General features: G+C 72.4%; 50 protein-coding genes (2 of these 50 cut by a window edge). 17 read left to right on the top strand and 33 right to left on the bottom strand.

What is annotated here, in order from left to right; all coding sequences use genetic code 11:
- The 5 genes from FHG10_RS10790 to FHG10_RS10810 all read left to right on the top strand — a co-directional run.
- On the top strand, positions 1-120 hold the 3' portion of the coding sequence (locus tag FHG10_RS10790) for a 5-formyltetrahydrofolate cyclo-ligase (RefSeq protein WP_227488185.1). The gene continues 495 nt to the left of window position 1, outside the view; 120 of the gene's 615 nt are visible here — the last part of the coding sequence; the start codon falls outside the window, past its left edge; its stop codon occupies positions 118-120.
- A 162-nt stretch (positions 121-282) separates the two neighbouring features.
- A complete protein-coding gene (locus FHG10_RS10795) occupies positions 283-618 on the top strand; it encodes an FmdB family zinc ribbon protein (protein WP_152353349.1) in 336 nt (111 codons plus the stop codon).
- A gap of 91 nt (positions 619-709) precedes the next feature.
- Positions 710-1,345: an SAF domain-containing protein gene (locus tag FHG10_RS10800; protein WP_152353350.1), complete on the top strand. Its 636-nt coding sequence runs from the start codon at positions 710-712 to the stop codon at positions 1,343-1,345.
- Positions 1,346-1,421: 76 nt separating this feature from the next.
- On the top strand, positions 1,422-1,850 hold the full coding sequence (gene mscL / locus FHG10_RS10805) for a large conductance mechanosensitive channel protein MscL (protein WP_152353351.1): 429 nt from the start codon (positions 1,422-1,424) through the stop codon (positions 1,848-1,850).
- A gap of 155 nt (positions 1,851-2,005) precedes the next feature.
- Entirely contained in the window at positions 2,006-2,917 is a 912-nt protein-coding gene (locus FHG10_RS10810) for an HhH-GPD family protein (RefSeq protein WP_406565162.1), read from the top strand.
- 15 nt (positions 2,918-2,932) lie between these two features.
- Here the strand turns inward: FHG10_RS10810 and FHG10_RS10815 are convergent, their stop codons facing one another.
- The 4 genes from FHG10_RS10815 to FHG10_RS10830 all read right to left on the bottom strand — a co-directional run bounded on the left by FHG10_RS10815 (position 2,933) and on the right by FHG10_RS10830 (position 8,610).
- Entirely contained in the window at positions 2,933-3,448 is a 516-nt protein-coding gene (locus FHG10_RS10815) for an amino-acid N-acetyltransferase (RefSeq protein WP_152353352.1), read from the bottom strand.
- A complete protein-coding gene (locus FHG10_RS10820; protein ID WP_227488186.1) occupies positions 3,445-4,380 on the bottom strand; it encodes a DedA family protein in 936 nt (311 codons plus the stop codon). The genes FHG10_RS10815 and FHG10_RS10820 overlap by 4 nt, the downstream gene beginning before the upstream one ends.
- 99 nt (positions 4,381-4,479) lie before the next feature.
- Entirely contained in the window at positions 4,480-7,101 is a 2,622-nt protein-coding gene (locus tag FHG10_RS10825) for an ATP-dependent Clp protease ATP-binding subunit (RefSeq protein ID WP_152353353.1), read from the bottom strand.
- 111 nt (positions 7,102-7,212) lie between these two features.
- Positions 7,213-8,610 carry an alpha-L-fucosidase gene (locus tag FHG10_RS10830; protein ID WP_152353354.1) on the bottom strand — a complete coding sequence of 466 codons (1,398 nt, stop codon included), beginning with the start codon at positions 8,608-8,610 and terminating at the stop codon, positions 7,213-7,215.
- A gap of 211 nt (positions 8,611-8,821) precedes the next feature.
- Between FHG10_RS10830 and FHG10_RS10835 the strand changes: the two genes are divergently transcribed.
- Together FHG10_RS10835 and FHG10_RS10840 are read left to right on the top strand one after the other, a co-directional pair.
- Positions 8,822-10,309 (top strand): malate:quinone oxidoreductase, encoded by a 1,488-nt coding sequence (locus FHG10_RS10835; RefSeq protein WP_152353355.1) that lies wholly within the window; start codon positions 8,822-8,824, stop codon positions 10,307-10,309.
- A gap of 5 nt (positions 10,310-10,314) precedes the next feature.
- Positions 10,315-11,268 carry an aldose 1-epimerase family protein gene (locus tag FHG10_RS10840; protein WP_152353356.1) on the top strand — a complete coding sequence of 318 codons (954 nt, stop codon included), beginning with the start codon at positions 10,315-10,317 and terminating at the stop codon, positions 11,266-11,268.
- A gap of 164 nt (positions 11,269-11,432) precedes the next feature.
- On the opposite strand, the gene FHG10_RS10845 is transcribed toward FHG10_RS10840, so the two are convergent.
- From FHG10_RS10845 to FHG10_RS10915, 14 genes are all read right to left on the bottom strand, one after another.
- A complete protein-coding gene (locus tag FHG10_RS10845) occupies positions 11,433-11,762 on the bottom strand; it encodes a histone-like nucleoid-structuring protein Lsr2 (RefSeq protein ID WP_152353357.1) in 330 nt (109 codons plus the stop codon).
- Between the two features lie 350 nt (positions 11,763-12,112).
- Positions 12,113-13,636: a lysine--tRNA ligase gene (gene lysS / locus FHG10_RS10855; protein ID WP_152353359.1), complete on the bottom strand. Its 1,524-nt coding sequence runs from the start codon at positions 13,634-13,636 to the stop codon at positions 12,113-12,115.
- A gap of 50 nt (positions 13,637-13,686) precedes the next feature.
- Entirely contained in the window at positions 13,687-14,541 is an 855-nt protein-coding gene (panC, locus tag FHG10_RS10860) for a pantoate--beta-alanine ligase (protein WP_152353360.1), read from the bottom strand.
- A gap of 46 nt (positions 14,542-14,587) precedes the next feature.
- Positions 14,588-15,484 carry a Rossmann-like and DUF2520 domain-containing protein gene (locus FHG10_RS10865; protein ID WP_152353361.1) on the bottom strand — a complete coding sequence of 299 codons (897 nt, stop codon included), beginning with the start codon at positions 15,482-15,484 and terminating at the stop codon, positions 14,588-14,590.
- A complete protein-coding gene (locus FHG10_RS10870) occupies positions 15,481-17,163 on the bottom strand; it encodes a PH domain-containing protein (protein ID WP_152353362.1) in 1,683 nt (560 codons plus the stop codon). Before FHG10_RS10870 ends, FHG10_RS10865 begins: the two co-directional genes overlap by 4 nt.
- Positions 17,160-17,663, bottom strand: coding sequence for a PH domain-containing protein (locus tag FHG10_RS10875; RefSeq protein WP_152353363.1), 504 nt, complete (start codon positions 17,661-17,663; stop codon positions 17,160-17,162). Before FHG10_RS10875 ends, FHG10_RS10870 begins: the two co-directional genes overlap by 4 nt.
- Positions 17,664-17,752: 89 nt before the next feature.
- A complete protein-coding gene (locus FHG10_RS10880) occupies positions 17,753-18,262 on the bottom strand; it encodes a DUF3180 domain-containing protein (protein WP_152353364.1) in 510 nt (169 codons plus the stop codon).
- Positions 18,262-19,179, bottom strand: coding sequence for a 2-amino-4-hydroxy-6-hydroxymethyldihydropteridine diphosphokinase (folK, locus tag FHG10_RS10885; protein ID WP_152353365.1), 918 nt, complete (start codon positions 19,177-19,179; stop codon positions 18,262-18,264). The genes FHG10_RS10880 and folK overlap by 1 nt, the downstream gene beginning before the upstream one ends.
- A complete protein-coding gene (folP, locus tag FHG10_RS10890; RefSeq protein WP_152353366.1) occupies positions 19,176-20,093 on the bottom strand; it encodes a dihydropteroate synthase in 918 nt (305 codons plus the stop codon). The genes folK and folP overlap by 4 nt, the downstream gene beginning before the upstream one ends.
- A 4-nt stretch (positions 20,094-20,097) precedes the next feature.
- Complete coding sequence (gene folE / locus FHG10_RS10895) at positions 20,098-20,745, bottom strand: GTP cyclohydrolase I FolE (RefSeq protein WP_152353367.1); 648 nt, start codon at positions 20,743-20,745, stop codon at positions 20,098-20,100.
- Position 20,746: 1 nt separating this feature from the next.
- Complete coding sequence (gene ftsH / locus FHG10_RS10900) at positions 20,747-22,843, bottom strand: ATP-dependent zinc metalloprotease FtsH (protein WP_152353368.1); 2,097 nt, start codon at positions 22,841-22,843, stop codon at positions 20,747-20,749.
- A 1-nt stretch (position 22,844) separates the two neighbouring features.
- Entirely contained in the window at positions 22,845-23,396 is a 552-nt protein-coding gene (gene hpt, locus FHG10_RS10905; RefSeq protein ID WP_152353369.1) for a hypoxanthine phosphoribosyltransferase, read from the bottom strand.
- A 62-nt stretch (positions 23,397-23,458) separates the two neighbouring features.
- Positions 23,459-24,559, bottom strand: coding sequence for a tRNA lysidine(34) synthetase TilS (tilS, locus tag FHG10_RS10910; protein WP_152353370.1), 1,101 nt, complete (start codon positions 24,557-24,559; stop codon positions 23,459-23,461).
- 12 nt (positions 24,560-24,571) lie between these two features.
- Positions 24,572-25,993, bottom strand: coding sequence for a D-alanyl-D-alanine carboxypeptidase/D-alanyl-D-alanine-endopeptidase (locus tag FHG10_RS10915; protein WP_152353371.1), 1,422 nt, complete (start codon positions 25,991-25,993; stop codon positions 24,572-24,574).
- Between the two features lie 100 nt (positions 25,994-26,093).
- Here FHG10_RS10915 and FHG10_RS10920 point away from each other — a divergent pair, with 100 nt between their 5' ends.
- Positions 26,094-26,606, top strand: coding sequence for an inorganic diphosphatase (locus tag FHG10_RS10920; RefSeq protein ID WP_109275524.1), 513 nt, complete (start codon positions 26,094-26,096; stop codon positions 26,604-26,606).
- 198 nt (positions 26,607-26,804) lie between these two features.
- On the opposite strand, the gene FHG10_RS10925 is transcribed toward FHG10_RS10920, so the two are convergent.
- Together FHG10_RS10925 and FHG10_RS10930 are read right to left on the bottom strand one after the other, a co-directional pair.
- Entirely contained in the window at positions 26,805-27,596 is a 792-nt protein-coding gene (locus FHG10_RS10925; RefSeq protein WP_193636283.1) for a hypothetical protein, read from the bottom strand.
- A 140-nt stretch (positions 27,597-27,736) separates the two neighbouring features.
- Positions 27,737-28,417, bottom strand: a complete 681-nt coding sequence (locus FHG10_RS10930) for a peptide deformylase (protein ID WP_152353372.1) — start codon at positions 28,415-28,417, stop codon at positions 27,737-27,739.
- A gap of 242 nt (positions 28,418-28,659) precedes the next feature.
- Between FHG10_RS10930 and FHG10_RS10935 the strand changes: the two genes are divergently transcribed.
- Entirely contained in the window at positions 28,660-29,739 is a 1,080-nt protein-coding gene (locus tag FHG10_RS10935; protein WP_152353373.1) for an ABC transporter ATP-binding protein, read from the top strand.
- A 228-nt stretch (positions 29,740-29,967) separates the two neighbouring features.
- Entirely contained in the window at positions 29,968-31,209 is a 1,242-nt protein-coding gene (locus tag FHG10_RS10940; protein WP_152353374.1) for a DUF4032 domain-containing protein, read from the top strand.
- An 8-nt stretch (positions 31,210-31,217) separates the two neighbouring features.
- Here FHG10_RS10940 and rlmB read toward each other — a convergent pair whose 3' ends face one another.
- From rlmB to FHG10_RS10960, 4 genes are all read right to left on the bottom strand, one after another.
- Positions 31,218-32,225: a 23S rRNA (guanosine(2251)-2'-O)-methyltransferase RlmB gene (gene rlmB, locus FHG10_RS10945; RefSeq protein WP_152353375.1), complete on the bottom strand. Its 1,008-nt coding sequence runs from the start codon at positions 32,223-32,225 to the stop codon at positions 31,218-31,220.
- Positions 32,225-33,667 carry a cysteine--tRNA ligase gene (gene cysS, locus FHG10_RS10950; protein ID WP_152353376.1) on the bottom strand — a complete coding sequence of 481 codons (1,443 nt, stop codon included), beginning with the start codon at positions 33,665-33,667 and terminating at the stop codon, positions 32,225-32,227. Before cysS ends, rlmB begins: the two co-directional genes overlap by 1 nt.
- Before the next feature lie 42 nt (positions 33,668-33,709).
- Positions 33,710-34,195: a phage holin family protein gene (locus tag FHG10_RS10955; RefSeq protein WP_152353377.1), complete on the bottom strand. Its 486-nt coding sequence runs from the start codon at positions 34,193-34,195 to the stop codon at positions 33,710-33,712.
- A 139-nt stretch (positions 34,196-34,334) separates the two neighbouring features.
- Positions 34,335-35,537, bottom strand: a complete 1,203-nt coding sequence (locus tag FHG10_RS10960; protein WP_152353378.1) for a LacI family DNA-binding transcriptional regulator — start codon at positions 35,535-35,537, stop codon at positions 34,335-34,337.
- Between the two features lie 181 nt (positions 35,538-35,718).
- Between FHG10_RS10960 and FHG10_RS10965 the strand changes: the two genes are divergently transcribed.
- From FHG10_RS10965 to FHG10_RS10975, 3 genes are read left to right on the top strand one after another with little or no spacing between them, the layout of a single operon-like run.
- Positions 35,719-37,272, top strand: coding sequence for a sensor histidine kinase (locus FHG10_RS10965; RefSeq protein ID WP_227488187.1), 1,554 nt, complete (start codon positions 35,719-35,721; stop codon positions 37,270-37,272).
- A 35-nt stretch (positions 37,273-37,307) separates the two neighbouring features.
- Complete coding sequence (locus FHG10_RS10970; protein ID WP_152353638.1) at positions 37,308-37,961, top strand: response regulator transcription factor; 654 nt, start codon at positions 37,308-37,310, stop codon at positions 37,959-37,961.
- Positions 37,961-38,785: a DUF4097 family beta strand repeat-containing protein gene (locus tag FHG10_RS10975; protein ID WP_152353379.1), complete on the top strand. Its 825-nt coding sequence runs from the start codon at positions 37,961-37,963 to the stop codon at positions 38,783-38,785. The genes FHG10_RS10970 and FHG10_RS10975 overlap by 1 nt, the downstream gene beginning before the upstream one ends.
- A 124-nt stretch (positions 38,786-38,909) precedes the next feature.
- Here FHG10_RS10975 and acs read toward each other — a convergent pair whose 3' ends face one another.
- The 7 genes from acs to FHG10_RS11010 all read right to left on the bottom strand — a co-directional run bounded on the left by acs (position 38,910) and on the right by FHG10_RS11010 (position 47,510).
- Positions 38,910-40,886, bottom strand: a complete 1,977-nt coding sequence (gene acs, locus FHG10_RS10980) for an acetate--CoA ligase (protein ID WP_152353380.1) — start codon at positions 40,884-40,886, stop codon at positions 38,910-38,912.
- Between the two features lie 149 nt (positions 40,887-41,035).
- Positions 41,036-41,935: a VOC family protein gene (locus FHG10_RS10985; RefSeq protein WP_152353381.1), complete on the bottom strand. Its 900-nt coding sequence runs from the start codon at positions 41,933-41,935 to the stop codon at positions 41,036-41,038.
- A complete protein-coding gene (locus FHG10_RS10990) occupies positions 41,913-42,116 on the bottom strand; it encodes a ribbon-helix-helix domain-containing protein (RefSeq protein ID WP_152353382.1) in 204 nt (67 codons plus the stop codon). Before FHG10_RS10990 ends, FHG10_RS10985 begins: the two co-directional genes overlap by 23 nt.
- Positions 42,117-42,181: 65 nt before the next feature.
- A complete protein-coding gene (locus FHG10_RS10995; RefSeq protein ID WP_152353383.1) occupies positions 42,182-43,120 on the bottom strand; it encodes a serine/threonine-protein kinase in 939 nt (312 codons plus the stop codon).
- Complete coding sequence (locus FHG10_RS11000) at positions 43,117-44,040, bottom strand: hypothetical protein (RefSeq protein WP_152353384.1); 924 nt, start codon at positions 44,038-44,040, stop codon at positions 43,117-43,119. Before FHG10_RS11000 ends, FHG10_RS10995 begins: the two co-directional genes overlap by 4 nt.
- A 318-nt stretch (positions 44,041-44,358) precedes the next feature.
- Positions 44,359-45,753 carry an L-serine ammonia-lyase gene (locus tag FHG10_RS11005; protein WP_152353385.1) on the bottom strand — a complete coding sequence of 465 codons (1,395 nt, stop codon included), beginning with the start codon at positions 45,751-45,753 and terminating at the stop codon, positions 44,359-44,361.
- The gene (locus tag FHG10_RS11010; RefSeq protein ID WP_152353386.1) at positions 45,750-47,510 is read right to left on the bottom strand and encodes a DEAD/DEAH box helicase; all 1,761 of its coding nucleotides are present in this window, start codon (positions 47,508-47,510) and stop codon (positions 45,750-45,752) included. The genes FHG10_RS11005 and FHG10_RS11010 overlap by 4 nt, the downstream gene beginning before the upstream one ends.
- A gap of 278 nt (positions 47,511-47,788) precedes the next feature.
- On the opposite strand from FHG10_RS11010, the gene panD reads away from it, so the two are divergent.
- The 3 genes from panD to leuS all read left to right on the top strand — a co-directional run bounded on the left by panD (position 47,789) and on the right by leuS (position 52,276).
- Positions 47,789-48,196, top strand: a complete 408-nt coding sequence (panD, locus tag FHG10_RS11015; protein ID WP_152353387.1) for an aspartate 1-decarboxylase — start codon at positions 47,789-47,791, stop codon at positions 48,194-48,196.
- A 23-nt stretch (positions 48,197-48,219) separates the two neighbouring features.
- Positions 48,220-49,146 (top strand): AEC family transporter, encoded by a 927-nt coding sequence (locus FHG10_RS11020; protein WP_152353388.1) that lies wholly within the window; start codon positions 48,220-48,222, stop codon positions 49,144-49,146.
- Positions 49,147-49,357: 211 nt separating this feature from the next.
- Positions 49,358-52,276, top strand: coding sequence for a leucine--tRNA ligase (gene leuS / locus FHG10_RS11025; protein WP_152353389.1), 2,919 nt, complete (start codon positions 49,358-49,360; stop codon positions 52,274-52,276).
- A 103-nt stretch (positions 52,277-52,379) separates the two neighbouring features.
- Here the strand turns inward: leuS and FHG10_RS11030 are convergent, their stop codons facing one another.
- A complete protein-coding gene (locus FHG10_RS11030; RefSeq protein ID WP_152353390.1) occupies positions 52,380-53,768 on the bottom strand; it encodes an MFS transporter in 1,389 nt (462 codons plus the stop codon).
- Between the two features lie 164 nt (positions 53,769-53,932).
- On the opposite strand from FHG10_RS11030, the gene FHG10_RS11035 reads away from it, so the two are divergent.
- A complete protein-coding gene (locus FHG10_RS11035; protein ID WP_152353391.1) occupies positions 53,933-55,234 on the top strand; it encodes a hypothetical protein in 1,302 nt (433 codons plus the stop codon).
- A gap of 91 nt (positions 55,235-55,325) precedes the next feature.
- Here the strand turns inward: FHG10_RS11035 and clpB are convergent, their stop codons facing one another.
- Positions 55,326-57,098, bottom strand: the 3' portion of a protein-coding gene (gene clpB, locus FHG10_RS11040; protein WP_319803206.1) for an ATP-dependent chaperone ClpB. 978 nt of this gene lie beyond the right edge of the window; 1,773 of the gene's 2,751 nt are visible here — the last part of the coding sequence; its start codon lies beyond the right edge, outside the window; the stop codon is at positions 55,326-55,328.

The raw sequence follows: 57,098 nt of genomic DNA on the forward strand, positions 1-57,098 counted from the left end.
GTCGTCGCCGTCGTCCATCCCTGGGAGGTCCTGGCCCCGGGCGCCCTGCCGTGCGAGGCGCACGACCGGCCGGCGCACGCCGTGCTCACCACGGGCGGCGTGGAGCGGCTCGGATCATGATGGGCCGGGATCATTGCCCGGGCGGTGCGCCTTCCGGGCGCAGCTGAGGGCGAGCGGCGCGTCGAGCATCACCCCGGGCAGTCCTGCTGGTGGGCCCCGCGCGGCGGTAAGCTCGTGCGGGCGCCTCGGGAGGCGCCGATCACCCTGGATGTGGAGGACCCTGTGCCCACGTACGCGTACGCCTGCAAGAACTGCGGCCACCGTTTCGAGAAGTACCAGAGCTTCAGCGACGACTCGCTGACCGACTGCCCCGAGTGCGGGCAGTCCGCTCTGCGCAAGGTCTTCGACAGCGTGGGCGTCGTGTTCAAGGGCTCGGGCTTCTACTCGACCGACTCCGCGTCCTCCCGCACCGCCTCCTCGGCGTCGTCGGACTCCACGAGCTCGTCCGATTCCTCGAGCTCCTCCGACTCCTCGAGCAGCGCCTCCTCGTCGAAGGAGACCTCGAGCGCGTCGAGCGGCTCGTCCAAGGCCCCTGCGGCCGCCTCCGCCGCGGACTGAGCACTCCGCCGTCGTTCCTCCACATCACCCCGTCGTCCACAGTGACGACGGGCGACCCCCGGCGCCCACCAGCTCGCCCTAGCGTCGGGGCATGCTGCGACGACTGCACGACTCCCTCCCCCGCTGGCATCGAGCCGTCCGTCGGCGACGGCGCCTGCTAAGCATCCTGCTCACCGCGCTGCTCGCGGTCGCGGTCCTGCCCGGGCTGCTGCCCGCGTCGGCCGATGCGCGCGGCGTGCTCGTCGCCGCGCACGACCTCCCTGCGGGCGCCGTGATCCGCTCCGGGGACCTGCGCGAGGCCGAGGTCGCCGATGCTCTCGTCCCCGAGGACTCGACCTCGGATCCCTCACGGCTGGAGGGCCTGCGCGTCTCTCGCAGCGTGGGCGCCGGGGAGGTCCTCGCCCCGCAGAGGCTGCGCGAGGAGGCGCAGTCACCGCCGCTGACGGGACGGGCCGTGGTGGTCGTGCCCGTGGCCCCCGCGCTCCTCCCGCGCCTCGCGGCGGGCGACGAGCTCAGCCTCGTCGTCTCGACCGAGATGCCCGGTGACACGCGCAGGATCAATGCGATGGTCGTCGAGGTCCCGGCCGACGCTGCGGCGACGGGCCCGATGGGTGCTGTGTCCAGCACGGATGCCGTGGAGATCCTCGTCGCCGTGGATCCGTCGCACACGGGAGAGGTCGCTCACGCCGTCCGTGAGGGCTGGCTCGAGATCGCGATCGTGTTCTAATCTCCCCAGCGGATGCTTCCCCAGCATCCACTGTGTCACCCGATCCCCCGCGTCTCCGAGCAGTGAGGAAAGCACCGTGAAGGGCTTCAAGGACTTCGTCATGCAGGGCAACGTCATCGACCTCGCCGTCGGTGTCGTGATCGGCGGTGCCTTCACCGCTCTGGTCACGGCCTTCGTCACGTACATCATCAACCCGATCGTGGCCGCGGCCGGCGGCGCGAACGGCATCGGACTGGGCTTCCACGTCATCGCCAGCAATGACAAGACGTTCGTGGACATCGGCTCGGTCATCTCCGCCGTCATCACGTTCCTCATCACCGCCGCGGTGGTGTACTTCGTGTTCGTGCTGCCGATGGCCAAGGCCCGTCGCATGGCCATGATCCGTCGCGGCGAGGACCCCGACGCCCCGGAGGCCACCCCGGAGGACATCGCGCTGCTCACCGAGATCCGCGACGCCCTCCAGAACAGGGACGCGAGCACCCCGGGCCAGACCCCGCAGCAGTGAAGGAACCCCTCCGGCCCTGCCGGAGGCTCCGCGTGACGCCGTGAGAACGGCGCAGGGACGGGGCGGGACCTTACGGTCCCGCCCCGTCTTTCTTATTCCCGGGCACGGAGATTCCCGCACGCCCGACCGTCCCGCCTGTGCGGTACCGTTCCCGGGTGCCCGCCGACTCCCCCGCGACCGTCCCCGATCCCGTCGGACTCCTGGACCGCAGCGGGATCGACGCGGTGATCGACTGGTTCACCCGCGCGGGGCGCGAGCTGCCCTGGCGGGCGAGCGATGCGAGCGCCTGGAGCATCCTGGTCTCGGAGATCATGCTCCAGCAGACTCCCGTGGTGCGGGTCCTCCCACGCTGGCAGGAGTGGATGCAGCGCTGGCCCCGACCGCAGGACCTCGCCGAGGCGTCCACGGCCGACGTGCTGCGCGCCTGGGACCGCCTGGGCTACCCGCGCCGTGCGCTGCGCCTGCAGGCCTGCGCCCGCGCCATCGTCGAGGAGCACGGCGGCGAGGTGCCCGTCGGGCTCGAGGCCCTGCGCGCCCTGCCGGGCATCGGCGAGTACACCGCGGCCGCCGTCACCGCCTTCGCCCACCACGAGCGCGCGGTGGTCGCGGACACCAACATCCGACGGGTGCTCGTGCGCTGCGTGCGCGGGGAGGCCTTCCCCGGCAGCACCTTCACCGCATCCCAGCGGGCGCTGGCCACCGAGGTCCTTCCCGCCGGGACGGAGCGGTCCGTGCGCTGGAACCAGGCGGTGATGGAGCTCGGCGCGCTCGTGTGCACGTCCCGCTCCCCGCACTGCGAGATCTGTCCGCTGGCCCCGCACTGCGCATGGCTGGCCAAGGGACGTCCGGCGGACTCCGGGACACGTGCCCGCACCCAGGCCTTCGAGGGCACCGACCGTCAGATGCGCGGCAGGATCATGGCGCTGCTGCGCGAGGGCCCCACGAGCCGGGAGCGGATCGCGCAGCTGCGCAGCGACGAGGACGACCACAGGGTGCCGCGGTGCCTGGACTCCCTCGTCGCCGACGGACTCGCTGTGGTCGAGGACGGGACCGTGCGCCTGCCCTGACGCCGCAGCCGAGGGTCAGAGCGGTGCGTCGGCCAGGCGCAGGATCATCCGGGTGTTGCCCAGGGTGTTGGGCTTGACCCGCGCGAGGTCCAGGAACTCCGCCACACCCTCGTCGCTCGAGCGCAGCAGCTCGGCGTAGACCTCGGGCGGCAGCGGATCCGGGCTCATGGCGCGGAAGCCGTGACGGGCGAAGAAGTCGACCTCGAAGGTCAGGCAGAACACGCGCTCGAGCCCCAGGTCCCGGGCGCGCTGCAGGAGCGCCTCGAGCATGCGATGGCCCAGCCCCGTGCCGCGCGCGTCCTCGCTCACGGCCAGGGTGCGCACCTCGCCGAGGTCCTCCCACATCACGTGGAGCGCGCCGCATCCGATCACAACGCCGTCCTCGTCGACCGCGACGAGGAACTCCTGGATGGCCTCGTAGTAGACCACGAGCTCCTTGCCGAGCAGGATCTGGCGGGCGGCGAGGGGCTGCACCAGGCGGTCGATGGCTCGGACGTCGGCCGGGAGCGCGGGGCGCAGCTCGATGCTCATGCGGGGGATGCCGTCCTTCGTGAGTCCGTGTCGGCGTCGCTCTCGGCCCCCTGGATCTCGGCCGATCGGTCCTCGTCCGACGCTTGGTGCTCCCCGACGCTACTCGCCCCGACCTCCTCGCCGTCGCCCGTCTCGCGCGGCGTCACGGGAGGGTCGTCCCCGTCGGCCCCGCTCTCCGCATCGTCCTCGGCGCCGCCCGGCGCGCCATCGTCCGACGCGCCGTCGTCCGGCTGCTCGTCGGGGCTCCCGCGCTCCCGCAGCGCCGCCGCCTCCTCCTCGGCCCGCTGGGCGGCGCGCTCGTGGCGGCCGTCCAGGAGGCGGTTCATGAGGGAGACCAGGCGCTCGACGACGAGGGCCACGACGACCGCGATCACCACGGCGACCGTGATGGCGAGCAGATGGTTGTCCTCGAACCAGCTGCCGGCCACGGCGCCGATGCCGCACGAGTACACGGCCCATACGAAGGTCGCGGCGAGCGAGCGGTGCCAGAACTGGCGCCAGGGATAGCGGACCGCACCGGCCGTGAGGTTCACAGCGGTGCGGCCGAAAGGGATGTAGCGGGCGGTCATCAGGAAGAGCAGGGCGCGCCGGTCCAGTCCCCGCTCGGCGGCCTGGACCGCCTTCAGCCCGCGCCCGCGGTGCAGGAAGCCGAACCGCTCCCAGCCCACGGTGCGGCCGATGAGGTAGGCGATGTTGTCGCCCAGGAAGGCGCCGCCCCAGGCGGCGAGCACCGTCAGCCAGATCGGGGGCACCGAGGACGACGCCCACAGGGAGGACAGGGCGACGATGACCGACTCGCTGGGGACCGTGGGGAAGAAGGCGTCGATCGCGCACAGCGCGAACACCACCAGGTGCACCCACCAGGTATCGCCCGCGGCGACGATCCAGTCCTGCAGACCGGTCATCCATGCCTGGAACGTGCCCACTCCCACGATCGCGCTCCGCCTCTCCGTCCGACTGCGCCGCCCCTGCGGGGACAGCGCCCGGCGCCCAACGGGCGCCGGGCGCTCACTGCTCTGCCGACCCGGAGGTCAGCGCGAGGAGCTCACATCGGTGTCCTCGGCGGACGCCGCGCCGGTCCCTCCGTCGGCGTCGGAGGAGTCCTCGCCCTCCGGCACGTCCGGGTGGGCGGCGTCCTCGGTGCGGGCCTCCGTCATCGCGCTCACGGAGACGTCGTCCGAGAGCGCCTCGAGCGATCCGCTGTCGGTGCGGCGACGGAACACGAGCTCGCCCAGCAGGCCCTCGCCCTCGGAGTCGACGACGATGTGATCGCCCGCCGAGACCTGGCCGAACAGGATCCTCTCGCTGAGCGCGTCCTCGATGTCCCGCTGGATCGTGCGGCGCAGCGGACGCGCGCCGAGCACGGGGTCGTACCCCTTCTCCGCGAGCAGCTCCTTGGCGCCCTCGGTGAGCTCGATGTCCATGTCCTTCTCCGCGAGGCGCGTGCCGAGCTTGGCGACCATGAGGTCGACGATCTGCACGATCTCGGTCTGCGAGAGCTGCGGGAAGACCACCACGTCGTCGACGCGGTTGAGGAACTCGGGCTTGAAGTGCTGCTTGAGCTCCTCGTGGACCTTCGACTTCATGCGCTCGTAGTCGGTGTTCAGGTCGCCGCCGGCGGTGAAGCCCATGGAGACGCCCTTGGCGATGTCGCGGGTGCCCAGGTTCGTGGTCATGATGATCACGGTGTTCTTGAAGTCCACGACGCGGCCCTGCGAGTCGGTCAGGCGCCCGTCCTCGAGGATCTGCAGCAGCGAGTTGAAGATGTCCACGTGGGCCTTCTCCACCTCGTCGAACAGGACCACGCTGAAGGGCTTGCGACGCACCTTCTCCGTGAGCTGACCGCCCTCGTCGTAGCCGACGTACCCGGGGGGCGAGCCGAACAGCCGCGAGGCCGTGTGCTTCTCGCCGAACTCGGACATGTCCAGCTGGATGAGGGACTCCTCGTCGCCGAACAGGAACTCCGCGAGGGCCTTGGCGAGCTCGGTCTTGCCGACGCCCGTGGGGCCCGCGAAGATGAACGAGCCGCCGGGACGCTTGGGGTCCTTGAGGCCGGCGCGGGTGCGGCGGATCGCCTGCGAGAGCGCCTTGATGGCCTCGTTCTGCCCGATGACGCGCTTGTGCAGCTCGTCCTCCATGTGGAGCAGGCGCGAGGACTCCTCCTCGGTGAGCTTGACGATCGGGATGCCGGTGGAGGCGGCGAGCACCTCGGCGATGACCTCCTCGGAGACCGTGGTCACCGCGTCGGTCTCGCCGTTGCGCCAGGCGTCCTCGCGCTCGTCGCGCTCGGTCTTGAGGGTCTGCTCCTCGTCGCGCAGCGAGGCGGCCTTCTCGAAGTCCTGGCCGTCGATCGCCTCCTCCTTGCGCTTGCGGACGTCCTCGATCTTCTCGTCGTACTCCTTGAGCTCGGGCGGCGCGGTGAGGCGGCGGATGCGCAGGCGCGCGCCGGCCTCGTCGATCAGGTCGATCGCCTTGTCCGGCAGGAAGCGGTCGTTGACGTAGCGGTCCGAGAGGTTCGCCGCGGCCACCAGGGCGCCGTCGGTGATGGTCACCTTGTGGTGCACCTCGTAGCGGTCGCGCAGGCCCTTGAGGATCTCGATCGTGTGGGCGATCGAGGGCTCGTCGACCTGGATCGGCTGGAAGCGGCGCTCGAGCGCGGCGTCCTTCTCGATGTGCTTGCGGTACTCCTCGAGCGTGGTCGCGCCGATGGTCTGCAGCTCGCCGCGGGCGAGCATCGGCTTGAGGATGCTCGCGGCATCTATCGCGCCCTCGGCCGCCCCCGCGCCGACGAGCGTGTGGATCTCGTCGATGAACAGGATGATGTCGCCTCGCGTGCGGATCTCCTTGAGCACCTTCTTCAGGCGCTCCTCGAAGTCACCGCGGTAGCGCGAGCCGGCGACCAGCGACCCCAGGTCCAGCGTGTACAGCTGCTTGTCCTTGAGGGTCTCCGGCACGTCGCCGCGCACGATGGACTGGGCGAGCCCCTCGACGACGGCGCTCTTGCCCACGCCGGGCTCGCCGATCAGCACCGGGTTGTTCTTGGTGCGGCGGCTGAGGACCTGCATGACCCGCTCGGCCTCGTGCTCGCGGCCGATGACCGGGTCGAGGTTGCCGTCGCGCGCAGCCTGGGTGAGGTTGCGGCCGAACTGGTCCAGCACGAGCGAGCCCGCGGGCTGGCCCTCCGCGGGGCCGCCCGCGTTCGCGGGCTCCTTGCCCTGGTAGCCGGACAGGCGCTCGATGACCTCCTGGCGCACCGCCGCGGGCTCGGCGCCCAGACGGGAGAGCACCTTGACCGCGGTGCCCTCGCCCTCGCGCAGCAGGCCGAGCAGGATGTGCTCGGTGCCGATGTAGTTGTGGCCCAGCTGGAGCGCCTCGCGCAGCGAGAGCTCGAGGACCTTCTTGGCGCGCGGCGTGAAGGGGATGTGACCCGTGGGGGCCTGGTTCCCCTCGCCGATGATGTCCCGCACCTGGTCCCGGGCGGCGTCGAGGGTGACCCCGAGCGCCTCGAGGGCCTTCGCGCCCACGCCCTCGGCCTCGTGGATGAGGCCGAGCAGGATGTGCTCGGTGCCGATGTAGTTGTGGTTCAGCAGGCGGGCCTCGTCCTGTGCGAGGACGACGACGCGCCGCGCGCGGTCGGTGAAGCGTTCGAACATGTCTCTCCCCCATCGGGCGGTGGTGATGGATCGAGACTAGTCGGAACCCCACCGCCGATCGATGGCTGTTCGCCGCGGGCGTGACGGCGTGCGACGGGGAGCTCCCGCAGATCAGTCCGCCAGCGGTCGGTCCGGCGCCGTGGTCGGGGCCGACCGTGCGCCGGAGAGGTCCGGGGCCACGATGCCGCGGGCGTCGTGCACGCAGGCCGCATCGATCGCGGCGCCCTCGCCCTCGATCTCCAGGACGAGAACGTCGGCGGAGACGGGCGCTGCGAGCCGGTGGATCCTGCGCACTCCGACGGTGCCGCCCGCCGCGAGCTCCCGGCCCTCGGGGTCGAGGATCCGGTGGCGGCGGATGCGCTGGCCGTCCTCGAGGTGCTCGCGCAGCTCGACATGGTCGAAGGTCAACGATCCGGGCAGGCGCAGCACCGCGGTGGCGCGTGAGTGGGCGCAGGACGAGGAGACCGGGAGGTCGGGCGGGTCGGCCGACGACGGAACCCCCGCGCCGACGCACTCGCAGCGCGCCGGGATCGGCGACCCGAACCGGGCGCGCAGGGCCGCGCCGAGCTCGGAGACCCGGGAGGCGTCGGCCGGATCGATGCGACCGCGGCGGTCGGGTGGGATGTTCAGCAGCAGGTTCGCTCCCAGTCCGATCGAGCGGTCGTGGATCGCGAGCAGGTGCGGGAGGGACTTCGGCTGCTCGCGCTCCTGCCAGAACCAGCCGTCGCGCAGGGACACGTCGCATTCCGGCGGGAGATAGCGCGGGGCGGCGGTCTCGATCACGTCGTCGTCATAGTTGTTGAGGTCGGCGCTGCTGGTGACGTACTCCACGGGGTCGCTCGCCAGCCCGTCCTCGTTCCCCACCCAGCGGATGGTCGCGCGCCCCATGTTGAACACCATCGCCCCGGGCTGCAGCTCGTCGACGAGATCGCCGATGGCATCCCAGTCGTACTCGCGGCCCGCGGAGCCCGCGCCGTCGAACCAGAGCTCGTGGAGGGGCCCGTACCCCGTGCACAGCTCGCGCAGCTGCTCGAGGTAGAAGGCGTCGTAGCGCGCAGGATCCGCGTACTCGGGAGCGTGCCGGTCCCACGGCGAGAGGTACAGACCGAGACCGAGGCCCCAGCGCTCGCAGGCCGCGGCGACCTCGGCGACGAGGTCGCCCCGACCCTGCCGCCACGGGCTCGCGCGGACGCTGTAGTCCGTGGTCGCGGTGGGCCACAGGCAGAAGCCGTCGTGATGCTTCGCGGTGAGCACCACATAGGCGGCGCCGAGGTCGTGCGCGGTGCGCACCCATTCGTCGGCGTCCAGGTCGGAGGGGTCGAAGATGCCGGGCGAGAGGGTCCCGTCGCTCCATTCCAGACCGGCGAAGGTGTTCACGCCCACGTGGAAGAACACGCCCAGCCCCTCGCGCTGCCATGCCAGCTGCTCGGGCGTCGGCCGCAGCGGCTCCACCGGCCGCGAGGTCGGAACGGGGCGCGGCGAGGATCCGGGATGCACGTCGTCGGACATGCACCCACCTCATCAGAGAACCGGCCCGGGCGCGGGGCGGCGCGCGGGTGCGCCCTCGCGTCCTGCCGGGTGCCCCTCGCGCGCCGCATCGCGCCTGCATGACGCCGCGCCGTGCCGCGGACCACAGCCCGCGCTGCGTCGGAGGAGCACCCCGCCCAGGTGGACCGGGGTAGCCTCTTCGGAGCACATCAGCGATGAGGACGGGAGTGTCATGGGCGAGCTCACGGTGGACGTGACCCGAGCGGATGCGGTGCTGATCGGGGGTGGGGTCGCCAGCGCGACCCTCGCTGCCCTGCTGACCGACCTCGAGCCGAGCTGGCGCATCGAGGTGCTCGAGAAGCTCGACGACGTCGCCCTCGAGTCCAGCCAGGGCTGGAACAACGCCGGCACCGGCCACAGCGCACTGTGCGAGCTGAACTACACCCCGCAGGACATCGACGGCTCGGTGAGCCCCGCGAAGGCGATCTCCATCAACGAGCAGTTCCAGGTGAGCCGCCAGTTCTGGGCGCACCTCGTGGAGACCGGGAAGATCACGGATCCCAGCGCCTTCATCAACCCGGTGCCGCACATGAGCTTCGTCCACGGGATGGAGAACGTCGACTACCTGCGCCGCCGCCACGATGCGCTCGTGAAGAACCCGCTGTTCGACTCGATGGAGTTCACGACCTCCCACGAGCAGCTGCGGGAGTGGGCGCCGCTGGTCACCGAGGCGCGCCCCGAGACCGAGACGATCGCCGCGACCCACTCCCCCGATGGCACCGACGTCGATTTCGGCCGTCTGACCCATGAGCTCCTGGGCGTGGCGAAGTCGGCCGGCACCACGGTCTCCACCGGCTGGGAGGTCACCTCCCTGCGGCGCATGGGCAGCGACTGGGGCGTGATGGCCCGCTCGGCCTCCGGTGAGGTGCGCGTGGTCCGTGCACCGTTCGTGTTCGTGGGCGCCGGCGGCAACGCGCTGCCGATCCTCCAGGACTCCGGGATCCCCGAGATCCGAGGATTCGGCGGGTTCCCGATCTCCGGCGAGTGGCTGCGCTGCACCGATCCCGAGATCATCGAGCGCCACGAGGCGAAGGTGTACGGGAAGGCCGCCGTCGGCGCCCCGCCGATGAGCGTCCCGCATCTGGACACCCGCTTCGTCGACGGGAAGCGTGCGCTCATGTTCGGCCCCTACGCCGGCTGGTCGCCGAAGTTCCTCAAGGCGGGCTCGAACCTCGATCTGTTCGAGTCGATCAAACCGGGGAACATCGCGCAGATGATGGCCGTCGCCCCGCCGAACCTGGACCTCATGAAGTACCTCGCGGGCGAGCTCGTCGCCTCCCCCGCCAAGCGCTTCGACGCGCTGCGCGAATACATGCCCTCGGCACGCGCGGACGACTGGGAGCTCATCACCGCCGGTCAGCGTGTCCAGGTCATCGCGCCCGACCCCAAGAAGGTGGGGGTGCTGCAGTTCGGCACGCAGCTGATCACCGCGGCCGACGGCTCGATCGCCGGCATGCTGGGCGCCTCGCCCGGCGCCTCGACGGCCACCACGATCATGCTGGGCATGCTCGAGAAGGTCTTCCCCGACCGCTTCGGCACCTGGGAGTCCCGGATCCGCGAGATCATCCCGAGCTTCGGCACCCACCTGTCCGAGGACCCGGCGGCGGCGTCGGCGTCCCTCGCCCGCACCGCCCACCTGCTGGGCCTCGAGGACAGCTGATCGCCATGGCCGAGGAGACGATGCAGGGCCCGATCGACGGCTCCGTGCGCGATCGCGGCGCGCTGCACAGGATCGCCGCCGGCCAGTACGCGGCCGAGGTGTCCGAGGTCGGCGCGACCCTCGAGTCGCTCACCGTGGGCGGGCGCGACCTGCTGCTGCGCAGCCCCGCCGAAGGCCCGATGCTCTTCTACCGCGGGGCGGTCGTCGCCCCGTGGCCGAACCGCATCGGGGACGGCCGATACACGTGGGACGGGCAGGAGCTGCAGGTCCCGATCACCGAGGTCGAGCGGAACAACGCCCTGCACGGGCTGCTGAGCTTCCAGGCCTACGAGATCGTCGAGGAGGGCCCCTCCGCCCTCACGCTGCGCACACTGCTGTACCCGACCACCGGATACCCCTTCGCCCTCGAGATGAGGGTCGAGCACCGGGGCGACGCCGAGAGCGGGCTGACCACCACGGTCACCGCCCGCAACCTCGGATCGTCCGACGCCCCCTACGGGGTCTGCCCGCACCCGTACCTGCTCGCGGGCCCCGAGGAACTGGACGAGTGGACGCTCTCGTGCCCGGCCTCGACGGTCCTCGAGGTCACCCCTGACCGCCTGCTCCCCGTCGGGACCCGCGCGGTCGAGGAGGGCTCGGATCTCGATCTGCGGCGGGCGCGCCCGATCGGCGACCGCTTCCTCGACCACGCCTTCACCGACCTCTCCCCCGGGGCCGACGGCCGCTGGCGCGTCACGGCGACCGCGCCCGGCGGGACCGGGGTGGAGATCTCCGCCGACGACGCCTGCCCCTGGGTGCAGGTGCACACCGGTGACCGCCCGGAGCCGGAGAACGATCGCAAGGGACTCGCAGTGGAGCCGATGACCTGCCCGCCCGATGCGTTCCGCAGCGGCGAGGACCTGGTGCGGCTCTCCCCCGGCGCCGAGCACTCGGCCTCCTGGAGCATCCGGGGCTGGTGACGCCGAGGGGCGGCGCGATCGTCCGGGCATGCACTGCACGAGGGCCCCGGGACGCTGATGCGTCCCGGGGCCCTCGTCGATCCGGCCGTCCCGGGGGCGACGGGTCGAGCCGTGGAGCTCGAGGCCGGCGTGCCGTTCAGGCGCCCAGGCGCGGCGCCGCGCCGTCAGTTGGCGGCGTAGTAGGCCTGGCGGAGCTCCTCGGGGATGCGGCCGCGGTCCGAGACCTCCCGACCGTTCTCGCGGGCCCAGACGCGGATCTTCGCGGAGTCGTTCGAGGAGGTGGAGGTGGAACCGCTGCCCGTGCCGCGGATGCGGCGTCCGGCCACGCGGCGCGCGCGGGCGACCCACTCGCCGATCTCCTCGCGCAGCTTCTCCGCGTTCTCGTTCGAGAGATCGATCTCGTAGGCGACGCCGTCGAGCGAGAAGCTCACCGTCTCCTCGGCCTTGGACCCGTCGACGTCGTCGATGAGTTCAACGAAAGTCTTCCGTGCCATGGGGTGATTCTCCTTGATGCGTGTGGAGCGCCGAACTCGTGTTGGACGCGCCCCATTATCTGCACAGCGCACCTGAGAATTCAATCAGAACACGAAATACCCGCCGCGGCGTTCGCCGGCCGATGAAACCCACGAGGCATTGACCATCTCATAACAATCGCGTTCACGGTGCTTCCGGATGGTCTCCCGAGTTCCCCTGCTGAGTGCGGAGTTCGCGCTCCGCCTGCCGTTCGGCCTCGCGCTCACGGCGATCGGCCCTCAGGATCGCGCGCATCGTGAACCAGAAGAGCAGTCCGACGCCGATCGGAGGGAGGAGGGAGCCGGCCTCGTACAAGAATCCGCTGTCCATCTCAGGCCTCGGGCTTCACGAGCGGGAAGGTGATGGTCTCGCGGATGCCCAGGCCGGTGATGGCCATGAGCAGGCGGTCGATCCCCATGCCCATGCCGCCGGTGGGCGGGAGCGCGTACTCCATCGCCTCGAGGAAGTCCTCGTCCAGGCGCATCGCCTCGTCGTCGCCGGCGGCGGCCAGACGCGCCTGCTGCTCGAAGCGCTCGCGCTGGACGACGGGATCCACGAGCTCGGAATACCCGGTCGCGAGCTCGAATCCCCGCACGTACAGATCCCATTTCTCCACGACGCCCGGCGTCTCGCGGTGCGCGCGCACCAGCGGGCTGGTCTCGACAGGGAAATCCCGGACGAACGTAGGGGCGTGGAGATGATCGGAGACCTGGTGCTCGAACAGCTCCTCGACGAGCTTCCCATGGCCGAACTTCGGGTGGTCGAGGTCCAGATCGAGGGAGCGTGCGATCTTCCGCAGCTCTTCGGGAGTCGTCTCCGGCGTGATCTCCTGTCCCAGGGATTCCGAGAGGGACCCGTAGACGGTGATCCGTTCCCAGCTCCCCGAGAGGTCGTATTCCTCCCCGTCCGCGAGAGTGACGACCTGCGAACCGGTCGCGGCCTCGGCCGCCTCCTGGATGAGGGAGCGGGTGAGTTCGCCGATCGTGTTGTAGTCCCCGTAGGCCTGATACGCCTCGAGCATCGCGAATTCCGGCGAATGCGTGGAATCAGCGCCCTCGTTGCGGAAGTTCCGGTTGATCTCGAAGACCCGCTCGAGCCCGCCCACCGCCGCGCGCTTGAGGAAGAGCTCGGGAGCGATGCGCAGGAACAGGTCCATGTCGAAGGCGTTCATGTGGGTGACGAACGGCCTCGCCGCCGCGCCCGAGGGGATCACCTGGAGCATCGGCGTCTCGATCTCCACGAAATCGCGGTCCTGGAACGACGAGCGCAGGGAGCGCATCACCTCGGCCCGCTGGCGCACGGAGGCGCGGGCCTCCTCGCGCACGATGAGATCCACGTAGCGGTGGCGCACGCGGGACTCCTCGGAGAGGTCGGCGTGCAGCACGGGCAGGGGGCGCACCGCCTTGGCGGCCATCGCCCAGGAGTCCGCGAAGATCGACAGCTCGCCGCGGCGCGAGGCGCCCACGCGACCGTGGAAGAAGACGTGGTCGCCCAGGTCGACATCGGCCTTGAAGGCGCCGAGGCGCTCCTCGCCGACCTCGGCCAGGCTCAGCATGATCTGCAGGCGCTCGCCCGCGCCGTCCTGGACGGTCGCGAAGCAGAGCTTGCCGGTGTTGCGCTGGAAGACCACGCGACCGGCGACGCCGACGACGTCCTGCGTCTCCTGGCCGGCCTCGAGGTGGCCGTAGGCCTCGCGCACCGCGGCGATCGTGGTGGTGACCGGCACGGAGACCGGGTAGGCCTCCTCACCCCGCTCGATCAGCCGCTCGCGCTTGGCCTTGCGGACCGCGATCTGGTCGGAGGTGTCCAGGGCGTCCGGGGCGCGATGCTGATCGCTGGGGGGCTGTGCAGTCATAGGGGTGATTCTCGCATCACCGGCCCGGCGTATCCCAGGCGGGGTGGTCTTCAGGACGGTGTCGCCTCCACCACAGCCGCGTCCAGGAGCCGCACGCCGTCCACGTGCGCGGCCATCACCACGAGCACGTCGCCGTCGTGGTCGTCGCCGATCTCCTCGAAGGTCACGGGGTCGAGGGCGAGCGCGTAGTCCCAGCGCACTCCGGGTGATCCTGCGGCGACGGCGTCCGCGAGGGCCGCGCGGATCCCGGGGGCCGACGGGGCGGCGGCCTCGGCGGCGCGCACCGCTCGTGAGAGGGCGAGGGCGTGCGTGCGGCCCTCGGCGGTCAGGCGCACGTTCCGGCTCGAGCGGGCGAGGCCGCCGGGCTCGCGGACGATGGGCGCCGCCTCGATGCGGACCGGGAGGTCGAGGTCGCGCACGAGGGCCTGGACGATGGCGAGCTGCTGGGCGTCCTTGCGGCCGAACACGGCGATCTCGGGCGCGGTGAGCTGCAGGAGCTTGGTGACGACGGTGACCACGCCGTCGAAGTGCCCGGGCCGGGCGGAGCCCTCGAGGGCGGTGCCCAGGCGGCCCGCGCTCACGCTCACGGCGGGCGGGAGCACGGGGTACATCTCCTCGGTCGACGGCGCGAACACCAGGTCGACGAGGCCGTCGACGAGCGCGAGGTCCGCCTGCAGGTCCCGCGGGTAGCTCTCGAGGTCTTCGCCGGGTCCGAACTGGAGGGGGTTGACGAAGTCGGTGAGGATCACGTGGCGGGCGACCTCGCGGGCGCGGTGGACGAGGCTCAGGTGCCCCTCGTGCAGGGCGCCCATCGTCATCACCACCGCGACGGGGCCCTCGAGCTGCGCGCGGGCGGTGCGCAGCGCGTCCTTCGTCGTCACCAGCTGGGTGGCCGGCTCGGTCATCTGCTCCTCCTGGTCCTGCCCGCGCCGACGCGCGTCGGCCCGCAGGTCACTCCCCTGCGCCGGGCTCCCGAAGGATCTCACGGATCGCGCTCTCCTCGGCCGCGCCGAGCCCCGCGCGCGAGAGCGCCGCGCGCGCGAGCGCCCGGTAGGTGCGGGCGGTGTCGGTCGGGGACAGGGCGCCGGCGGTCTCGTCGGCCTCGGCGAGGGCGCCCAGATGCGCCTCGACAGTGCCGGCGTCACCGCGGGATACCGGCCCCGTGAGAGCGCTCGCGCCGCGCCGCAGGGACTCCTCGAGGGCCGCGGTCATGAGCGGGCGCAGGTACTCCCCCGGCTGCTCGATGCCGATCCGGGCGAGCAGCTCGCGCGCCTGGTCGACGAGCACGACGAGGTGGTTCGCTCCGTGGGAGAGAGCCGCGTGGTACAGCGCGCGATCGCCCTCGGCGAGGGTCACCGGCTCGGCGCCGATCTCGACGACGAGCGCCTGGGCGATCGGCAGGAACGCCTCGCGGGCGGTGACCGCGACCGGGCACCCGACCAGGCGAGGGAGATCCGCCGGGGTGCCGGTGAAGGTCATCGCGGGGTGCAGCGCGAGGGCGATCGCGCCGGTGCGCTCGAGCGGCGCGAGGGAGGCGATGCCGTGCAGGCCCGAGGTGTGCGCGAAGATCTGCCCTCCCGGGGCGAGCCCGGTCGCGGCGATGCCCGCGGCCAGCGGTGCGAGCTGATCATCGGGCACGGCGAGCAGGACGAGCTCGCTGCGCTCGACGATCCGCTCGACCTCGAGCAGGGGCACGCCCGGCAGCATCTGGGCGGCGCGCTCGCGGGAGGCGTCGGAGACGGCGTAGGCGCCGGTGATCGCGTGCCCCTCGGCGCGCAGCGCGGCGCCGAGCGCGGCCCCGACGCGGCCGGCTCCGATGATGCCGACGCCCAGGCGCGGGGCGCTCATGCGTCCTCCCCGGGGTCCGGGGCGGGAGCGGATGCCGCGGCAGGAGCCGGGGCGGGAGCCGACGGCGGGTTCCCGTGCGGCCCGAGCGGAGGCCGCGGCCAGTCGTCGCGATCGCGGTAGCGGCGGCCCTGTGCGGCGTCCGGGCGCAGAGCGTCCTCGAGCCCGAGGAGGTCGACCATGTCGACGCCGGCGATCTCGGCGCGGGCGGCGGCGACCCCGACCGTGAGAGCCGCGGTGGAGGTCATGCGGCCGACGGGCCCCTGGGCGAGGCTCAGCCCCTGGATGCGCTCGCGCGGGACGATCTGCACCTTCGCGGTGATCACGCCGCTGCGCAGCACGAGCGCGCCGGGCAGCAGCAGGACGCGGCGGGTGCGACGGCCGATGAAGAACAGCCGATGCCGCGGCCCGATGCCGCCGAGATCCCCCGCACGGGCGGTGAGCAGACGGTCCAGCAGCGCCGCGTCGTCCTCGGTGCCCAGGGTCGGCAGCAGGTGGCCGAGGGTGCGCAGCAGCTCCTCGCGGGTGCCCACGGGCAGGGCGCTGGTCGCGGCCGAGGAGTCGTCCTCGCCGATGCCGGCGACGCTCACCCGCGCCTCGGTCCATGCGGGGCCGCGCCACAGCAGAGGACGGCGCAGCCGCAGGTCCTGCACGCGCCCGGCGCCGAGGTTGTCCGTGCGGGTGGAGAACAGGCCGCGGCGCATGCGCAGCCCGCGGTCGGTGTCGCGGGAGACGAAGCCCCACCCGCCCTCGAGGCGATGCAGCACTGCCTGCGGCACCGCGACGATCGCGGGCAGCGCCGCCGCAATCAGCCCCGTCGCGGCGCCGTCGGTGCGCCAGGCGATGATCGCCGTGACGATGATCCAGACCACGCCGATGACCAGCCCGATCAGCCAGCCGACGTCGCGCAGCATCGCGTGCAGGAGACGCGTGGTGGGGATCTGCGCGATGAGGTCGCCCTCGGTGACGCCGTCGTAGGCGACCTCGCGCAGGCTCTCGCGCAGGCCACGATCGCGGGTGGACGTGCTCCACGTCCCGTCGCTCGGGGCGATGGGAGCCCGCGCGGAATCACCGGCCGCGCCGCCGCTGGTCGGTCCGTCGGCGGCCTCCCCGTCAACAGCCGTGCGACGACCTTGCCCTGCCGTCCCGGCGTGCCCGCCCGCGGCCACGTCGAGGATCTCGGTGCGGATGGTCTCGGCATCGGCCGCCGTGATGTAGGCGATGTCCAGATGGGACTCGGAGCCGCCCGCGAACTCGACGCGCACCTTCGCCAGGCCCAGCAGCCGCGGCACCGCGGGACGCTCGACCGAGACGGATTCGATGCGCTCGCGAGGAGCTGTGCGGCCGGTGCGGGTGAGCAGGCCCGAGCGTCGCGTGACCCCGTCGGAGGAGATCTCGTAGGTGGTGCGCCACCAGGTCAGGGCACTGACGCCGACCGCGATGACGAGGGCGATCGCGAGCACGCCCAGTCCCAGCAGCGCACGGCGCACGGTGAACTCGCCGACGAGCCGGGCCAGGTTCTGCGCGGCGATCACCGCGATCACGCCGGCGAAGATCTTCCAGCCGGTCAGCAGGGGCGTGAGCGGATGGGTGCGGCGTGCGGCGGGCGCATCGGACACGCGGTCGGCCCTGGGATCGGAGCCCTGATCGGGTCTCTGATCAGGGTCGTGATCGGTGCTCACAGCGACTGCATCCTCTCGATGCCGCGCCGCGTGAGCAGCTCCTTGAGCTCCTCCGCGTCCTCGCGCGGGAGCCCGGGGATGGTGCCGTCGGCCTCGTCGGAGGCGGTCGAGTAGGACAGCCGGGCGATCCCGAAGCGGCGCTCGACGGGTCCCTCGTGGATCTCGACGGACTGCACGCGGCCGTAGGGAGTGGTGGTGACCGAGCGGAACATGAGCCCGCTCGCGAGGGTGAGGTCATCCTCCCCCGCCCGGTAGCCGATCGCCCGCACCCGTCGCGGCGTCAGCAGCACAGCGGGCAGGCACCACAGGATCGGCACGATCGCGAGCAGCTCCAGCCACCACCAGTCCAGGCGCAGGCCCACCACGAGGCAGGCGATCGCGATCGCCAGGGAGATCGCCCACCAGGGGATCGCGGAGAGATAGCGGGCGGGCACGAGCCGCGGCGAGACCGGGGTCAGTCCCCGCCCGCCCAGCCGCTGGGGTCGCGTCGCATCGTTCATGGGCCCATCCTCGCAGGCCACCCCCACGGGCGCACCCGACGATGGTCCGGGTCGGCCCCTGACCCGCGTCGATGCCGCCGCGCCGCGCCTCAGGCGGTGGTCGAACGGGCGCCGTTCCCGCCCTCGCCGTCCTCGGGCGGGAGCGTTCCCCAGCGCTCGACGATCACCCCGAGCACCGCGAGGGCGATGCCGCACAGGGCGCCGAAGCCCGTGGGCAGCAGCGCGCCGACGAGCGTGCCGGTCCCCGAGGACGCGAGGAAGACGAGCTGGCCGAGCTGGATGCCGCCGATGAGCGCCCCCGTATAGGCGCAGGCACGGGCGAACACGATCGTGCGGAAGGCGGTGAGCATGTCGATGGAGTGGCGGCGCGGGGCGCTGCTCGGGTTCTCCCGGCGCTCCTCGCTCTCCTTCGTGTAGCGGCGCAGCGGGAGCCCGCACACGAGGAGCACGGCCCCCAGGGCGAGCAGCAGCAGCCCTGTCACCCATCCGGTCACCGGCAGCACGGCGCCGCGCCCGGTCACGAAGTTCGCGAGCACCGCGCCGAACACGGTCGCGAGCAGACCGAGGACGACGAGCGTCGGCACCGACAGCGGACGCATCAGGCGCCGAACCCCCCGAGCACCGGACCGGGGCGCACGCCGTCGCGGTCCTCGGTGCGCGCGAGCAGCGGCCCGATGGGTCCGTGCCCCGGCAGCTCCGCGTCGGGACGGGCGGCGTGCCAGGGCGCCAGCACGAAGGCGCGCTCGTGGGCCCGGGGGTGCGGCAGCGTCAGCTCCTCATCGTCCTGGAGCAGGTCGCCGAAGGCGATGAGGTCGACGTCGAGGGTGCGGGGTCCCCAGCGGACCTCGCGCACGCGCTGCGCGTCCTCCTCGAGGGCATGGGCGAGGTCGAGCAGTCGCCACGGTCCGCGCTCGCTGCGGACGCCCACGACCGTGTTGAGGAACGGATCCTGCTCGACGCCTCCTACCGGGTCGGTCTCGACGACGGGCGCGGTCCATTCGATCTCGATGCCGTCGGCCGCGCGCAGCAGGGCGAGGGCGCGCGAGAGGTGCTGCTCGCGGGCGCCGAGGTTGGTGCCCAGCGCGAGCACGGCCGGTGACGCGGGGGCGCTGCGCTCGATGCGCACGCGCACGTCGGCGAAGGGATGCGGGATCGGCGCCGACGGCTTGTGGAGGGTGACCTCGATGCGGCGCACCAGGATCTGCTCGGCGAGGATCCGTCCGGCGATGCGCGCGGCGAGGGTCTCGATGAGCTGGTGGGGGCCGCCCTCGATCTCGGCGACGGCGGAATCGGCGACCTCCGCGTAGTTCACGGTGCGGCCCAGGGCGTCGGCCCGCCCGGCGGGCGCCGTGTCGACGTCCATCCTGAGGTCGACGAGGAAGTCCTGCCCGTCCCGGCGCTCGTGCTCGAGCACCCCGTGATGGCCGCGGGCGCGCAGGCCGATCAGCTCGATCGCGTCGGCCGGCCCCGGGTGCAGGGCCCGCGCGAGCTCCGGGGGGACGACGAGGGCGCTCATCGGGCGTCGCCCCTGAGGGAGGGCCCGTCGGCCCGAGGCGACCGGTCCGCAGTCGGCGGGCGGTGCGCCGCGCGCTCGCTCGCGGCCCAGCGCCTCCCGACCTCGACGGCGGCGACGGACGCCGCGACATCGTGCACCCGCACCGCCCAGGCGCCCTCGCGCGCGCACAGGGCGCTGACGGCCGCGGTGGCGACGTCGCGGTCCCCGGGCAGGGTGCTCAGGAAGCGCTTGCGGGAGGCGCCGATGAGGACGGGCAGGTCATGGGCGAGGAGGGCATCCCAGTCCCCCAGGATCTCCCAGTTCTGCGCGCCGTTCTTCGCGAATCCGAGGCCGGGGTCGGCGACCAGCTGGGAGTCCTGGACCCCGGCCTCGCGCAGGGCTGCCAGCCGCGCCCCGAGCTCGCGCTCGACGTCGCGCGGGACATCGGCGTACTCGTCGAGGTCGTTCATCACGTCGCTGTGGCCGCGCCAGTGCATCGCGATCACCACGGGCGGGGCGCCGAGGCGGGTCCGGGCGCGCGCCAGCAGCCCGGGCATGCTCCGGTCGGCGAGGCCCGCGGAGACGTCGTTGATGATGAGGGCGCCCGCCTTGAGGGATGCCTCCGCGACCGCGGCGCGCATGGTGTCCACGCTGACGACCGCGCCGCGCGCGCTGAGCTCGCGGACCACGGGGACCACACGCCTCAGCTCCTCGGCCTCCTCGACGCGCTCGGCGCCGGGCCGGGTCGACTCGCCCCCGACGTCGATGATCGAGGCTCCCTCGGCGAGCATCCGCTCGGCATGGTCGAGGGCCTGCTCGGGGCTCATGTGCGCGCCGCCGTCGGAGAAGGAGTCCGGGGTGACGTTGAGGATGCCCATCACCAGGGTGCGGTCCCGCGCGAGGTCCGCGGGCAGTCCGTCGGGGCGCGTCCTCATGGCGTCAGCCCCGCATGATGAGGGACATGGCCTCGGAGCGCGTGGTGCCCTTGCGCAGGATGCCGCGCACGGCCGAGGTGACGGTCTGCGCGCCCTCGGCGCGCACGCCGCGCATCGACATGCACATGTGCGAGGCCTCGAGGACCACGATCGCGCCGGCCGCGCGCAGCTCCTCCATGAGGGCGTCGGCGATCTGGGTGGTGATCCGCTCCTGGACCTGGGGGCGACGGGCGTAGACGTGCACGAGCCGCGCGATCTTCGACAGGCCGGTGACGCCGCGCGCGCCGGGGATGTAGCCCACGTGGGCCGTGCCGAAGAAGGGCAGCAGGTGGTGCTCGCACATGGAGTGGAAGCGGATGTCGCGCACCAGCACGAGCTCCTGGTGCTCGATGTCCCCGAAGGTCACCGAGAGGGGCTCGTGGGCGTCCATGCGCATGCCCTCGAAGACCTCGCCGTACATGCGGGCCACGCGCGAGGGGGTCTGCACGAGCCCGTCGCGGTCGGGGTCCTCCCCGATCGCGGCGAGGATCTCCCGCACGGCCGCCTCGATGCGCGGGGCGTCGACGCCGGGAGCCCCGGTCGACGTCTCCGACGACGGGGCGACCGGGGCGTCCGCCGCCCCGGGCTCCGCGGGAGCCAGCTCCTCGCCCATCTCAGCGATCCTCGGTCGCAGGACCGTCGGTGCCCTGGAGCCCCTCCGGTCCGGCGCCGCCGGCTCCGCGATCGGTGCCTCCGGGGTAGCCGGGGATCTGGGGCCCGTCGCCGCCCGGGGAGGGAAGCTCCGGCGGCCCGGGGGTGAGCGGATCGCCCGCATCGCCGTGCTCGCTGCTCGCATCGCCGGGATTGCCGCCCACGAGCGGCGCCGTGAAGACGGGGCGCTGCGCGGAGGACTGCCAGACGTCGCGCTGCGGGCGCTTGGTGACGCCCTCGAAGACCGCCGCGAGCTGGTGCTCGTTGAGCGTCTCCTTCTCCAGGAGCTCGAGGACCAGGCGGTCGAGCACGGGCCGGTTCTCGGAGATCACGGCCCAGGCCTCGGAGAGCGCCTCGTCGACCAGACGCCGCACCTCCTCGTCGATGAGCTGCGCGGTCTCGTCGGAGACCTGGACGTCGCCGCCCTGCTGCATGCCGACGAAGACCTCGTCCTGGCCGCTGCCGTAGAACACCTGGCCGACCTTCGCGCTCATGCCCAGCTGGGTGACCATGGTGCGTGCGATCTTGGTGGCGTTCTGCAGGTCCGAGCTGGGCCCGGTGGTGACGTCGTGGAAGATGCCCTCCTCGACCGCGTAGCCGCCGAGCGCGTAGGACAGGCGGTCCAGGAGCTCGTTGCGCGACTGGTAGTTGCGGTCCTGGGTGGGCACGACCATCGTGTAGCCGCCGGCCTGGCCGCGCGGCAGGATCGTCACCTTGTTGACCGGGGCCGAATAGTTCAGCGCGGCCGCCACGAGCGCGTGGCCGCCCTCGTGGTAGGCGGTCATCTGGCGGTCGCGGTCGCTCATCACCTTGGAGTAGCGCTGCGGCCCCATGGAGACGCGGTCGATCGCCTCGTCCAGGGCCCGCGAGTCGATGATCTGGTTGTTCGAGCGCGCCGTGAGCAGCGCGGCCTCGTTGAGCACGTTCGCGAGATCCGCACCGGACATGCCGATCGTGCGCCGCGCGACGATCTCGAGATCGACGTCCTCCGCGAGCGGCTTGCCCTGCGCGTGGACGTTCAGGATGTGCAGACGGCCCTTGAGGTCCGGCAGGCCCACGGCGACCTGACGGTCGAAGCGGCCCGGACGCAGCAGCGCGGGATCCAGGATGTCCACGCGGTTGGTGGCGGCGATGAGGATGACGTTCTGGTTCTCGTCGAACCCGTCCATCTCCACGAGCATCTGGTTCAGGGTCTGCTCGCGCTCGTCGTGCCCGCCGCCCATGCCGGCGCCGCGGTGGCGGCCGACGGCGTCGATCTCGTCGATGAAGATGATCGCCGGGGCGTTCTCCTTCGCCGTCGAGAACAGATCGCGCACGCGGCTCGCGCCGACGCCCACGAACATCTCCACGAAGTCCGAGCCGGAGATCGAGTAGAAGGGCACGTTCGCCTCGCCGGCGACGGCCTTGGCGAGCAGGGTCTTGCCCGTGCCGGGAGGGCCGTAGAGCAGGACGCCCTTGGGGATCTTCGCGCCGACGGCGTGGTACTTCTCCGGGTCGACGAGGAACTGCTTGATCTCGTCGAGCTCCTCGACGGCCTCGTCGGCCCCCGCCACATCGGTGAAGGTGACCTGCGGGGCCTCCTTGTTGAACAGCTTGGCCTTGGACTTGCCGAACTGCATGGCGCGGCCGCCGCCCTGGCTGTTCATGATCAGGAACCAGAACACGCCGATGAACAGCAGCAGGGGCAGGAAGGAGACGAGCAGCGTCGACCACCACGGGCTGGTGGCGATCTCGTCGGTGTACCCCTTCTTCGGGTCGGCCTTGTCGACGGCGTCCACGACGGCGTCACCGCGCGCGGTGACGTAGGAGAAGTAGACCTTCTTGCCCTTGTCGTCGAAGTCCTGGCTCAGCACGAGGTCGACCCTCTGCTGGTTGCCGTCGATGATCTTCGCCTGCTCGACCTTGCCGTCCTGCAGCAGCTGCAGGCCCTGCTCGGTATCGACCTGCTGGTAGCTGTCGCGTCCCAGGAAGGTGAACGCGAGGATGCCCAGGAGCAGGGCGACGGCGACCCAGATCGCGATGGACGCGCCGGGCCGCTTCTTCTTGGTGGTGCTTGCCATCTCAGTCCTCGTACACGGAGCGCTTCAGGACGCCCACGTAGGGAAGGTTCCGGTAGGACTCGTCGTAGTCCAGGCCGTAACCGATCACGAATTCGTTGGGAATGTCGAAGCCGACGTACTTCACGTCGATCTCGACGCGCGCGGCCTCGGGCTTGCGCAGCAGCGCGGCGACGTCCACGCTCTTGGGGCCGCGCGAGCGGAGGTTGGCCAGCAGCCACTTCAGGGTGAGCCCGGAGTCGATGATGTCCTCGACGATCAGCACCCGGCGGTCGGAGATGTCCGTGCCCAGGTCCTTGAGGATCCTCACCACTCCCGAGGACTTCGTCCCCGAGCCGTAGGAGGACACGGCCATCCAGTCCATGTCCACGTCGAGGTCGATCGTGCGGGCCAGATCGGACATGACGATCGCGGCGCCCTTGAGGACCCCCACCAGCAGAGGCGGTTCGTCCGCATAGTCCTCGGCGATCCTGGCCCCCATCTCGCGCAGGCGCTCGTGGATGGTCTCCTCGTCGAGCAGGACGCGTTCGACGTCCTCATGAGGGTTGACGGACACGCGGTCTCCTCCGTGGGTCGGCTTCGGCTCGGCGTCGCGCGGGTTCGGCGCCGGAGTGCTGTTCACGCGCGAGTGCTCCCGTCGCGGGAGCGTCGCCACACCAGCAGTCCGTCACGACGAGCGACCTCGATCCTACCCGGAAGGGGCGAGGCTGCCTGACCGTGCCATGAGACCACCAGCGCATCGGCCGCGAGCACGTGGCGGCGCAGCAGGGATTTGTCGGACGGGGCGCCGCCGCGCTGCTCGGCGAGGCGTGACGCATCGCGCAGCACACGGGTGCGCAGGGGCGCCGGCGCCGCGGCGAGGGCGTGCACGTCCAGGGCGAGCACATCGCCCTCCTCCTCGAGGTCCCCGAGGTCGCGCTCGAGGGATTCGCGCAGCGCGGCCGCGTCGGCGTCGAGCATGTCGGAGTCGGGCCTGACCAGCGTCGCGCTGCGGGCGAGGTTCTGGGAGATCTGCTCGCCGAGCTCCTCGCGAAGCACCGGCAGCACCCGGTGGCGCACGCGGGCGCGCAGCAGGGAGGTGTCAGCGTTCATCGGGTCCTCCCACCACTCCAGGTCGTGCACGCGGCAGATCTCCTCGGTGTCGGCCCGGGAGATCGCCGTCGCCTCGTCGCGGCCGTCGCCGAGGAAGGGCCGCAGCAGCGGGCCCCGGGCGGCGGGGATGCCCGCGAGCGCGCGCGGCCCGGCACCGCGGGCGAGCGCCATGAGCACCTGCTCCGCCTGGTCGTCGAGGGTGTGTCCGAGCAGCAGCGCGAGGCCCCCGCGCTCCTCGAGCAGCGTCTCGAGGGCCTCGTGGCGGGCATCGCGCGCGGCGTTCTCGATCCCGCCCGGCGCCTCGGGATCGACGTGGACGGCGAGCACGTGGACGGCCGACGCCCCGAGGCGCTCGGCCTGGGCGCGGGCGCGCTCGGCGACGGACCCCGACCCCTCCTGCAGCCCGTGGTCGACGATCACCGCCTCCGTCTCCAGCCCGAGCCTCGCACCGACCCAGCAGGTCGTGGCCAGCAGGGCGAGCGAGTCGGCTCCGCCGCTGAGGCCGACCAGCACGCGCGGCGAGAGCACGGTCCCGCCGGTCGCGTCGGCGAGCTCCGCCAGGCGCGCGAGAAGGGCGGCGCGCACCGCGCTGCGAGCGCGTGCGACCACGCGCGGGGGTCCTGCCATGGGGGCCTGCTCCTAGCTCCGACGGGCGAGTTCGTAGGCGACGTCGTCCACGGCGGCCTTGGCCTTGTCGGCATCGGCCCCGTCGAAGCCGTGGACGACGATGTCGAAGACGACCGTGCGGCCGTCGGGCAGCACGGTCACGCCGGCGAGCGCCGACGTGCCCGCCAGGTACCCGGTCTTGCCGCGCACGATGCCGCGGGCGCCGGAGACCTCCTTCGCGCCGAAGCGCTCCTCGAGGGTGCCGGTGAGGCCCGCGATCGGGACGTCGTACAGCAGTGGCTCGAGCTGCGGCGCGCCGCCCGAGGCCACCTCGCCGAGGATCGCGCTGAGCAGCCGCGGCGGCACGCGGTCGCCCGTCGAGAGGCCGCTGCCGTCACGGATCATGAGCTCCTCGAGGTCCTTCTGCGGCACGCCGAGCTCCTCGGCGAGGGACCGCACCTCGGTGTCCACGGCCTTCGCGGCGTTCCCCGGCGTCGGCTCGAGGCCCTGCGCCTTGGCCGTGAGGTGGGCCATCAGCTCGGCGATCGTGTTGTCGGAGGTCTGCAGGGCGTGCTGGACGATGTCGGTGAGCGGCGCGGAGCGCGTGGCGACCTCGACGACGTCGCCGCCGACCTCGGGTGCCTTCGCCCCCTCGACGTGCGCGTCGGCGCCGCCGGAGACCTTCACCCCGTGCTTCTCGAGGTCCTTCGCGAAGAGCTTCGCGGCATCGCCCGCGGGGTCCGCGGACTTCTTGCCGTACTGCTCGCCGTCGAGCCAGCCCTCGTCGACCGCGAGGGCCGCCGTGGGCGTCACCCAGCCGCCCGCGCGGCCGTTGTCTCCCCAGGCCTTGTTCTCCCCGCCGGGCAGGGCGCTGGTGTCCAGGCGCAGGGCGACCTCGTCCTGGTCGTGCTCCTTCGCGAGCTTCGCCGCATCCTTCGCGAGGGCGTCCACGCGCTCCCGGGTCAGCGTCATGTCGCCCTCGCCGACGAGGGTCAGGGTCCTGCCGTCGAGCACGGCGTGCGTGGTGAGGCGCTGGTCGCCGTCGACGCTGCGCAGCAGGGCCGAGGCGGTGAGGAGCTTGAGCGTCGAGGCGGGGACGCGCGCCGTGTCGCCGTCGCGCTCGGCGATCACGTCGCCGGACTCGGCATCGACCACGGAGTAGGCCAGCCCCCCGTCGATCACCGGATCCTTCGCGTGGGAGGTCAGGCGGCCCGCCAGGTCCTCGTCGGCGGTCCGCGTCGACGCGGTCGCGGGCGTGGGGACGATCGGGTCGGCCTGCTCCCTGTCGTAGTCCTCGCCCTGCGCGCGAGGGCCCGCGTTCTCGCCCTGCTGCTCGGTGGAGAGGGTGAGCACCCCCGGGAACGCGTCCGTGAGGTCGCCCACCACGTAGAAGCTGACAGGCACTGCGGCGCACAGCGTGATGGCGATCGCGCGCCAGAGCTTCTCAGTCCGCATGGATCCCACGATATAGAGTGTCGGGAACACTCTCCGCATAGAGTGTGAGGACCATTGACCGCGCCCACAGGGCGATGAGCACCGCAACGGAGCCGCAGACGTGGAGTTCGACGTCACGATCGAGATCCCCCGAGGGAATCGCAACAAGTACGAGGTGGACCACCACAACGGGCGCATCCGGCTGGACCGGATGCTGTTCACCGCCACCCGCTACCCGGACGACTACGGATTCATCGAGGGGACTCTCGGTGAGGACGAAGACCCACTGGACTGCCTGGTCCTCCTCGAGGAGCCGACGTTCCCGGGCTGCCTGATCCGCTGCCGCGCGCTGGGCATGTTCCGCATGCGCGACGAGTCCGGCGGCGACGACAAGATCATCGCCGTCCCGGTGGGCGATCAGCGCCAGGTGCGCCGCCAGGAGCTGACCGACGTCTCGGAGTTCCACCGCCTGGAGATCCAGCACTTCTTCGAGGTCTACAAGGACCTCGAGCCCGGCAAGAGCGTCGAGGGCGCCCACTGGGAGGGCCGCAGCGACGCCGAGGCGGAGATCCGCCGCTCCTACGAGCGCGCCAAGGGCACCGAGCACGAGAACGAGTTCACGGTCGAGGTCTGACCGCGGCCCGGCGTCCCGCCCCGGCCCGACGGCCCTCCCGAGCGCAGAAGGTATGAGCGTGGCGAACCGGATCCGCTGAGATCCGGTTCGCCACGCTCATACCTTCTTGTCTGCTCGGCTCTCCTCGGCCGTCTCGGTGCGCAGCACGCCGCCGCGCACCCGACCACGACACGCGGGCCGCGGCCGCCATCGGCGGAGTCAGGCGCTCTTCGCGTCGCCGTCGAGCGAGGCGTCGACGCGCTTGGGGTTCGGCGCGGACGCGCCGTCCGCCGCCCCCGTGCCGAGCTCGTCGGCGTGGGAGAAGATCTCCCGCGCGGCCTTGATGACACCGCCGGCGACGAGGCGGTTGCCGACGCCGCCGATCACCGCGCCGACGCCGAAGGGGATCAGGCGTCCGGCCCAGACGCTGCCCATGCGCGCGGCGATCTTGCGGCGGATCCAGCGCTTGATCTGGTTGTTGACGGTCGAGATCACGAAGTCGGGGGCGACGCCGTTGAGGACCGCGCCCCACTGCAGCCCCTGGCGCCCCAGGGCCTTGGCGACGAGCTCCTCCCCCTTCTCCCCTCCCAGCACGCCGAGCACCACGGTCTTGCGGCTGGCCTGATCACCCATGTCCACACCGCGCACGCGCGCCTCGGAGAGGATGAGGAAGGCGCAAGCCTCGGCGAACGCGGCGCCCTCGCCCGAGGTCAGGGCGATCGCCGCCACGGTACCCACACCGGGCAGGGCCGCGGCGCCGCCGACGCCGGCGCCGGAGACGGTCAGCAGTCGGCGGAACTGCTTCTCGACGTGCCCGACGAGGTCCTCCTCGGACATCTCGGGGTGCTTTCGCCGCAGCGAGTCCACGTACTTGTCGGCCACGGGCCTCTGGATCCGCAGCGCATGGTCGACGATGCCGAGCACGCGCTCGTCGGGCGCCTGGGGGCTCTGTGCGTCCTCGCCGCCCTTGCCGCTCTTCGATGCCTTGGACCCACCGTTCGCGTTCGCCACGTTCAGCTCCCCTTCTGCTGTCCTGCGCGCCGGGAGACCCCGGTGCCGAGGCACACCATAGCGGGATCACCCGGGCACAGGATGGACACGGTGGCGCGGGAGCGCGCGACCGCGGGTCGACGGGTCGACGGGTCGACGGTTCAGTCGAGCACCACGGTCCCTGGAGCGAGGCGCTCGATGGGCCCGGTGAGGCCGAGGCCGTCGACGGCCTCGGCGACGTCGGCCCAGCGCGGCGCGTAGCGGGTGTCGATGATCGAGCGCGGCACGGCCAGGTCGTGGCAGAGCGTGCCGGCGAGGTGGTCGGTCTCGTGCTGGAGGATGCGCGCGGACCAGCCCTGGTGCTCCTCGTCCACGTCCACGAGCGCGCCGTCCGGCTGCAGGAGGACGCCGGTGAAGCGGATGCTGCGCCCTCGCGGCACGATCGAGCTCAGTCCGTCGTAGGAGAGGCAGCCCTCCCAGGCGAAGACCTGCTGCTCGCCGAGGATCTCGTAGGCCGGGTCGAGCACGGCGCGCAGCGGGAAGGGGCGACGCTCGAGCAGGTCGTCCTCGGGGTCCTGGTCGGCCGCGGCGTAGCGGTCCTCGGCCACGAACAGCTGCAGCGGCACGCCGATCTGCGTCGCGGCGAGGCCGACGCCCGGGGCCTCGCGCATGGTCACCACCATGGCGTCCACGAGCTCGCGCAGCAGCGCGGGGTCGAGGCGGTCCCGCGCCTCGCGCACGGGGCCGCGGAGGGCGGGATGGCCCGCCTGCACGATGCGCAGGGGGTCCTCGGGGCGGGAGCGGCGGTCCAGGAGGCGCTGTACGTACTCGGTGAGGTCCACGCCCCCCAGTATCCCCGCCCACGCCGCCGCGCCGTCGCGATCGGGGCCCGGCGGCCCCGTCGGAGGGGCCCCGCGACGCGACGGTGTGCTCGATGTCCTCCCGGCCCTGAGATCTGGGATACACTTCCGATCGCCGGTGCGACGTTGCACACAGCCCTCGGGGGCGGTGCACGGCGGCACCGGTGCTCTCAACACTTCACAACGGATCGTCCGGCACGTACCTGCCGGTGGAGGGAATCACCATGGCTACAGTCACGTTCGACCACGCGAGCCGCGTCTACCCGGGCCAGGAGCGCCCTGCGGTGGATGGCCTCGACATCGCCATCGAGGACGGTGAGTTCCTCGTCCTGGTGGGCCCCTCGGGCTGCGGGAAGTCGACCTCCCTGCGCATGCTCGCCGGTCTCGAGGAGATCGACGCCGGCCGCATCCTCATCGGCGACCGCGACGTCACCGACGTGCCGCCGAAGGATCGCGACATCGCGATGGTGTTCCAGAACTACGCGCTGTACCCGCACATGACGGTCGCCGACAACATGGGTTTCGCCCTGAAGATCGCCGGCACCCCGAAGGCGGAGATCCGCAAGCGGGTCGAGGAGGCCGCGAAGATCCTCGACCTCGAGCAGTACCTCGATCGCAAGCCGAAGGCGCTCTCCGGCGGCCAGCGCCAGCGCGTGGCCATGGGCCGCGCGATCGTGCGCTCGCCCCAGGTGTTCCTCATGGACGAGCCGCTGTCGAACCTCGACGCGAAGCTGCGCGTGTCCACCCGTACCCAGATCGCGTCGCTGCAGCGTCGCCTGGGCGTCACCACCGTCTACGTGACCCACGACCAGACCGAGGCCATGACGATGGGCGACCGCGTCGCGGTGCTCAACGGCGGCGTGCTCCAGCAGATCGACGCGCCGCGTCGCATGTACGACCACCCCGACAACGTCTTCGTCGCGGGCTTCATCGGCTCCCCCGCCATGAACCTGGTCGAGCAGAAGCTCTCCGACCAGGGCGTCTCCTTCGGCGCCGTGACGGTCCCCGTCGACCGTGCGACCCTCTCGGACACCGACGAGACCTCGGTGACCGTGGGTGTGCGCCCCGAGGATCTCACGATCGCCGAGGACGGCCTGGCCGTCGAGGTCGACGTGGTCGAGGAGCTCGGCGCTGACGCGTACGTCTACGGCCGACTGGCCGGCTCGGACGAGAACTCCAAGCCGATCATCGCCCGCGTCGACGGCCGCAAGCCCCCGATGAAGGGCGAGACCGTGCACTTCCAGCCCAAGGAGGGCCACGTGCACCTGTTCGACGTCAAGACGGGCGCCCGTCTGGGCGACTGACGCGACCCGCCCCGCCGCCGCGCGGGGTCAGCATGGAGCGGGCGCTCGGCCATCGGCCGGGCGCCCGCTCCCGTCTGCGCGGGCGAGGGAGTGCGGACGCGGAGGGTGCGGCCGCCCGTCCGATTCGCCCGACTGCGCCGGATGCGCCGGTGCTCCCTCCCATGCGTCTGCACACCTCCTGCGCACATCTCGCTTCACCGCGTGCGCGGGGGAGGGCAGAATGGGCCCATGGCTTCCCTGGAGATCACGGCGTCGCGCCCCGACCCGGCACTGCTCGATCTGCCGTGGGAGAAGCCTCTCGAGGAGTGGCCCGAGTCGATCCTGGCCACCCTGCCGCGCGGCATCTCACGGCACGTGGTGCGCTTCGTGCGCGTCTCCGGCCGGGTGCTCGCCCTCAAGGAGATCAACCGCGAGCTCGCCCAGCGCGAGTACGACATGCTGCGGATCCTGCGCAAGATCGGGATCCCCGCTGTCGAGCCGTTCGCCGTGGTCAGCGGGCGCACCGACACCGACGGCGACCCCCTGGACGCCGTTCTCATCACCCGCCACCTGCAGTTCTCGCTCCCCTACCGGGCGGTCTTCTCGCAGGTCTCGAGCGAGGAGACGGCCCGGCGCCTGCTCGACGCCCTCGCGGTGCTGCTGGTGCGCCTGCACCTGGAGGGCTTCTTCTGGGGCGACGTGTCCCTGTCCAACACGCTGTTCCGCCGTGACGCGGGCGCCTTCGCCGCCTACCTCGTGGACGTCGAGACCGGCACTCTCCACGAGAGCCTCACCGACGGCCAGCGGTCCTACGATCTCGACATCGCGCGCACGAACATCATCGGCGAGCTCATGGACCTGCAGGCCGGGGAGCTCATCGACGAGGACTCCGATCCGGTGGAGGTCGGCGACCAGCTGGTGGCCCGCTACGAGGAGCTGTGGTCCGCGCTCACCGAGCGCGAGAGCTTCTCGGCCGACGAGCGCTGGCGCGTCTCCGCGCGCATCGAGCGCCTGAACGAGCTCGGCTTCGACGTGGGCGAGCTCGAGCTCACCACGGACCTGGACGGCACCACCGTCTCCATCCAGCCCAAGGTCGTGGACGCGGGCCACCATGCGCGCCGCCTGATGCGGCTGACGGGGATCGACGCCCAGGAGAACCAGGCGCGCCGCCTCCTCAACGATCTCGACCAGTACGGCGCGATCACCGACCAGCAGGCCGAGGACGAGGAGTTCGTGGCCCACGAGTGGCAGCAGGAGCACTACGAGCCGATCGTGCGGGCTATCCCCCGCACCATGCGCTCGAAGCTGCAGCCCCCGGAGTTCTTCCACGAGGTGCTCGAGCACAAGTGGTTCCTCAGCGAGAAGGAGGGCCGGGACGTGCCGATGAAGGAGGCCGTCCAGGACTACGTCCAGAACATCCTCCCCCATCGACCCGACGAGAAGTCCCTGGTCACGACCGAGACGTCGGCCCTCCCGATCTTCGAGGGCTGACGCCCGCGTCAGGCGATGCCCGTGCCCTCGCGGACCCCGGCGATCTCGTAGAGCGCGATCGCCGCGGCGACGGAGGCGTTCAGCGACTCCGTGCGCTCCCCCATCGGGATCGAGACGACCTGGTCGCAGGTCTCCCGGGCCAGCCGCGAGAGGCCCTTGCCCTCGGCGCCGACCACGAGCACGACGGGCTCGGTGCCCAGCGAGCGCTCCTGCCTGGCCAGGTCCCGTGTGGAGACGTCCCCCTCGGCATCGAGCCCGAGGGCGAACACGCCCTGGGACTTGAGTCCGGCGAGGGTGCGATTGAGGTTCGTGACCTGGGCGACGCGCACGCGACCCGCGGCGCCCGCCGCGACCTTCCAGACGCTCGCGGTCATCGACACGCTGCGGCGCTCGGGAAGGATCACGCCGTGCACGCCGAAGGCGCCCGCGCTGCGGAGGATCGCACCGAGGTTGCGGGGATCGGTGATGCCGTCCAGCGCGATCAGCAGCGGCGGCTCGAAGGCGTCGTGGGCGATCTCCAGCAGCTCGTCGACGTCCGCGTACTCGTACGGCGGGATGGTCAGCGAGACGCCCTGATGGACGGCGTGGTCGGTGATGCGGTCGAGGTCGGTGCGCGTGGCCTCGGCGATCGGCAGTCCGCGCGCGGTGGTCAGGCGCAGGATCTCGCGCACCCGCTCGTCGCCCTCGATGCGCGCGAGCACCGTGAGCGAGGTCGCCGGGATGCCCTCCTGGAGGGCCTCGAGCACGGCGTTGCGGCCGGCGACCTGGTTCTCGCCGGGCGCGGGGGCATCGCCCCGGCGCTGCCTGCCGCCGTGGCCGCCCTTCCCGGCGCCGCTCCTGCCTCCCTGCCCGGAGCCGCCGGATCCGCCCTGGTAGGCCTTGTGGCCCGGGCGGTCGCTCGCCTTGGGAGTCGGCCCCTTCCCCTCGAGGCCACGGCGGCGCACGCCGCCGGAACCGGCGGTCGCGCCCTTCTTCGTGCGGCGCATGGCGCCGCGACGGGAGCTGTTCCCTGCCATCAGGAGTCCTTCCTGGTCGCGGGTGCGAGGGTCCATCGGGCACCGTCGGCGCCGTCCTCCACCCGGATGCCTGCATGATCGAGGGCGTCACGGATCGCGTCGGCCCGCGCCCAGTCCTTGGCGGCCCGCGCCTCGGCGCGCGCGGCGAGCTGGCCGCGCACGAGCGCATCGAGGGCCTCGTGCTCGCCGCCGCCCTCAGCGGTCGCGTCGGTCCAGGACACGGGGTCCAGGCCCAGCACGTCGAGCATCGCGCGGAGCTCGGCGAGCAGCGCGGCGACCGTCTCCGGGGCGGCGCCCCGCTCGGCGAGAGCCGCGTTCAGCGCGGCCTGCGTGCGGTGCACGGCGGCCATCGCCTCGGGCACGCCGAGGTCATCGTCCATGGCGGCGACGAACGCAGCGGGGAGCTCGACGGCGCGCAGGTCCTGCGCGAGCAGCGCCTCCTCCCCCAGCAGCTCCTGGGCGCGCTGGACGCTCGCGCCGAAGCGCTCCCAGACCACCTCGGCCTCGCGCATCGAAGCGGCGTTGTACTCGCTGGTGGCGCGGTAGTGCGCGCCCAGCAGGGCGAGGCGCACGGCGGGGGCGGGATGCGCGGCGAGCGCGTCCTCGGCGGTGACGAAGTTGTCCAGGCTCTTGCCCATCTTCATGCCGTCCACGGTGAGCACGCCCACGTGCATCCAGGTGCGCGCGAAGCCGTAGCCGGCGCCGTGGGACTGGGCCTGCTCGTTCTCGTGGTGCGGGAACCGCAGGTCCAGGCCTCCCGCGTGGATGTCGAAGGTCTCCCCCAGGTAGCGGCGGGCCATGGTCGAGCACTCGAGGTGCCAGCCGGGCCGGCCGCGCCCGAAGGGCGTGTCCCAGGCCGCCGTCCCGGGCTCCTCGGGCTTCGCGGCCTTCCACAGAGCGAAGTCGCGGGGGTCGCGCTTGCCGGGCTCCGGGGCCTCGCCCGCGTCCTGCATGTCGCCCGGATCCTGATGCGTGAGGGAGCCGTAGTCCGGCAGGGAGCGCACGTCGAAGTAGACGCTGCCCTGGCCGTCGGCGTAGGCGTGGCCGCGCTCGATCAGGCGCTCCATGAAGGCGATCATCTCGGTGACGTGGCCCGTCGCGCGGGGCTCGTAGTCCGGGGGGCGGCAGCCCAGGTCGTCGAGGATCTCGTGAAACTCGCGCTCGAAGCGGTAGGACCAGGCCCACCAGGGCACGTCGTTCTGCGTCGACTTCGCGAGGATCTTGTCGTCGATGTCGGTCACGTTGCGCACATAGGTGACGTCGAGGCCGCTGCGCTCGAGCCAGCGGACCAGCACGTCCACGGCGAGGAAGGTGCGCAGGTGCCCGATGTGGGGCGCCCCCTGCGTGGTGGGACCGCACGCGTACAGCGAGACCGCGCCCTCTCGCACGGGGCGGAAGGGCGCGGTCTCGCGCGTTGCTGTGTCGTACAGGTTCAGGCTCACGGGTCCAGGGTACGTGGCCGCGGGGCCTGTCCGGAACGCGGGTCAGTCGGAGACGCGGGCGCTGACCTGCTTGCCGTAGAGCTCGTCGAAGGTGTCGTCGTAGGAGACGGAGTTCGCGCGGCGCTTGCCCTGCACGGCGTCGACGGCACCCTTGGCGGTCTCGATCGTGGTCTCCGGGGCGCGGATCTTGCGCACCACGAGGAAGGCCACGAGGCCGGCGATCACGGCAAGGACGATGAACACGCCCGCCACGATGAGGAAGGACGCCCAGGCCGGCAGACCGGCGGCCTGCAGGCCCCAGGCGGCGGCGAACAGCAGCATCACCCAGGCGGAGAGCAGGAGGAACAGCAGCACGGCCGCGCACGCCGCGACCACGCCCGCCTTGACGGCGATTCCCGTGATCTCCTTCTTGGCGATGTCGATCTCGGAGTGCACGACACCGAGCACCTCGTCACGGATCGAGGCGACGAGTTCGCCGATCGACCGCTGGGTGGGCGGGGTCGTCGGGTCGTTCGTGGTGTTGATCATGGTCGGAGCCTATCGCAGGAGGGATGCCCGGACACGCGGTGCGTGCGCGAGCGGGCGGAGGGACGTGACGGGTCAGATGCCCGTGGGGCGGGGCGACCGGGGAGCCGAGGGGCCCGGCGGGTGATCTCGCCCGCGGCGGTCAGTCGACGTGGACGCGCGTGCGGCGCTTGGACTCGGCGCGCGGCCCGGCCGCCGTGCTCTGGCGGGCGACGAGCGACGGCGCGACGGCCACGTCACGCGCCTCCTGCTCATGGCCGGAGACGCGGTCCACGAGCAGCTGGGCGGCGAGCGCACCCAGGCGATCGGAGTTCGGGTCGACGCTGGTCACCTGCGTCACGCCCGAGGAGGAGAGCGAGGTGTTGCCGTAGCCGGCGACGGCCAGCTGCGTGGGCACCTCGTAGGCGGCGTCGCGGGCGGCAGCGAGCACGCCGAGCGCGGTGACGTCGTTCGCGCAGGTCACGGCCGTGGGAACCTGGCTGCCGCGCAGCAGCATCGATCCTGCGGTCTGCCCCACCTGCTCGGTGAAGTCCCCGGGCTCGATGCGGGCGTGGTCGGCGAGGCCGTGGCGCTCCATGGCGAGCTGGAAGGCGTCGGCGCGCTCGCGGGCGACGGTCGAGCCGACGCCGCCCACGTGCGCGATCTCGGTGTGGCCGAGGCTCACGAGGTGATCGACGAGAAGGCCCTGGCCCACTTCGTCGTCGATGCGGACCGTGTCGAAGCGGCCGACGAAGGAGCGCGAGCAGCCGATCCCCACGAAGGGGCGGTCGGCGGTGGCCTCGATGACGCTGTCGACGTCATGGAGGTCGGAGACCATGAGGAAGCCGTCGACGCCGAGGTCGACGAGGGAGCGGATCGCGTCGGTGTCCGCGGCGATCGGGTACTCCGGGACCCGACGACGGGTCGGGACGACGATCGCCGAGCGGCCGGTGGCGGTGAGCTCGATGCGGATCGCGCGCACCAGATCGGAGATCCAGGTGTTGCGCATCGTGTTGACGAGGACCGCGACCACACCGCGGTGCGAGGTCTCGTCGGCGAGCTCCTCGAGCGGGAACTGCAGGCGCTCGGCGGCCTCGTGGACGCGCTCGCGCAGGCGGGGCCTGATGTCGGCCTGGTCCCGCAGTGCTCGCAGCGCGACGGCGCTGGAGATGCCCAGGCTGTCGGCGACGTCGCGGAGGGTGCCGCGGCTGGGACCCTGGTCGGCGGCGATGGACGCGCTCACCGCGTCGCCCTGCTCGATCACCTGGTCCGTCGCGCCTGCCCCCTCGGCGCTGTCCGAGTTCGGGTCGATGCTGCCGGCATCCTGCATGTCGTCCGCTCCTTCGCTGATGAGGTCATCGCTCATGGACTCATTGAACCGCACCGGAGCCCCGCGGGGCGCACGGCTGCCGCCGTCGGGACAGGTCTCACAGCGTCTCCCGCCCGCGGACCGATGCCCGATCCGCGGCGCGAGCGGGGGTTATCCCCCGTCGGGCCGGGCGGTCGGCCCGGGTGTGCGCCGCACCGCGCCCGCCTACGGTGATCCCATGACCTCCACCACGACGCCCGCCGGTCCCGCGCCGGTCCCGCGCCCCGGCGCACCGCGCGCCGGCTCTCCCCCCGACCTCGCGCCCCGCGGCGGCGCACCGCGCACGGACGCCGCGCGCGGCGAGGACCTGCGACCCCGCTTCCTGACGGGGATGGCGAGCGTGCTGGTCTCCGGCCTGCTGTCGATCACCTGGCTGTGGATCAGCCTGACCGTCCTGATCACGGGGATCGCCTCCCTCCCCGCGGTCCTCACGGGCCTCCTGCTGCTCGTGCCATGGGTGCTGGCGATGCGCGTGGCAGCATCCTTCGAGCGCCGACGGGCCCGCGCGGTGCACGGCGTGGACGTCGTGCACCCCGCGCGCAGGGTCTCGCGCGGGACGGGCTTCGGGGCCGCGCTGCAGAACCTCGGGCTCGACCTCATCTCCTGGCAGTTCTGGCGCTCCGTGCTCCACCACCACCTCACGATGCTCGTGGGCTTCTTCCCGAGCGCCGTCCTCTACTCGGGCCTGTGGGGCGCGTGGACCGGCGCCGAGCTCGCGATCACGGCGCCCGGCGCCCAGCTGGGACCGTGGCACCCCGGCGCCCTGGTCCTCGCCCTGGGCGCCGTCGCGAGCCTCGCGATCGGGGTCGGCGCCCTCGCCGCCGGGGTGCTCGCCGAGCGCGGCCTCGCCCGCGTGATGCTCCCCAGCAGCGACGACGGACTGCGCGAAGAGGTTCACGAGCTCTCGATGCGCCGCCAGGGCGCGGTCGACGCCGCCGAGCAGGAGCGGCTGCGCATCGAGCGGGACCTGCACGACGGCGTCCAGCCGCGCCTGGTGGCGCTGGCCATGACCCTGGGTATGGCGCGCTCGCGCATCGAGAACGATCCGGTGGGCGCCGCGGAGCTCGTCGACGAGGCGCACGACGAGGCGAAGGCCGTGATCACCGATCTGCGCCAGCTGGCCCGCGGCATCCACCCGGCCGTCCTCACCGACCGCGGCCTGGATCCCGCGCTCTCCGCCCTCGCGGCCCGCTCCCCCGTCCCCGTGGACCTGTCGGTCACCGCACCGGAGCGGCTCGGCCGGGAGCAGGAGGCGGTCGCCTACTTCGTGGTCTCCGAGGCCCTCACCAACGTCGCCAAGCACGCGGCGGCCTCGCACGTGCGCGTCGAGGTCTCGGTCGCAGGGCCGACGACTCGGCCGGGGGTGCCCGGCGCCGATCGCCGGCTGCCCGGATCGCCCGCACACGCCGCCCTGCGGGTCCGCATCGAGGACGACGGCCGCGGCGGCGCCAGGGTGCGTCGCGACGGCGTCTCGACGGGCCTCGCGGGGCTCACCGACCGCGTGCGCGCGACCGGCGGGCAGCTCGTCGTGTCCTCCCCGGCGGGCGGACCGACCGTGCTCGACGCGACGATCCCTGTGCCGACCGACCCCTCGGGGCCGTCAGGCCCGTCGGACGCCCCGTCGGCCCCGACGGCCCCGACGGGCACCGCCTTCCCGCCGGCTCCCGCCCCCACAGCTGCCGACTCGGATCCCCGATCGCAGTCCGACTCCGCGAAGGAGACCCGCCGATGAGCACGCCCCGATCCCCCCGCCCCGCCCGCGAGAGCCTGCGGATCATCATCGCCGAGGACTCCGTGCTCCTGCGGGCGGGCCTCGAGCGCCTCCTCGCCGGGGCCGGGCACGAGGTCGTCGCCTCCGTCGAGGACGCCACCGGGCTCCTGGACGCGGTCTCGCGCCACGACGTCGACCTGGCGATCGTGGACGTGCGGATGCCGCCGACCTTCACCGACGAGGGCATCCGCGCCGCCGTCCTCATCCGCGCCCAGAACCCCGGCGTCGCCCTGCTCGTCCTCTCCCAGTACGTCGAGGAGCGCTACGCCTCCGAGCTGATCGCCGATTCGGGCGGGGCGCTCGGCTACGTGCTCAAGGACCGGGTGGCCGATGTCGAGGACTTCCTGCGCGTGGTGCGCGCCGTCGGGGACGGCGGGACCGCGCTGGACCCCGAGGTGGTCCAGCAGATCCTCGTGCGCTCCCGTCGACGCTCGGTCCTCGAGGACCTCTCCCCGCGCGAGAGCGAGGTGCTGCAGCTGATGGCAGAAGGACGCTCCAACGCGGCCATCGCCGAACTGCTGCATGTCTCGGCCGGGAGCATCGAGAAGCACATCTCCTCGCTGTTCGCCAAGCTCGGGCTGCCGCCGGTCGACGGCGAGAACCGCCGTGTCATGGCCGTGCTGCGCTACCTGGAATCGGAGGACCGCTGATGCCCACCACCCAGCTCCCGCCCCGCCCGCTGCGGGTGGGGACAGGACGCGACCGCACTGTGCGGCGCGTGCTCGTCCTCATCGCCCTGGCCTGCCTGGTGATCGCCGTCGGGGGTCTCGCCGCGCGCAGCATCGCCGCGGGGATCGAGCAGTCCCGCTTCTCCGAGGTGCCCTCGGTGCTCGAGGTCGGCGCCCCCTCGTCCCTCGAGGTCACCACCTCCGTCTCCGACGTGACCGTGCGCGAGAGCGACGAGGTCGACCAGGTGACCCTCGCGCTCGTCGAGGCGGGCGCGGACACCCTGCCCGCAGATCCCGCCCCGGTGAGGGCCAGGTGGGATCGCAGCACGCAGCACGGGACCTCGCGCGTGGACGTGCAGCGGCCGCATCTGAGGGCCACGTCGGACTGGTTCGACGACGAGGACCCCGACCTGCTCGTCCTCATCCCCTCGGACGCCGCCGCCGATCTCACGCTCGCCGTGAGGGTCGACGTCGGGGACCTCACGGCCGAGGGCTCCCTTGCGGGCCTCGACCTGCGGTCCACGACGGGCAACATCGACGCGGACGGCGTCTCCGCGAGCGGCTCCATCGCCGCACACACCGAGGTCGGCGACATCGACCTCGCGCTCGACGACGGCGGGGCGCGGGAGATCTCGGCCCGCACGACCACGGGCGACGTGGACATCGCGCTCCCCTGCTGCGAGACCTGGGACGTGGACGCCCGCTCGGACGAGGGCTCGACCGATGTCGACGCCGGCATCCGCGGCGAGGGCTCCGCGCTGCGCGCGCGCACCGACTTCGGCGACCTGAGCGTCTCCCGGCGCTGAGGACGGAGCCCCGGGGCAGAATGCGGCGCGGCGCCCCTCACCCGTCCGGGGTGAGGGGCGCCGCGTCACGTCCAGGGCCCTGTCGGAGCCCGGCCCCGGGCCGGGCTCCGTCCGGGACGGCCGCTCACTTCTTGTCCTCGAGGCCCTTCTGGATGAGGTCCATGACCGAGGAGTCGGCGAGGGTCTGGGTGTCGCCGATCGTGCGGTGCTCGGCGACGTCGCGCAGGAGGCGCCGCATGATCTTGCCGGAGCGGGTCTTGGGCAGCTCGGTCACCAGCAGCACCTTCTTGGGCTTGGCGATCGGTCCGATCTCCGTGCCGACGTGGGCGCGCAGGATCTTCGCCGCCTCCTCCTCGCCGCCGGCGGCCTCGACATCGCCCTGGGTGCCCTCGCGCAGGATCACGAAGGCGACCACGGCCTGGCCGGTGGTCTCGTCGTCCGCGCCGACCACGGCGGCCTCCGCCACCCAGTCGTGCGAGACCAGCGCGGACTCGATCTCGGTGGTCGACAGGCGGTGGCCGGAGACGTTCATGACGTCGTCCACGCGGCCCAGCAGCCAGATGTCGCCGTCCTCGTCGCGCTTCGCGCCGTCGCCCGCGAAGTACTTGCCGGGGAAGCGCGACCAGTAGGTCTCCTTGAAGCGCTCCGGGTCGCCCCAGATGGTGCGGAGCATCGAGGGCCACGGCTCGGTGAGCACGAGGTACCCCGTCTTCTCGTTCTCGATGGGCTCGCCGTCGTCGCCCACCACGTCCGCACTGATGCCGGGCAGCGGCACCTGGGCGGAGCCGGGCTTGGCATCGGTGATGCCGGGCAGCGGCGAGATCATGATCGCGCCGGTCTCGGTCTGCCACCAGGTGTCGACGATCGGGCAGCGGTCCCCGCCGATCACGCGGCGGTACCACAGCCACGCCTCGGGGTTGATGGACTCGCCGACGCTGCCCAGCAGGCGCAGGGAGGAGAGGTCGAACTTCGCCGGGATGTCGTCGCCCCACTTCATCGCGGTGCGGATCGCCGTGGGCGAGGAGTAGAAGATGCTCACCCCGTGCTTCTGGACGATCTCCCACCAGCGGCCCTGGTGCGGCGTGTCCGGGGTGCCCTCGTAGATCACCTGGGTGGCGCGGTTCGCCATCGGGCCGTACACGATGTACGTGTGGCCGGTGACCCAGCCGACGTCCGCCGTGCACCAGTACACGTCGGTGTCGGGCTTGAGGTCGAAGACATCGCGGTGGGTGTAGCTCGCCTGCGTGAGGTAGCCGCCCGTGGTGTGGACGATGCCCTTGGGCTTCCCGGTGGTGCCCGAGGTGTAGAGGATGAACAGCGGGTGCTCGGCCCCGACCCACACCGGCTCGTGGTCGGAGGAGGCGTTCTCGCGCGCCTCGTGCCACCAGACGTCGCGCCCCTGCGTCCATGCGACGTCGCCCCCTGTGCGCCGCACCACGAGCACGTTCGTCACGGACTCGGCGCCGCCCGTGAGAGCCGCGTCCACGGCGTCCTTGAGCGGCAGGGCCTTGCCGCGACGGAACTGGCCGTCGGCCGTGATGACGACCTTGGCCTCGGCGTCCTCGATGCGCGAGCGCAGGGCGTCGGCGCTGAAGCCGCCGAACACCACGGAGTGCGGGGCGCCGATGCGGGCGCAGGCGAGCATCGCGAAGACGGCCTCGGGGATCATCGGCAGGTAGATCGCGACCCGGTCGCCCGTGGTCACGCCGAAGCCCTCGAGGACGTTGGCCATCCGGCTGATCTCGTCCTTGACCTGGGCGTAGGTGAAGGCGGCGTCGGAGCCGTCCTCGTACTCGGCGAGCAGGGCGGCCTGGTCGCCGTGCCCGGACTCCACGTGGCGGTCCACGCAGTTGTACGCGGCGTTGAGCTCGCCGTCGGCGAACCACTTCGCGAACGGCGGGTCCGACCAGTCGAGGGTCTCGGTCGGGGTCTTGTGCCAGCTCAGCGACGCGGCGCGGGACTTCCAGAAGCCCAGGCGATCGCGCGCGGCCTCCTGGTAGAGGGACGGGCGGGCATTCGCGTTCTGGACGAACGCCGAGCTCGGGGGGAAGGTGCGGTTCTCCGCGGGGTGGGTGCCGGTCGAAGTGGCGTCGTCGGACATCATCGCTCCTGCGTACGGGGTCCCGCGGCGCTGACCGCGGGGCGTTCGGTCTTCCGCCTCACCGTATCGCAGGAGACCCACGTCACGGGAACGCGCCCACGCGTTCGGATGCCGTGATCGGCGGCCGCCGCGCGCGGGCGCCGAGCCCCTCAGGGCAGCGGATGGATCTCGACCTCGATGCCGTCGGGGTCGGGCACGTGCACCGCACGCACTGCCCCCTCGACGAGGCGCGCGTCGTACCCGGCGACGCGGAGCCTCGCCGCGAGCGCCTCGAGGTCCTCCGAGGTCTCGAAGCCCAGGCGCACCTGGAGCGTGGGCGGCAGGTCGGGCATCTCCGGCGAGGCGCGACGCGTGCGCTCACGCCCGGCCATCGGCGCGTGGAGACCGATGATCCCCGCGCTCCCGGGGCCGTGCAGCTCGAGCCACCCGCTGCGCTCGGCGGCGACGGGGTCTGGGTCCGCACCCTCGGCCCCGTCTGCTCCGCCGGTCCCGCCCACCCCGCCGACCGCCGCGGGGGCGAAGCCGAGCCGGCCGAGCCAGCGGGCGTCGGGCGCGAAGGCCTCGCTCGACAGCACCGCGCACACGTGCAGGCGAGGATCCGGGGACGCATCGTGGCCCTCGTAGCCGTAGAGGTCCACCTGGTCCTCGTTCAGCGAGACGCCCTCGCCGCAGGGCCCGGTGATCATGCCCTGCCGGCCGTAGCTCTCGTCCCAGACCGTGACCTCGATGCCCGCGCGCTCGAGGGACTCTGCGGCCTCGTCGGCCGACGGCGCCGCCATGCACAGGTCCGTGGTGCCCGGCCGGGCGCCCGTGGCGCTGCCGGAGGCCGCATGCACCATGACGGCGCCCGCACCTGCGCGCAGCTCGCCGAAACCGTCGTCGCCGGCGGTGATGCGGCGGGCCATCCCGAGCTCCACGAGGAACGCGATCATCGCGCGCGGATCGGCCGTGAAGCGCAGCGGGAAGACGGTGAGATCGGGTGCGGCGGCGGGCGCCGAGCCCGTCCCGGCGGCGGGTGCGGCGGTCTCAGGAGTGGTCTCGGGCGTCATCCTCGACGCTCCTTCCGAGGTGCGCGCGCAGAGCCGACTCGACGAGCGCGCTGAGGGAGGACGACTCGTCGATCGCGCGATGCTTCACGGCGACCACGAGGTCCTTGGGCAGGTAGACGTTGAACTGCACCTTGCGGTCGCTGCCGCCGGCGCCGTCGGTCGAGGAAGAGCTTCCGGGCATGCGAGCATGCTAGCATTCTCGCATGCTGTCTGCCAGGGCTTTCCACGCCCCGTCCCCGCGCGCCGTCACTCCCACTCGAGAACGCAGGTCGCGGCGACGACCTCGGCCATGACGCTCTGCAGCAGCGCACCGTGCGGCAGGGAGCCCGCATGCACCTCGTCGACGCGCCGCCCGGCGCGCCCCACGGTCGCGACGGTCCTCCGCACGGACCAGGGGCGCTCACCCTGCGCGGCCCGCTCACCGCGCCCCTCGCGCCGGGGCAGGTGCACCTCCGTGACGGCGAGATCCGCGGGGCGCATGTGCCAGCTGACGAACCGCCCGCGCTCCATCGCCCCGGGGAGGGGGAAGGCCAGCTCGAGCACCGCCGCCTCGCCCTCGTCGAGCGGCCGCGGCAGCACGACCTCCACGAGGGTCGCGCCGCCGGGGAGGGCTGCGCGCCTCCCCAGGTCGGCGCCGAGCACCCGTGCTCCCTCCGAGGCCAGCGAGCCCGGCGACGCCTCGAGCACCGCGAGGAGCCGGTCCGCTCCACCGCGCTGCGCCGTGAGGACGACGTCGTAGTGCAGGATCGCCTCGCCGCGAGGAGCATCCAGATCCAGCGCCGTGCGCACGTACTCGCGACGCAGTCCGTCGTCCCAGCGCAGGCCCCACGCGCGCCGAGCGCCCTCCGCCTCCTTCGCGCGCGGGAGCAGCCGTGCGGCCTCCGCCGCGCTGCGGTAGCGCCAGGTCTCGGCGTCGATGTCCACGAGATCCACGAGCTCGCCGTCCTCGAGGTCGAGGCACTGCTCGAGCGCCTGCACCACGCCCAGGGAGGAGCGGCGACGGGGCCGGGAGCGGCCGCTCGCCCAGTACGAGAGGGTCGCGGGCGAGGTCGGCGCGCCCGCTCGGGCGAGCATGCCGGCGAGCTCGGCGAAGCCGATGCCGCGCGCGATCATGGTCTCCCGCAGCCGCATCGCGAAGTCGCCGCCTGCGCCGAGGCCGCGGCGGCGCGGCACGGTCGCGGTCATGCGGCCCTCCATGTCCACCCCAGGCGCACCGAGCCCTCGTCGATGCCGTGGGCGACCACGGCAGCGATGCCGTCCCTGCCCACCTCGACCGGATGCTCGGCGCTCGAGCGCGCGGCGGCCGCACGCGAGCGCACGAGCGAGGCCGCGGAGGCCGGGACGGCCCCGATCGGGAAGCGGCACTCGAGCACGATCGTCGAGACGGGGAACTCGGTGTGCACGATGTAGCCGCCGTCGAGCTCGTCCGAGGGGTTCGGGGGCGCGATGGGCCGGACCGTGTAATCGAGCGTGGCGATCCTGCCGGGGACGATCGGCTCGTCCAGGAGGAGCTCCGAGAAGAGGAGTCCCTGTTCGGGCCACGAGCGCTGCCGCCCGAGACGGCTGCCGTGCCCCGGCACCAGCTCGAGGGGGATGCCCGCGGCGCCGTTGGAGGTGACGCCGATGCGGGAGACGGTCTCGCGGGTCGAGCGCAGGACGCGGCGGATCCGCACCCCGATGGGCCGATGCTGCGGATCGATGTCGATGCGGTGGTGCACCAGCAGCCTCTGCACGGTGTCCCCCTCATCCAGCCCCATCTCCTCGCGCACCCGCTGCACAGGGTCCTCCGACTCCGTGCGGGCGCTCCAGTGGTGAGCGGGGAGACTGCGCACGAGGGTGTCCAGGAGGTATCCCCGAGGTGTGCGCAGCACGTTCTCGAGCTCCCCGACGGCGCGCATGGCCTCGTTCCGGCGCGGCCGGCTGCGGCCGTGCCGCCACAGCGAGAGGGTGGAGGGAGAGAGGGCGATACCGGCTGCGCGCAGCCGCTCGCACACGCGCTCGAGCGCGAGGCCGCGCGCCGCGAGCGCCGAATCCAGCCGCGCTCCGAAGGTGTCGTCGGGCAGGGGTCCCGGCGGGTCGGGGGCGGGGGCCGACGGCCGGAGCATCGGGGACACCGGGCTCGCCGGGGTGCGGGGCGACGGGATCCGCGGGGACGGGGGCCGCGCAGACGGAGAGACCCCCGGAGACGGGGACCTCGTCCCGCCCCGCTCGGCGCCGTGCCCGCTGGATGCCATCGACTCCCCATCGCGACCGGGGCGCTCCCCCTCGGGGCGCCCGACTCCGCCTCACCCTACCCACGCGGAGGAATTCGGAGGAATCGGACACCACGGCCGACGCCACGGCACCGGGATCATGCGACGGGACTCACCCGCCTGCGCGCCCTGCAGGGCGCGCAGGACCGCCGCCGTCCGCTCGGCCGGAGCTCAGCACTCGGGCAGGGACACCGGCACCGCGGTCACGGCGAGGCCGCCCATGGCGGTCTCCTTGTAGCGCTCGGACATGTCCTTGCCGGTCTGGCGCATGGTCTCGATCACGGTGTCGAGGGAGACGAAGTGCTCGCCGGTGCCCCGCAGGGCGAAGCGGGCGGCGGTGATCGCCTTCACCGCGGCCATGGCATTGCGCTCGATGCAGGGCACCTGCACGAGGCCTCCTACGGGATCACAGGTCAGGCCCAGGTTGTGCTCCATCGCGATCTCGGCGGCGTTCTCGACCTGGCGGGGCTTGGCACCCATCACCTCGGCGAGGCCCGCAGCGGCCATGGAGCAGGCGGACCCGACCTCGCCCTGGCAGCCCACCTCCGCGCCGGAGATCGAGGCGTGCTCCTTGTAGAGGGACCCGATGGCGCCGGCAGTGAGCAGGAAGCGCACGGCGACGTCGTCGGGATCGGCGTCGCGCAGATAGTGGGTCGCGTAGTAGAGGACGGCCGGGATGATCCCTGCCGCACCGTTCGTCGGCGCGGTCACCACGCGCCCGCCGGCCGCGTTCTCCTCGTTCACGGCGAGCGCCGCGAGCGAGACCCATTCCAGGGCGGATTCGGCGCCATGACCGGGATCCTCCGCGCTGAGGGAGTCGTACCAGGAGGCCGCGCGGCGCCGGACGTCCAGGCCGCCGGGGAGCACACCGGGGGTGTGCACACCGCGCTCGATGCAGTCGCTCATGGCGCCCCAGATCCGCAGCGCGCTCTCGCGGATCTCGTCCTCGCTGCGCCACTGCAGCTCGCGCCGCATCATCGCGGCCGACACGGAGGTCCCGCGCTCCTCGCACACCCGCATGAGCTCGGCGCCGGTGGTGAAGATCGCCTGCCCCGCCTCCTCGGAGGCGACCTCGGCGATCGACTGGTCCATATCCGCCGCGTCGACGACGAAACCACCGCCCACCGAGAACATCGGTCGGCTGGCGATCACCTCGCCGGAGGCGTCGTAGGCCTCGAAGGTCATGCCGTTGGAGTGCTGGGGCAGGAAGGTCAGAGGGTGCAGCACGATCGCGGATGGACGCAGGGCGACGGCGAGGCGGCCGTCCAGCAGCAGCCCTCCCCCGGCCTCGATCTGCGCGACCCGCTCGCGTCCGACGACGGGGTCGACGGTCTCCGGGTCGGCTCCCTCGAGCCCCATCACGATCGCGTCGAGAGTCCCGTGGCCCTGGCCGGTCGCGGCGAGCGAGCCGTACAGATGCACGCCGATGTCCGCGACGCGCGGCCCGGTCTCCCGGTCCTCGAGCACCTCGCGCGCGAACAGGCTCGCGGCCCGCATGGGGCCCACGGTGTGGGAGCTCGACGGCCCGATCCCGATGCTGAACAGGTCGAACAGGCTGATGCTCATCGTCCGCCCCTGCGCGGGCCCGCTCCCCCGCCGCCACGGCGACCGCCGCGACCGCCCTGAGGGCCGCCGCGTCCCTGCGAGCCGCCGCGACCACCCTGGCCACCGCGACCGCCCTGGCCGCCGCGCCCGCTGCGCGAGCCGCCGTGCCCGCCCTGGGAGCCGCCGCCGGACCGCCCGGAGGGAGCATCGCCGCCGGTGCGGGCGCCGCCCTGCCTGCCGCCCGAGCGTGCGCCGCCCGTGCGCCCCTGGCCGGTGCGGCCGCTCGTGCGGCCTCCGCTGCGCTGGCCGGTCGAGCGTCCTGCACCGGCGCGGCCGCCAGCCCCGCTCCCGCCCGAGCCGCGGCCGCCGGACCCGCCTGCTCCTCGCCGAGCGCCGCGCCCGGTCGAGGGCCCGCCCTCGGCAGCGGCCTCCTCGTCCCAGGCGGCGCGGAGCTCCTCGTTCGTGCGACGCTCCTCGGCGCGGGCCGCGTTCGCGCCCTCACCGCCGTTCGCCACGCCGCCGGAGAGGCGGAGCTTGCGCGGGGCGCCCTTGTGCTTGATCTTCGCCGGGTCCGCGGCGGGCTCGCCCGAGGGCGTGCGACCGCCCAGGTCGATGAGCGCCTGGGCGTCGGCGCTGCGGGCCTCCTCCCACGTGGGCTCGACCTCGGCCGCCTCGAGCACGGCGCGGGTGCCCCGGGTCTGGTGCGGCAGCGCGAGGGTGACGACGCTGCCGGCGGCGCCAGCTCGCGCCGTGCGGCCGGAGCGGTGCACGTACTCCTTGGAGTCGGTGGCGGGATCGGCGTGCACGACCATGCTCACGTCGTCGATGTGCAGCCCGCGGGCTGCGACGTCCGTCGCCACCAGCACCGGGAAGTCGCCCTCGCGGAAGCCGGCCAGGACGTTGGTGCGCAGACCCTGCTGCTTGTTGCCGTGCAGCGCCGCCGCCTGCACGCCGACCTCCACGAGCTCCGCCGCGATGCGCTCGGCGCCCAGCTGGGTGCGCGTGAACACGAGGGTGCGCCCGCGGCGCGCGGCGAGCTGCGCGATGACCTGACGCTTGGCCTTGGGGGCGACCGCGAGCACGTGGTGGGACATGGTCTTCACCGCGGCGGCCACCGGAGTGGTCTCGTGCTCGACGGGATCGACGAGGAAGCTGTCGACGAGGGTCTCGACCTGGCCGTCGAGCGTCGCGGAGAACAGCATCTTCTGGGTGCCCATCGGGGTCGCCGCGAGGATCTCCCCGACCTGGTCGAGGAAGCCGAGGTCGGCCATGTGATCGGCCTCGTCCACGACGGTCGTCTCGATGCGGTCGAGGAACAGGGCGTCGCGCGCGGCGACGTCGAGGAGACGACCGGGCGTGGCGACGACGATCTCCGCGCCCCGGCGCAGGGCCTCGGCCTGCTTCTCGATGTTCATCCCGCCGGCGACCAGCTGGGCGCGGATGCCCACGGCCCGGGCGAAGGGATGGAAGGTGTCCACGACCTGCACGGCGAGCTCGCGGGTGGGAACCAGCACGAGGCCGAGCGGGCGACGGCGGTGCACCTTGCGCCCCCGGAACCGGGCGCACATCGAGAGCGCGAAGGCGAGGGTCTTGCCGGAGCCGGTCTCGGCGCGCGCCATCACGTCGCGGCCGGCGAGGGCGTCGGGCAGGATCGCCTCCTGGATCTCGAAGGCGCGGGTCAGGCCCTGCTCGGCGAGCACGGCGAGCAGCTCCTCGCTGAGCGCCATGTCGTCGAAGCGGGACGAGCTGTGGGCGCTGCGGCGGCGTGCCTTGGGCATCGGGGGTCCTCCTGGGTCGGGGCGCCCCTCGGGGCCGATCGGTGACCCGATCCGGCCGTGCAACGGGCCTTCGATCGGGTCGTCGATCGGGCGGAGCGCTCCTCCATCATCGCGCACCGCGCGCTCGCGCGAGGCCGTGCGGGGCATGCGGGTGCGCAATGCCTCCCGTCGGCCGGACATACTCGCCCGCCGTCGGCCCGACGGGGCGCTCGTCACAGGTCGCGTCACGAGGTGGTCGCGCCTCGCCGGGCCCGTCGGACCGTGGGAGAATGGCCCCGATGATGCGCACACTCATGACCTCGAAGATCCACCGCGCGACCGTGACCCAGGCCGACCTGCACTACGTCGGCTCGGTGACGATCGACGCGGCGCTGATGGACGCCGCCGGGATCCTCGAGAACGAGCAGGTCTCGATCGTGGACGTCACCAACGGCGCGCGGCTGGAGACCTACGCGATCACGGGCGAGCGCGACAGCGGCGTCATCGGCATCAACGGGGCGGCCGCGCATCTGGTGGTCCCCGGCGACCTCGTGATCATCATCGCCTACGGCCTGTTCGACGGGCAGGAGGCCGCCGGGCACCACCCTTGCGTGGTGCACGTGGACGGCGCGAACCGCGTGGTGAAGGTGGGCGACGACCCCGCGGAGCCCGTGCCCGGCATGCCCGACCAGCGCACCGGCCGCTGAGCCCCGCACGGGTGAGCTGAGCCGTGACAGGGGTCCTCTCCGGGTTCTTCATCGTCTGGTGCCTGATCGCGATCGGCTGGATCGTCGGACGCACGGGAGTCCTCGGCGAGCAGGGGCGCTTCGTCCTGAACCGCACCACGTTCTTCCTGGCCTCGCCCTGCCTCGTGCTCACCTCCCTGCTCGAATCGGACCTGGGGCAGGTGCTGTCCACGCCGATGCTCATCGCCGGGGTCTCCGGTCTCCTCTCGGGCGGGCTGCTCCTGCTGATCATCCGTGTGCTCACGAAGCGCCGCGGAGCCGAGCTCGTGGTCACCGCGATCAGCGGCTCCGTGGTCAACGGCGCGAACATGGGCTTCCCGATCGCCGCGTACGTCCTGGGCGACACCTCGCACGCGCTGCCCGTGATCCTCTTCCAGCAGGCGATCTACACGCCGCTGTACCTGTTCGTGCTGCACGCCGTGACCACGAAGATGCGTCCCTCCCCCGCGGGCGTGCTGCGCAACATCGCCTCGAACCCGACGATCGTGGCCGCCGCGGTCGGGATCGTGCTCGTCGTGTGCGGGGTGAAGCTGCCGGAGGTGATCCTGCAGCCCTTCGGCTCGATCGCGGACATGGCGATCCCCGCGATGCTGCTGGCCTACGGGATCTCGCTGATGGGGTCGGCGCCGCTCGCCAAGGACGACGGGTACCGCGGGCTGATCGCGATCGCCACCGTCTTCAAGCTCGCCGTGATGCCCGTGATCGCCCTCGGCCTGGGACTGCTGCTCGGACTCGACGGGCACGATCTCTTCGCGGTCGTGGTGATGGCCGCGCTGCCGACGGCGCAGAACGTGTTCGTCGCCGCCTCCCAGTACAAGGCCGCCGAGAACCTCGCCCGCGACACGGTGCTGCTGACGACGGTCGGCACCGTGATCACCCTGCTGATCGTCTCCGGCGTGATGAGCGCGTGAGCGGGTCCTCCGTGACCCCGGCGACGGGTCGCGATAGGATCGCCTCGTGGCTCGTTCGCTCCTGCTTCCGTAGCCGCGCCGGACATGCGTCCGCCCCAGCCGTCGGCCCCGGGGACCGGACACCGACGCGGCTCCCCTCGCCTGTGCGGGGGTTTTTTTGTGCCGGAGCGGGCACGGGCCCCAGGACCACCACCGAGAAGGACAGACATCCATGAGCGAGGCACCCTTCCGCTACACGGCCGAGATGGCCCGGAGCATCGAGGAGCGCTGGCAGAAGCGCTGGGACGAGGACGGCACCTACGACGCCGTGAACCCGGTGGGACCGCTCGCGGACGGCACCGCCCCCGCGGACCTGCCCGAGAAGATGTACATCATGGACATGTTCCCCTACCCCTCGGGGGTGGGGCTGCACGTGGGCCATCCGCTGGGCTACATCGCGACCGACGTGATCGCCCGCTACCAGCGCACGCTGGGCAGGAATGTGCTGTACACGATGGGCTACGACGCCTTCGGCCTGCCCGCCGAGCAGTACGCCGTGCAGACCGGCACGCACCCGCGCACCACCACCGAGGCGAACATCGCCAACATGCGCCGCCAGCTGCACCGCCTGGGTCTGAGCCACGATGCGCGCCGCTCCTTCGCGACCACGGACCCCGAGTTCGTGAAGTGGACGCAGTGGATCTTCCTGCAGGTCTTCGACTCCTGGTACGACCCGTCGGCTGCCAACGCCGACGGCGTGCGCGGGCGCGCCCGCCCGATCGTCGAGCTCGTCGAGGAGCTGCGCACGGGCGCCGTCGATCCCTTCGCGCTGGCGGAGCGCCAGGGCATCGCCCTGCCCGAGGACTGGGCGGGCCGCAGCGCCGAGGATCTGGCGGGGGCCTCCGAGACGGAGATCCGCGACCTCGCGGAATCCTTCCGCCTGGCCTTCATCTCCGAGACGCCCGTGAACTGGTGCCCGGGGCTGGGCACCGTCCTGGCGAACGAGGAGGTCACGTCCGAGGGCCGCTCCGAGCGCGGCAACTTCCCGGTCTTCCAGCGCACGCTGCGCCAGTGGAACATGCGCATCACGACCTTCGCCGACCGCCTGCTCGAGGACCTGGACCGCGTCCAGTGGCCCGAGGCCGTGCGCTCCATGCAGCGCAACTGGATCGGCCGCTCCCACGGCGCCCAGATCGCCTTCGGCATCGAGGGCCGCGACGGGGACGCCGCGGGCTTCGAGGTCTTCACGACCCGGGCGGACACCCTGTTCGGCGCGACCTTCTGCGTGCTGGCCCCCGAGCACGGCCTGCTGGCCGACGCCGACTCCCTGCCGGAGGCATGGCCCGAGGGCACGAGGGACGCCTGGACGGGCGGCGCCGCGAGCCCGCGCGAGGCCGTGCGCGCCTACCAGCAGCGCGCCGCCGCGGCGGGCGAGGAGGACCGCACCGCCGAGGACCGTGAGAAGACCGGCGTGTTCACCGGCCTGTTCGCCGTGAACCCCATGGACGGACGCCGCCTGCCCGTGTTCACCGCGGACTACGTGCTCACCGGATACGGCACCGGGGCGATCATGGCCGTCCCCGCGGAGGACGAGCGCGACTTCGCCTTCGCCGACCGCTTCGAGCTGCCGATCATCCGCACCGTCCAGCCTCCGGCCGACTTCGAGGGCGGCGCCTGGACCGGCGAGGGCGCGAAGATCAACTCGCGGAACGACGAGCTGGACCTGGACGGCCTGGACAAGGACGAGGCCAAGCGCCTGGCCACCGAGTACGCGACCGCGAAGGGCTTCGGCCGCGCCCGCACCACCTACCGTCTGCGGGACTGGCTGTTCTCCCGCCAGCGCTACTGGGGCGAGCCCTTCCCGATCGTCTACGACCCCGCCGATCCGGAGACGCCGATCGCGCTGCCCGAGAGCATGCTGCCCGTCGAGCTGCCGGAGGTCACGGACTTCTCCCCGAAGACCTTCGACCCGATGGACGCCGAGACCGAGCCGCAGACCCCGCTCTCGCGCGCGACCGACTGGACGCACGTGACGCTGGACCTGGGCGAGGGCCCCAAGGAGTACCTGCGCGAGACGAACACGATGCCGCAGTGGGCCGGGTCGTCCTGGTACCAGCTGCGCTACATCGACCCCTCGGACGCCGCCCACGCGGTCGAGCCGGACAACGAGCGCTACTGGATGGGCCCGCGCCGTGAGGGCGACGTGGGCGGCGTCGACCTGTACGTCGGCGGCGTCGAGCACGCCGTGCTGCACCTGCTGTACGCGCGGTTCTGGCACAAGGTGCTGTTCGACCGGGGTGTCGTCTCGAGCCAGGAGCCCTTCCACCGCCTCATCAACCAGGGGTACATCCAGGCCTTCGCGTACACCGACGCGCGCGGCATGTACGTCCCGGCCGACGAGGTCGTCGAGGAGTCCGACGGGACCTTCACCCATCGGGGCGAGAAGGTCTCCCAGGAGTACGGCAAGATGGGCAAGAGCCTGAAGAACGCCGTCACCCCGGACGACATGTACGACGAGTACGGGGCCGACACCTTCCGCGTGTACGAGATGTCGATGGGCCCGCTCGAGGACTCCCGCCCGTGGGAGACCCGCGCCGTGGTCGGCTCCCAGCGCTTCCTGCAGCGCCTGTGGCGCCTGGTCGTGGACGAGGAGTCCGGCGAGCTGCGCGTGAGCGAGGACCCCGCCGACCTGCCCACGAAGCAGGCCGTGCACCGCACGATCGACGGCGTGGCGCGCGACATGGAGACCTTCGGCTTCAACACCGCGATCGCGAAGCTCATCGAGCTGGTCAACCAGCTCACGAAGTCCGGGTCCTCCCCCCGAGAGGCCGTCGAGCCGCTGGTGATCATGCTGGCGCCGTTCGCGCCGCACCTGGCCGAGGAGCTGTGGTCGCGCCTGGGCCATGAGGGGACGGTCACGCGCGAGCGCTTCCCCGCGGCAGATCCCGACCTGGTGAAGGCCGACGCGGTCACCTGCGTGGTCCAGATCAAGGGCAAGGTCCGCCACCGCCTCGAGGTCGATCCCGAGATCGGCGAGGACGCCCTGCAGGAGGCCGTGCTCGCCGAGGCGCGGGTGCAGGAGCTGATCGGCGACGCCGAGATCCGCAAGATCATCGTGCGCGCACCGAAGCTCGTGAACATCGTCGTCTGATCACGACGGGCCGACGGGGCACGATCCCCGTCGGCCCGCCGCATCGGCGCCCGGGGCCCGGACGGGCCTCACGGCGCGAGCGCGCCGCGCGGGCCCAGCGTCGTCACCGGGTCGCCGTCGACACGCCCGAGGCGCCCTCGACGGAGGCGGAGCCGACCTCGCGCAGGTCCTTGCCCCTGGTCTCGGGCAGGCACAGGACGATGGTGAGCGTGGAGATCACGAGCAGCGCTATCGCGTAGATCCCGAAGGCGATCTGCCCTCCGGTGCCCGAGCCCGCGTGGGTCGAGACGAAGGTGTTCACGTACGGCGCGGTGCCGCCGAACACGGCGATCGCGATCGCGTAGGGGATGCCGAAGCCGCTCGTGCGCTCGGCGGTCGAGAACATCTCCGCGTACATCGCGGGGGCATGGGAGAGGAAGCCCGCCAGGAGCGCGAGCTGCACGCAGATCGCCACGACGAGCTGCCAGAACTCGCCCTGGATCAGCAGCACCAGCGGGATGTAGGCGATAGCGGATCCCAGCAGGGCGATCACCGCGCAGGTCTTCCTGCCCACGCGGTCCGAGGCGAGGCCCCACAGGGGCAGGGCGATGATGAGCACGATGTTGCCGATCATCGAGGCCTCGAACGCCTCGGAGTCGGAGTAGCCGAGGTTCTGCTGGGCGAGCGAGGCCATCGAGACCGACCACACGTAGTAGCAGACCGTGAGGCCCGCGGTCATGCCGATGACGATGAGCCCGGTGCGCCAGTTGCGTGCGAGCGCGAGCCAGACGTTGGCCCTCGAGCCGCTGGCCTCCTGCTGCGCCCTGTTCTCCTCGAACACCTCGGACTCGTCCATGGAGCTGCGGATCCAGAGGGCGACGAGCCCCAGGACGGCTCCGCCCGCGAACGGGATCCTCCAGCCCCAGGCGCTCATCTGCGTTTCCGTGAGCGCGCCGGAGAGGACCAGGCCGACGACGAGCCCCGCGAGCAGCCCCAGCGTGCCCGTGACGTAGATCGAGCTGGCCCAGAGGCCCCTCCGGTTCCGCGGCGCGTGCTCGGCGAGGTAGGTCTGTGCGCTGGGCAGCTCGCCGCCGTGGGCGAGGCCCCGCACGAGCCGCGCCACGAGCAGCAGGGCGGAGGAGGCGACGCCGATCTGGCTGAAGGTGGGCAGCAGCGCGATGAGCAGGGAGCCCGCCGAGGCGCACAGCACGGCGATGGTCAGGCCGTGCTTGCGGCCGATGCGGTCGCCGATCCAGCCGAAGACGACGCCGCCGAAGGGCCGTGCGACGAAGCCGACGGCGAAGATCGCCATGGTCGCCAGGAAGTCCGAGGCCTTGTTGTCCCCGTTGAACGCCTGCGCGGAGAAGTACACCGCGAAGCTCGCGTAGATGTTCCAGTCGTACCACTCGAGGGCGTTGCCGATCCCCGTGCCGAGCAGGGTCTTCAGCGTGGACTGTGCGGGCTGCGCGGGCCGGGCGCCGGCGCCTCCCGGTGCCGTGGGGTGCGTGGTCATGCCACCCAGGGAAGCACGGGCGATGGGCGGCACGCGGAGTCTCCTGCCCTTCGGACCCGCGGACGCGGAGCTCCTCGATCCCCACGAGTCCTCCCCACCGCGAGTTCTCCACAGCGGCGCCGCTCCCCCGGCGTCCGCGGCCGCTTCTGCGTAGCGTCCGCGGCATGAGTGGATTCCTGGGATGCGACACGGTGCAGATGCAGCAGCTCGCCCGACGTTTCGAGAGTGCCGCCTCGGGACTGCAGACGCGGGCCGGCGTGCTCGATGCCGCCGGAGGTCTGCGGTGGGAGGGGCCCGATGCGGAGAGCTTCCGCGCCGCTGCGGCGAACGCGGGGCGGCAGCTGTGCTCGCACAGCGCGAGGCTGCGCGCCCTCGCCGATGACCTGCGCTCCCAGGCCGATGAGCAGGAGCGGGTGAGCTCCGCGCCGGGAGCGGGCGGGGCGGAGGCGGCGGCGATCGGGCCGGCGGCCGGCGGGGCGCAGATCGGCCCGGGCTCCGGTGACGACGGCCTCGATCTCGGCGCGATGGCTCGCCATGGCCTCTTCGACCTGTTCGAGGACGCGACCGGGCTCGACGAGGACGATGTGCACGGTCTCGTCGAACCGCATCCGCTGGGATACGACGATCCGGAGGGCATGAGCCGCTGGGTGAACGAGACCTCCTCCAAGCTCGCGAAGAAGCTCTTCGAGCTCACCCAGCGCCCGGTCCCCGGCTGGCTGGCTCCCGGGAAGCCCTTCGCCCATCCGATCGGCCCCGGTCTCGCGGATGCGGTGCGGGAGCGCGCGGCGGCGCTCGACGCACCGGTGCGCCCCCATGATCCGTCCTTCGACCTCGATGCGGCCTATGAGCAGCAGGGGTCCGAGCTGCGGCACTCGCTGCTCGCGCGCGTTCCCTATGCCGGCGAGGCCCAGGCCGCGCTGGACGCCCGGGACCGCGTCGAGGCGATGCGCGGGCGCTTGGAAACGTTCGCGACCGAGCACGGCCTCGGCGAGGAGACGGCACCGCTGTTCGCCGCCATGCGGCTCTCCCATGCACCTGACGAGGCGCTGTTCGGCGAGAAGTCCTCCGTCGGCTCGATGCTGTCGGGCACGGATCAGCTCCTCGGCGGCGCCCTGCAGACGAAGGACGAGGTGGGCGGAGCCCTGGGCGAGGGGGATCTCCAGGGCGCGGCGCGGGCCATGGAGACCGGCGCCTACCGCGAGCTGGGGATCGCCGCGCACACCGCGACATCCACGCCGATCTCCTCCTTCGGCCCGATGGTCTCGACCCAGCTGGAGGCGGAGGCCGACATCCTGGACTCCCCGGTCTTCCGGGGCACGGGCATCGACGGCGATGCGCTGCGCGCCCGCCAGCGAGAGGTCGACGGATTCGTGGAGGACTTCGAGCGCCGCAGGGCCAACCTCACCGACACCGAGCCGCTGCTGGAGATGCGCCGGAAGGTCGCCCCCATGCCCTGGGACGAGTGAGGAACGGCCCCGGACGCCGCAGGGCCCCGTCCACCACGATGGCGGATGGGGCCCTGCGGACCGGGGGTTCATCGCCGCGGAGCGCGGGTGCTCATCGCAGCGCGTCCTCGTCCTCGCCGCCGAGGTCGGCGCCCGAGAGGTCGACCGGGGCCTCGGTGTCCCGCGGGGCGGAGGTGTCCTCGAGGATCGCGTCCTCCGCCTCCCGGGCCTCGGCATCGGACTCCTGCTCCTCGTCGTCCTCGTCGGCCGAGCCGGCCACGTGCAGCTCCAGAGCCGACCGGTCTCCCGCGACGCCGGCGGAGACGTGGTCCCCGTCGTGCACCGTGCCGCGCAGGATCATGCGCGCCAGGGCGTCGCCGATCTCCTTCTGCACGAGCCGCTTGAGTGGCCGCGCCCCGTAGAGCGGGTCGAAGCCCTCGTCGGCCAGCCACTGGGTCGCGGCGTCGTCGACGTCGAGGGTGATCCGGCGCTCGGCGAGCCGCGCGGAGACCGAGGCCACCTGCAGGCGCACGATCCTGGCGAGCTGCTGCCGGTCCAGGGCGTCGAACATGATGACGTCGTCCAGGCGGTTCAGGAACTCGGGCTTGAAGCTCGCCCGCACCACGTTCATGACGTTCTCGTGACGCTCCTTCTCGCCGAGCGCCTGGTCCTGCAGGAAGTGCGCCCCCAGGTTCGAGGTGAGGATCAGGATCGCGTTGCGGAAGTCCACCGTGCGGCCCTGGCCGTCGGTCAGACGGCCGTCGTCGAGGACCTGCAGCAGGATGTCGAAGACGTCCGGGTGGGCCTTCTCGATCTCGTCCAGCAGCACGACCGTGTACGGGCGGCGGCGGACCGCCTCCGTGAGCTGACCGCCCTCCTCGTAGCCGACGTATCCCGGAGGGGCGCCGACCAGACGGGAGACGCTGTGCTTCTCCCCGTACTCGGACATGTCGATGCGGGTCATCGCGCGCTCGTCGTCGAACAGGAACTGCGCGAGCGACTTGGCCAGCTCGGTCTTGCCCACGCCCGTCGGTCCCAGGAACAGGAACGATCCGGTGGGACGGTTCGGGTCGGCGATGCCCGCGCGGGCACGGCGTACGGCGTCGGAGACCTCGGTGACGGCCTGGCGCTGCCCGATCAGGCGCTCCCCGATGATGTCCTCCATGTCCAGGAGCTTCTGCGTCTCGGACTGCAGCATGCGCCCGGCGGGGATGCCGGTCCAGTTGGAGACAACCTCGGCGATGTCGTCGGGGCCCACGCGGTCGGAGACCAGCGGACGGGACTCCTCGGCCTCGCCCGAGGCCTCGACCTCCTCGGCGTCCACGAGCTGGCTCTTGAGCGCGGGGATGTCCCCGTACAGGATCTTCGAGGCGGCGGTGAGGTCGCCCTCGCGCTGGGCGCGGTCGGCCTGCATGCGCAGCTGCTCGAGCTGGGCCTTGAGGTCGCCGACCTTGTTCAGCCCGGCCTTCTCGCGCTCCCAGCGCACCGAGAGCTCGTCCATCTTCTCCGTGCGGTCGGCCAGCTGGCCGCGCACCGATCCGAGCTGCGCCTGGCTGCCCGGATCGTCGCTGCCCTGCAGGGCCAGCTCCTCCATCTTCAGGCGGTCCACCTGGCGACGCAGGATGTCGAGCTCCACCGGGGAGGAGTCGAGCTCCATGCGCTGGCGCGACGCGGCCTCGTCGACCAGGTCGATCGCCTTGTCCGGCAGCTGGCGGCCCGAGATGTAGCGGTCCGAGAGCGTCGCGGCGGCGACCAGCGCGGCATCGGTGATCGAGACCTTGTGGTGCGCCTCGTACTTGTCCTTGAGCCCGCGCAGGATCGTGATGGTGTCCTCGACGCTCGGCTCGCCGACGAAGACCTGCTGGAAGCGCCGCTCGAGAGCGGG

The sequence above is a fragment of the Brachybacterium subflavum genome (genome assembly GCF_009299795.1).
In the GTDB taxonomy this organism is placed as follows: domain Bacteria; phylum Actinomycetota; class Actinomycetes; order Actinomycetales; family Dermabacteraceae; genus Brachybacterium; species Brachybacterium subflavum.

Bases quoted from the DNA above. Each gene is read 5' to 3' on its own strand.
- FHG10_RS10800 (WP_152353350.1), top strand. From the start codon at position 710: ATGCTGCGACGACTGCACGACTCCCTCCCCCGCTGGCATCGAGCCGTC.
- FHG10_RS10815 (WP_152353352.1), bottom strand. From the start codon at position 3,448: ATGAGCATCGAGCTGCGCCCCGCGCTCCCGGCCGACGTCCGAGCCATC.
- FHG10_RS10825 (WP_152353353.1), bottom strand. From the start codon at position 7,101: ATGTTCGAACGCTTCACCGACCGCGCGCGGCGCGTCGTCGTCCTCGCA.
- FHG10_RS10830 (WP_152353354.1), bottom strand. From the start codon at position 8,610: ATGTCCGACGACGTGCATCCCGGATCCTCGCCGCGCCCCGTTCCGACC.
- FHG10_RS10835 (WP_152353355.1), top strand. From the start codon at position 8,822: ATGGGCGAGCTCACGGTGGACGTGACCCGAGCGGATGCGGTGCTGATC.
- FHG10_RS10840 (WP_152353356.1), top strand. From the start codon at position 10,315: ATGGCCGAGGAGACGATGCAGGGCCCGATCGACGGCTCCGTGCGCGAT.
- FHG10_RS10845 (WP_152353357.1), bottom strand. From the start codon at position 11,762: ATGGCACGGAAGACTTTCGTTGAACTCATCGACGACGTCGACGGGTCC.
- lysS (WP_152353359.1), bottom strand. From the start codon at position 13,636: ATGACTGCACAGCCCCCCAGCGATCAGCATCGCGCCCCGGACGCCCTG.
- panC (WP_152353360.1), bottom strand. From the start codon at position 14,541: ATGACCGAGCCGGCCACCCAGCTGGTGACGACGAAGGACGCGCTGCGC.
- FHG10_RS10865 (WP_152353361.1), bottom strand. From the start codon at position 15,484: ATGAGCGCCCCGCGCCTGGGCGTCGGCATCATCGGAGCCGGCCGCGTC.
- FHG10_RS10875 (WP_152353363.1), bottom strand. From the start codon at position 17,663: ATGAACGATGCGACGCGACCCCAGCGGCTGGGCGGGCGGGGACTGACC.
- FHG10_RS10880 (WP_152353364.1), bottom strand. From the start codon at position 18,262: ATGCGTCCGCTGTCGGTGCCGACGCTCGTCGTCCTCGGTCTGCTCGCG.
- folK (WP_152353365.1), bottom strand. From the start codon at position 19,179: ATGAGCGCCCTCGTCGTCCCCCCGGAGCTCGCGCGGGCCCTGCACCCG.
- folP (WP_152353366.1), bottom strand. From the start codon at position 20,093: ATGAGGACGCGCCCCGACGGACTGCCCGCGGACCTCGCGCGGGACCGC.
- folE (WP_152353367.1), bottom strand. From the start codon at position 20,745: ATGGGCGAGGAGCTGGCTCCCGCGGAGCCCGGGGCGGCGGACGCCCCG.
- ftsH (WP_152353368.1), bottom strand. From the start codon at position 22,843: ATGGCAAGCACCACCAAGAAGAAGCGGCCCGGCGCGTCCATCGCGATC.
- tilS (WP_152353370.1), bottom strand. From the start codon at position 24,559: ATGGCAGGACCCCCGCGCGTGGTCGCACGCGCTCGCAGCGCGGTGCGC.
- FHG10_RS10915 (WP_152353371.1), bottom strand. From the start codon at position 25,993: ATGCGGACTGAGAAGCTCTGGCGCGCGATCGCCATCACGCTGTGCGCC.
- FHG10_RS10935 (WP_152353373.1), top strand. From the start codon at position 28,660: ATGGCTACAGTCACGTTCGACCACGCGAGCCGCGTCTACCCGGGCCAG.
- FHG10_RS10940 (WP_152353374.1), top strand. From the start codon at position 29,968: ATGGCTTCCCTGGAGATCACGGCGTCGCGCCCCGACCCGGCACTGCTC.
- rlmB (WP_152353375.1), bottom strand. From the start codon at position 32,225: ATGGCAGGGAACAGCTCCCGTCGCGGCGCCATGCGCCGCACGAAGAAG.
- FHG10_RS10955 (WP_152353377.1), bottom strand. From the start codon at position 34,195: ATGATCAACACCACGAACGACCCGACGACCCCGCCCACCCAGCGGTCG.
- FHG10_RS10960 (WP_152353378.1), bottom strand. From the start codon at position 35,537: ATGAGCGATGACCTCATCAGCGAAGGAGCGGACGACATGCAGGATGCC.
- FHG10_RS10965 (WP_227488187.1), top strand. From the start codon at position 35,719: ATGACCTCCACCACGACGCCCGCCGGTCCCGCGCCGGTCCCGCGCCCC.
- FHG10_RS10975 (WP_152353379.1), top strand. From the start codon at position 37,961: ATGCCCACCACCCAGCTCCCGCCCCGCCCGCTGCGGGTGGGGACAGGA.
- acs (WP_152353380.1), bottom strand. From the start codon at position 40,886: ATGTCCGACGACGCCACTTCGACCGGCACCCACCCCGCGGAGAACCGC.
- FHG10_RS10985 (WP_152353381.1), bottom strand. From the start codon at position 41,935: ATGACGCCCGAGACCACTCCTGAGACCGCCGCACCCGCCGCCGGGACG.
- FHG10_RS10990 (WP_152353382.1), bottom strand. From the start codon at position 42,116: ATGCCCGGAAGCTCTTCCTCGACCGACGGCGCCGGCGGCAGCGACCGC.
- FHG10_RS10995 (WP_152353383.1), bottom strand. From the start codon at position 43,120: ATGACCGCGACCGTGCCGCGCCGCCGCGGCCTCGGCGCAGGCGGCGAC.
- FHG10_RS11000 (WP_152353384.1), bottom strand. From the start codon at position 44,040: ATGCTCCGGCCGTCGGCCCCCGCCCCCGACCCGCCGGGACCCCTGCCC.
- FHG10_RS11005 (WP_152353385.1), bottom strand. From the start codon at position 45,753: ATGAGCATCAGCCTGTTCGACCTGTTCAGCATCGGGATCGGGCCGTCG.
- FHG10_RS11010 (WP_152353386.1), bottom strand. From the start codon at position 47,510: ATGCCCAAGGCACGCCGCCGCAGCGCCCACAGCTCGTCCCGCTTCGAC.
- panD (WP_152353387.1), top strand. From the start codon at position 47,789: ATGATGCGCACACTCATGACCTCGAAGATCCACCGCGCGACCGTGACC.
- leuS (WP_152353389.1), top strand. From the start codon at position 49,358: ATGAGCGAGGCACCCTTCCGCTACACGGCCGAGATGGCCCGGAGCATC.
- FHG10_RS11030 (WP_152353390.1), bottom strand. From the start codon at position 53,768: ATGACCACGCACCCCACGGCACCGGGAGGCGCCGGCGCCCGGCCCGCG.
- FHG10_RS11035 (WP_152353391.1), top strand. From the start codon at position 53,933: ATGAGTGGATTCCTGGGATGCGACACGGTGCAGATGCAGCAGCTCGCC.